Below are 56020 nucleotides of genomic sequence, written 5' to 3'. Positions count from 1 at the left end.
CGCTGCTCAATCACATCCTCGCCAACCGCGACGGCCGCCGGGTCGCGGTCATCGTCAACGACATGAGCGAGGTCAATATCGACGCGGCGCTGGTCGCGGGCCAGGGGCACCTCGACCGCACCGAGGAGAAGCTGGTCGAGCTCACCAACGGCTGCATCTGCTGCACCCTGCGCGAGGACCTGATCGAGGCCGTCGCCGGCCTGGCGCGCGCGGGCCGGTTCGACCAACTGGTGATCGAGTCGACCGGTATCTCCGAGCCCATGCCGGTGGCGGCCACCTTCGACTGGGAGTTCGACGACGGGTTCCGCCTCGGTGACATAGCCCGCCTCGACACCATGGTCACCGTCGTCGACGCCTCCACTTTCCTGGCCGAACTGGTTCGCGGCCAGGCGCTGGCCGACCGCGATCTCGCGGCGGGTGAGGGCGACGGGCGCTCGATCGCGGATCTGCTGGTCGACCAGGTGGAGTTCGCCGATCTGCTGCTGATCAACAAAACCGACCTGGTCAGCGCGAACGCGGCGGCCACCGTCGAGGCGACCGTGCGCAAGCTCAACCCTCGCGCCCACGTGCTGCGCACCGAGAAGAGCGTCGTCGATCTGTCCGAGGTGCTCGCCACCGGCCGCTACAACCCGGAGGTCGCCGCCGAATCGGACGGCTGGGCAGCGGAACTGGCGGGCGGACATACCCCCGAGACCGAGGAATACGGGATCAGCGGCATCACCTTCGTCGCCGATCGTCCCTTTCATCCGCAGCGCCTCGCCGACGTCTTGGCGCAGCTGCGGGGGATGTTGCGCAGTAAGGGATTCTGCTGGATCGCGAGCCGTCCGGAGCTGGCGGCGATCTGGTCGCAGGCCGGACCGAATATCACCTTCGAGCCCGGCGCGTGGTGGTCGGAGCTGGAAGTGCCCGCGGGACAGGAACTCGTCTTCATCGGGGTGCGTCTCGACGCGCCCGACGTGCGGCGCCGACTCGACGCCGCGCTGCTCACCGATGTGGAGTTCGCGGCGGGCGCGAGCGCGTGGGCCGGCTATGCGGATCCGTTCCCCGCCTGGGCTGACTTGCACGTGCATCACTGATTGGCATCTTTGGTGCGCGTATCACACTGCGCTGGTGCATGATTCGAATGGGCCGCGACCCACGCACCGATGAGGGGAGCGTGGGCCGCGGCACCTGATCGAATCAGGCGAGCCCGTTGAAGAACTCGCGGATGTCGTTGACCAGCACCTCGGGCGCCTCGTGCGCGGCGTAGTGCCCGGCCGCGTCGTTGGCGCCGCCCTTGCCCGCGCTGGTGTCGTAGGAGTTCCAGCTGACGATCTTGCTGTGGTCACGCTCGGCGAACCGGCGGATCGACTGGAAATCGCCGGCGAACATCGCGAGCCCGGTCGGGACCGTGGTCGGTTCGGTCGGCTGCTCGGCGGCGTGCGCGTCCTCGTAGTAGAAGCGCAGCGACGAACCGGCCGTCCCGGTGAGCCAGTACAGCGCCACGTTCGCGATCACGAACCGCGCGTCGAGCGTTTCGCCGAACAGCTGCGCGTTCCAGCCGAGCAGGCCCACCGGGGAATCGGCCAGCGCGTAGGCCAGGGTCTGCGGCTGCTGGCTGTGCAGGGTGTTGAACGCCATCTTGTTCTCGTGGAACCACTGAAGATGTTGCAGCGCGGCCATATCCGCCTCGGAGAGACCCTCGAACTCGGCCGGGTCGCCGGACGGGAACGAGAACAGCTGGGTGACGTGCACGCCGATCACGTCGTCGGGCGCGACCCGGCCGATTTCGGGGGAGACCATCGAGCCGCCGTCGTTGCCGATGGCGCCGAAGCGCTCGTAACCGAGGCGCGCCATCAGCTCCACCCAGGCGCGAGCGGTGCGGTAGCGGTTCCAGCCGGTGCTACGGGTGGGGCCGGAGAAGCCGAAACCGGGCAGCGAGGGAATGACCAGGTGGAAGGCGGGCTGATCGGCCGATTCCGGCTCGGTGAGCGGCGCGATCACGTCGAGGTATTCGAGGATCGAACCGGGCCAGCCGTGGGTGAGGACCACCGGCGTCGCATCAGGGCGCGAGGAGCGGATGTGCAGGAAGTGGATGTCCTCCCCGTCGATCTCGGTGGTGAACTGCGGGTAGGCATTGAGCTCGGATTCCAGCGCGCGCCAATCGAACTCCTCGAGCCAGTACTCGGCGAGGCTGCGGACGCGACCGGCCGGGACCCCGTAGGCATCGCCGACGCCGGGCAGCTCGTCCGGGAACAGCGCGCCGCGCAGGCGGCCGGCGAGATCGTCGAGCTGGGCCTGCGGAACTGCGATCCGGAACGGGGTGATGGTGGCCATGTCGACTCCTCTTATTGAAACGGAATGTTTCGTTCTGTTCCAAATATAGCAGAACGGATCGTTCCGTTTCAAGTGGTAGCCTGATATTCATGGCGAAGCAGAACGAAACCGCAGATCAGCCACGCTTGCCCGGCCGCAAGGCGCAGGCCGCGCGCAACGACGGACTGATCCTCGACGCCGCCCGCGCGGTGTTCCTCGACGATCCGAACGCGCCGATCGCCGCCGTCGCCGAACGAGCGGGGGTCGGGATCAGCGCGCTCTACCGGCGGTATCCGAGCAAGGAGGTGCTGCTGCGCACGCTCTGTCACGAAGGGTTGCGCCGTTTCAACGCCGAAGCCGATGCGGCACTGGCGGATTCGGACGGTTGGCGCGGATTCGTCGGATTCCTGGAACGGGTCGTCGAGGCCGACGTGCACTCGCTCACCGCGCGCCTCGCGGGCACCTTCACCCCCGACGAATCGATGCTTCCCGACGTCATGCACTCGGGCGAGGTCGGCGAGGAGCTGGTTCGCCGCGCCCACGCGAGCGGACGTCTGCGCCCCGACATCGACGCACTCGACCTCGGCCTGATCCTCGAGGCCTGCGCCGCGATCACGATGCCCGACCCGGTGCGCACCGCCGAACTGCGTCAACGGGTACTGGCGGTGATAGTGGACGGGCTCACCGCCGAGGGTGATCTGCCCGGGCCGCCCCCCGCCCCCGGAGAATTCGCGTGGCGATGGGAACGCAAGTCCTGATCGGCTCGGAGCTGGCAGACTTGGCGCATCACCCCGGACTACAACGCGGAGGCGCGTAGTGAACTGGACTCTGGAAGTTGTGATCGTCCCGGTCTCCGATATCGACCGGGCCAAGGATTTCTACGCCAACCGACTCGGCTTCACCGTCGACCACGACTCGGTGATCTCCGACGACGCGCGCATCGTGCAACTCACCCCACCCGGCTCCGGCTGCTCGATCGTGATCGGCAAGGGCGCGGTGCCGGAGATGCCGCCCGGCTCGCTGAAGGGCCTGCAACTCGTGGTCCCCGATATCGAGCAGGCGCACGCGGAGCTGGTGGCGCGCGGGGTCGAGGTTAGCGAGGTGCAGGAGCTCGGCAAGAATCCGCGGCCGGTCCCGCACCCGCTCGACAATGTCGGCTTCGTCTTCTTCAGCGACCCCGACGGCAATGGCTGGGCAGTGCAGCAGATCTCCAGCAGAGCCGACAAATCCTCGAGCTGATTCGAACCCTGTCGGTATACCGCTTCCGGCGGGCACCATGCTCGCATGCTGTTGGAGAGGCCCACCGAAACCGACGAGCGACGGATCCCGCTGTACCGCCGCCCGGGGTTCCTGCGCGCGCTCTCGCCGATCGCGCTGTTGATCGTCTGGCAGCTCGCCAGTACCAGCGGCGCGATCCCCGCCAAGAAGCTGCCCGCGCCGTCCGCGGTGCTCGACGCGGGTCTGGAAACCTACCGCTCCGGCCAGCTCACCGAGGCCCTGCTGGTCTCCGGCCAGCGCGCGCTGTACGGCTTCGCGCTCGGCGCGGTGCTCGCGCTGGTGCTCGGCGTGCTCGCGGGCCTGAGCAAGATCGGTGAGTACGCGGTCGACCCGCCGTTGCAGATGATCCGCACCATCCCGCTGTTCGGTCTGATCCCGCTGTTCATCATCTGGTTCGGTATCGGCGAGGAACCCAAGGTCTACCTGATCGCGCTCGGCGTGTTCTTCCCGCTGTACCTCAATACCTTCTCGGGCATCCGCCAACTGGACCCGAAACTGCTCGAACTCGGCAGTGCCCTGCACCTCGGGCTCGCCGAACGCCTGCGGCTGCTGGTCCTGCCCGGTGCCCTGCCGCAGATCCTGGTCGGCGCGCGCCAGAGTCTCGGCATCGCCTGGCTCTCGCTGATCGTGGCCGAACAGATCAATGCCAGTGCGGGACTCGGCTTCGTCGTCAACAACGCTCGCGAATTCCTGCGCACCGACATCGTCGTGTTCGGCCTGGTGGTCTACAGCCTGCTCGGCCTGCTCACCGACTCGATCGTGCGACTGCTCGAACGCCGCGCCCTGCGCTGGCGCCCGGCGGTGCACCGCTGATGTCCGCCGTCACCCGCCGCCGTTCGATCACGAGGTTCCCATCATGACCGCTGCCGCCGCCGCGACTGTCACCCCTATCTCCGCTCGGTCGGCCCGGGTGCCCGCCGCCCGAATCAGCGCTCTGAGCAAGCGATTCGGTGAACGAAGCGTGCTCGACGGGATCGATCTCGAGATCGGCGCGGGCGAGATCGTCGCGCTGGTCGGACGCAGCGGATCGGGCAAGTCCACGCTGTTGCGCATCCTCGGCGCGCTCGATACCGCCACTCGCGGTGAGGTTTCCGTCGAGGGCAGGCCGACGATCGTCTTCCAGGAAGCACGGTTGATCCCGTGGCAGCCGGTGGTGCGCAATGTCGCCCTCGGCAGGCCGAAGCCACGCAATCGACGTGCCGACGAGAAAGCCGCCCGCGACCTGCTCGCCGAGGTCGGCCTCGCGGGCCGCGCCGACGCGTGGCCCCTCACCCTGTCCGGCGGTGAGGCCCAACGTGCCGCGCTGGCACGGGCATTGGTGGCCGAGCCGACGCTGCTACTGCTCGACGAGCCCTTCGGCGCCCTCGACGCGCTGACTCGGTTGACGATGCACGACCTGCTCCTGCGCCTGCACGCCCAGCGCGAATTCGGCGTCCTGCTGGTGACCCACGACGTGCTCGAGGCGATCACCCTGGCCGACCGCGTCCTGGTCCTCGACGACGGCCACATCGCCGCCGACGTCCCCATCGAGCTGCCACGCCCACGCACCGCCGCCGCGCCGGAAGTCGCCGAATACGCGACGCGACTGCTCGCGCTGCTCGGCGTCACACACTGAACCCCTCCGCACCGACGCACGAAAGTTGTTCCAGTGAAACGCAATCCGATGTCCCGTCTGGCAGGCCTCGCGCTCGCCGTTGCCGCAACGCTCACACTGAGCGCCTGCGGTGACGACGCGGCCACTGAGAGCGCACCCTCGGGTCCGGTCGACCTCAGCACCGTCACGCTGAAAGTCGGTGATCAGAAGGCGATTTCGATCGAGGTGCTGCTGAAGGCATCGGGACAGCTGGAGAATCTGCCCTACAAGATCGAATTCTCCACCTTCACAGCCGGTCTGCCGCTGGTCGAGGCGGCGAGCGCGGGTGGCATCGACATCGCCCAGACCGGCAACACCCCGGTGATCTTCGGCGCGGCCGCCGACGCCGACATCAAGATCGTCGGCGCGCTCTCGGCGACCGGCAAGGGCGACGCGATCCTGGTCGGCAAGGACTCGACGATCGCCTCCGTCGCGGCGCTGAAGGGCAAGAAGGTCGCCGTCTACAAGGGCAGCTCGGCCAACGCGAACCTGCTGCTGCAACTGCAGAAGGCGGGCTTGTCGCTGAGCGATGTCGAGCCGGTCTACCTCGCCCCCGGCGACGGCTACACCGCGCTCACCCGCGGTGACGTCGACGCCTGGGCCACCTGGGACCCCTACACCGCCATCGCGGAAAAGGAGATCGGCGCCAAGTCGATCGCCACCGCCGACCAGGCCGCCAACGGCTACAACTTCTGGGTAGCGGGCAACAAGACCGTCGCCGACGCGGGCAAGTCCGCCGCCCTCGCCGACTTCTTCCAGCGCTACGCCGCCGCCACCAAGTGGTCCTCGGACAACCTCGACGTCTGGTCGACCAAATACGCAGAGCTGACCCAGATCAGCGTGGACGCCTCCCGCACCACCTGGACCCGCTCGATCAAGGAGCCGATCAAACTGACCGACCAGGTCATCGCCTCCGAACAGGAGATCGCCGACGCCTTCACCAAGGCCAAGGCCATTCCCGGCAAGGTCGACTTCGAGTCCTTCGTCGACACCCGCTTCGACAAGGCGTAACCCTCACCGAAATACCGCCGCTACGCTTTTCCGAACGCGAGCGCGACGTTGTGGCCGCCGAATCCGAACGAGTTGTTGAGCGCGTAGTCGATCCGCTGCGGTCGCGGCGTGCCCGCGACGATGTCGAGGTCTATCGCCGGGTCGGCGTTGTCGAAATTCAGAGTGGGCGGGACTATCTGCTCGCGCAGGCTCAGGATCGTGAGTACCGATTCCAGCGCGCCCACCGCCCCGATCGAATGACCGAGCGCTGATTTCGGCGCGTATACCGAGGCGTCGGGAGTGACCGCGGTGATGGCCGCGGCCTCGGAGGCATCGCCTACCGAGGTCGACGTCGCGTGCGCGTTCACGTGGTCGATATCGGAAATCCGCAGCCCCGCTGTGTGGATCGCCTTGCGCATCGCGCGCGCCGCGCCGGCGCCCGCCGGGTCGGAGGCCACGATGTGGAAGGCATCGGAGGTGATGCCCGCGCCGAGCACTCTGGCGTGGATCCGCGCACCACGCGCTGTCGCATGCCGCTCGGATTCGAGCACGAGCAGCGCGCCCGCTTCACCGAAGACGAAACCGTCGCGGTCGCGGTCGAACGGCCGGGAGGCGCGCTCGGGCTCGTCGTTGCGGGTGCTCATCGCCCGCATCATCGCGAAGCCCGCGATGGGAACGGGGTCGATGTGACCCTCGACCCCGCCGGTGACCACCACATCGGCCTCGCCGGTGCTGATCAGCCGCCACGCGTGCGCGATCGCCTCCGACCCCGACGAGCAGGCCGAAACCGGCGCGAAAACCCCACCCTGCGCGCCGATTTCGAGTCCGACCGTAGCGGCGGGTCCATTGGGCATCACCATCGGCACGGCCAGTGGAGAGACCTTGCGGTAGCCGCCCGCCCGCATCGCGTCGACGGCATCGATCAGCGCGTCCCCGCCGCCGAGGCCGGTACCGATGGCCACGGCCAGCCGCTCACGGTCGACTTCCGGCGTGCCCGCCGCCTGCCAGACCTGTCTGCCGAGAGTGAGGGCCATCCGTTCGACATAGGAGTGCCTGCGCTGCTCGATCCGCGTGAGCTCGGCATCGGGCGAGGTGACCAGTGGCCCGCCGATGCGCACCGGCAGCTCGTGTTCGGCGAGGAATTCCGTGGGTAGCGCACGGATTCCGCTCTCGCCACGCAGCAGCCGCGACCAGGTCTCGTCCATGGTGTCGGCCAGTGCTGTGGTCGCCGCGTACGCGGTCACCACGACGCCGTCCCGAGTTTCTGAAGCGATCGGTACAGTCATGATGTCATGAATACCTGTAGCACTCGCTACAGTCAACCCATGGCCCGTCCTCTCGACCACCGCAAGCGCGCCGAGATGCTGGCCGGCGTCGTCGCCTATATCGCGTCGCACGGCTTGGCCGAGCTCTCGCTGCGACCGCTGGCCGCGGCGCTCGGGACCAGCTCGCGCATGCTGATCTACTACTTCGGAACCAAGGAAGAACTGCTGGTCCAGGCTTTGGCGACACAGCGACCCGACCTTGCCGCGCTGTTCGCCGACATCGTGGAGCCCGCGCAGCTACTCGAGCGGCTGATCGGCTTCTTCGACTTGAATTCCGATGGTGCCGAAGCCGACAGCGTGCGGGTGCTGCTGCAGGTGCTCGGTGCCGCGTGTGCCCCCGGCTCGCCGTACCAGGACTACGCCAACACCGCGATCGCCACCTTTGTCACCGAACTCGCCGCCGCGCTCCGCCGGACCGGGCTGGCCGAGGATCCCGAGGTGGTGTCCACGCTGCTGGTCTCGGGATTACGCGGCATCATCCAGGACCGTGTGATCACGGGCGACCGGGAACGCACGGGCCGCGCCGCGCGCACCCTCATCGAGGCGGTCCTGCCCGGCTGAGCACCCGTCGGTGATCGGCCCGAGTCGGCCTTCGCGTGCTCGGATCGCGGCCGGACCTGCCGCGAGCGTTGCGAGGCGGGCACCACTGTTGTGGGTAGCTTGTCGTCAACGGAGTCGAGGGCCGAGCGGTCGGTGAGGTGGCCAGGGTGAGCGAAGCGCGGGACGAGTCCTACGGGTCGGTGCGCTGGGTGATGCTCGGGGTGTTGTGCGCCAGTCTGTTGCTGGTGGCGATGGATGCCACGATTCTCAATGTCGCGTTGCCGTCGCTGATCGAGGATTTGCAGGTCGGGCCGCTGGAACAGCTGTGGATCATCGATATCTACGGGCTCGTGCTCGGCGGACTGCTCATCACCACCGGTGCGCTCGGTGACCGGGTGGGGCGAAAGCTGTTGTTCATCAGCGGGTTCGTGCTGTTCGGCATCGCTTCTGTGGTCGCGGCCACCGCCGGGAGCGCGGCCCAGTTGATCGGCGGGCGGGTATTGCTCGGGATCGGCGGTGCGATGGTGATGCCGTCGACGCTGTCGCTGATCCGCAACATCTTCACCGACGTGCGCGAACGCACCATGGCCATCGGGATCTGGGCGGCGGTCGCCGGTGTCGGCGCCACGGTCGGGCCCATCGTCGGTGGGTTCCTCGTCGAGCACTTCGGGTGGGCGTCGGCGTTCTGGCTCAACGTGCCGGTGGTGGTCGTGACGGTGGTGGTGGGGCTGTGGGTGTTGCCGGAATACCGTGCGCCGCAGGCGGGCAGCCTGGACTGGTTCGCCGCGGCGCTGTCGGTGGCGGGCATCGTCTGTCTGGCGTGGGGCATCAAGCACCTCGCGAAAGGTGGAGCGAGCGAGGTGGACTGGGCGATCCTGCTGATCGGCATCGCCGCGCTGGCCTGGTTCACCCGTCGTCAGCTCACCGCCACCGACCCGCTCCTCGACGTGCGGCTGTTCCGCAACGGCGCGTTCACCGCGGCGGCCGCCGCGACGCTGGTGGCCATGATGGCGATCGGCGCGGCCATGTTCCTGATCTCGCTGTGGCTGCAATACGTCCACGGCTACAGCCCGTCGCAGGCGGGCATCCGGATGTTGCCCGCCGCGCTCACGCTGCTCACCGCGTCCCTGCTCACGCCGTTTCTGATGGAGAAATTCGGTGTCCGCGCGGTGCTCGGTTTCGGTCTCGGCGCTGTTGCGCTGGGCTTCCTGCTGTTGGCGGTGAGTCCGGAACCCACCACCTATCCGGTGGTGGCGCTGGTGCTGGTGTCGTTCGGTCTCGGCGACGGCATGGCCGTGACGGCGGCGGCCGCCGTCCTGGTCGGCGCCGTGCCCGCGGACCGGGCGGGCCAGGCGGGTGCGGTGGAGGAGACCAACTACGAGGTCGGCGTCGGTTTCGGCGTCGCCCTGCTCGGCAGCCTGCACGCCAGGATCTTCAGTCAGCACATGACGGGCCTTTCCGTCCCCGCCGACAAGCTGGACCAGGCGAGCGGTTCGATCGGCGGGGCGGCCGAGGTAGCCACCGACCTGCCCGAACCCGCCCGCGACGAACTCGCCCACGCCGCCGGCCATGCCTTCGACGTCGCCCTCACCACCACGTCCTACATCTCGGCCGCCGTCGTCGCGGTGGTGGCTGTCGGCACGGTCTGGCTGGTTCCGAAAGGCTTCCGTGTCACCGGCGACCACGGGTGACGCACTCTTGACGCAACCGATTGGTTGCAATACCCTGAGTTGCAACCAATCGGTTGCAATATATGAGGAGGCATCATGGGATTCCCTGATCAGATCGTCCGGACCGTCGAGCTCGCGCATCCGCCCGCCAAGGTATGGGCGGCCATCACCACCGCGGAAGGGCTGGGGAGCTGGTTCGGCAATACCGCCGAGATCGACCTGCGGCCGGGTGGCGACATGCGAATGACCTGGAAGGAAGGGTTCGCCGCCGACATACGGGTGGAGCGGGTCGAGGAGCCCTCGGTGTTCGGCTACACCTGGCCGATCAACGGACTGCCCGACGACGACCCGCGACGCACCTATGTCGAATTCAGCCTCGAGCCGGTCGGCGACGGCACCCGGCTGACCGTCACCGAGACCGGCTTCGCCCAGCTGCCCGACGAGGCGCACAAGGAGGCCTTCGAGGGCAATGTCGGGGGCTGGAAGAGCGAGCTGGGCGAGCTCGTCGAGTACCTCGATGCGGCCTGAGCTGGAGGCCACCGCCGAACGGGTCTTCGTCGCGCTGGCCGATCCGAGCAGGCGATCGGTACTCGCCGCACTCGCCGCACTCGGTCCGGCCACCGCGACCGACCTCGCCGATCGGCTGCCCATCACCCGGCAGGCGATCGCGAAACACCTTGCCCTGCTTGCGGACGCGGGCCTGGTGATCGCGGAACCGGGGGAGCGGCGGCGCGTGCGCTACCGCCTCGATTCCGCCCCGATGCACGTGGCACAACAATTTCTGGCCGCCCTGTCCCGTGACTGGGACGGTCCACTCGACGCGCTCCGCCGGCATCTCGACGGCTGAGCCGGAAGGAAACGCAATGAGCGACAACGACTTCACCGCCACCATCACCGTCGACAAGACTCCCGACGAGGCCTTCGCGGCCATCAACAACGTGTGGGCCTGGTGGTCGGAGACCATCGAGGGCAGCACCGGCACGGTCGGTGACAGCTACCTCTTCGAGGTCCCCGGCCTGCACCGCTGCACCATGACGACCACCACGTCGATTCCGGGCAAGCGCCTGGTCTGGCACGTCACCGACTCGCACCTGTCCTTCATCGCCGACACCGCCGAATGGGAGGACACCGACGTCGTCTTCGACATCACCGAGAACGCCGACGGCACCGAAATCCGTTTCACCCATGTGGGTTTGGTGCCGGCCGGGGAATGCTACGAGGTGTGCTCCAACGCCTGGGGCGCCTACATCACCAGCAGCCTGCGCGGTCTGCTCACCACCGGTGAAGGCGACCCGTTCCGGCGCACGAGCACCGGCGAGTCGGAACTGCTCAAGCACGGCAACGCCGACTTGGTGAAGCCGCGCCCCTGATCAGCCCCGCGGCGCGATGAGCAGCGTCTGGGTGCTGCGCCCGATCGGCCCGGTCTCGTCGAACAGCGCGGATTCGGCGAGGCCGATGCCGTGCGGCTGAGGATGGGTGACCGCGTCCAGACACACCCACTCGCCGACCGGCTGACGATGCAGGGTCACGGTGAGGTCGGTGTTGATGAACAGGTACTTCGACCAGTCGAGGACCGCGCTGACCCCGTTGCCCGAATCGGCGGCGGCCAGCGTGCGCTCCAGCGGACTCGGGGTGGTCCCCGCGACAATCGGGTACTTCAACCGGATCCAGCAGACAGCGGGCCCTGACACGGCGAAAGAGCCCGCGATGAAACGGTATTCGATGCCGGTGTGGAAGCCGATCTCCTGATCGGAGGGAAACTGCTCCGGCTCCGTCGCCGTGGGCAGCGGCCTGCTGCCGGTCGGCAGGAACTCGGTGGGCAGCTCGAGGGCGGGCTCGGCGAGCTTGAGCCGCCACGCGTTGGCCTGCATCACCGGTCCGCGCTCCGACGACAAGGTCGCCTCGATCAGTTCGACACTGCGCCCCGAGCGCACCACCTTCGCCTGCGCGGTGAGCGGCGCCAGCGGCACCGGTCCGAGAATCTCGACGGCGACTCGTCCGACCTGGAATCCCGGCCGGGGCTCGCAACGCTCGATCACATGCCCGAGCAGAGCCGACGGCGGTCCGGCGTGCTGGGCGTCCGGCGACCACGGGCCCCGCGTCAGCTCGGTCGAGAGGTACCGGTTCGGGTCGGCGGGGTCTTGGCGGTAGAAGGAATCGGCCACCCGGCCGACGTTACCCCGCGCGACGATCCGGGCGCAGCCGCGGTGCTCGTAGGCCGTGGCTGCGCGCCGGGCGAATCCGCCGATCGGCGCGCGACCCACCGCGACGGTCGGTCGCGCGCGGCGGTCGGACCTAGGCGCTGCCCGTGTAGAGCGCTGTGAACAGGTCGAACAGCGGACGCAGGGCGCACGGGCTGGTGTCGGAGGTGCAGCCGATGGACGACGAACCGGAGTCGGCGACCGGGAGGGACGCGGCCTGGGCGGTGCCGAGCGGGGCGGCGACGGACAGGGCGGCGGCCGCGAGGGCCCCGGCGACGATGCGCTTCATTGATTCACTCCAGTACTCGGCGTGCCGGAAGGTCGACACGATCGCCAACGTTACCGATCGCCTGGGCGAGCGAAAGCCCCGAAATCCAGGGTGCACGCGCGTGCGACGCCCGCCCGATCGCGGAGATCGGACGGGCGTCGACGAGGGTGGTGCGGGGAGTCAGGAGACGACCGGCAGGTACACCTTGCTGCCCTGGTCGGCGAACTCGGCGGACTTCTCGGCCATGCCCGCCTCGATCGCGGCCACATCGGTGAGCCCCTGCTTCTCCGCGTATTCGCGCACGTCGGCGGAAATGCGCATCGAGCAGAACTTCGGACCGCACATCGAGCAGAAGTGGGCGGTCTTGGCGGGCTCGGCGGGCATCGTCTCGTCGTGGTACTCGCGGGCGGTGTCGGGATCGAGCGAGAGCGCGAACTGGTCGTGCCAGCGGAATTCGAAACGGGCCTTGGACAATTCGTTGTCGCGGTCCTGGGCGTGCGGGTGTCCCTTGGCGAGGTCGGCGGCATGGGCGGCGATCTTGTAGGTGATCACGCCGACCTTGACGTCGTCGCGGTTGGGCAGACCGAGGTGCTCTTTGGGCGTGACGTAGCAGAGCATCGCGGTGCCCGCCTGGGCGATGATCGCGGCGCCGATGGCCGAGGTGATGTGGTCGTAGGCGGGCGCGATATCGGTGGCCAGCGGGCCGAGGGTGTAGAACGGCGCCTCTTCGCAGAGCTCTTCCTCGAGCTTCACGTTCTCGACGATCTTGTGCATCGGCACGTGGCCGGGGCCTTCGATCATCACCTGCACGCCATAGGATTTCGCGATCTTGGTGAGCTCGCCGAGGGTCCGGAGTTCGGCGAACTGGGCCTCGTCGTTGGCGTCGGCGATGGAGCCAGGGCGCAGGCCGTCTCCGAGGGAGAAGGTCACGTCGTACTTCGCCAGGATCTCGCACAGTTCACGGAAGTGCGTGTACAGGAACGATTCCTGGTGATGGGCCAGACACCACGCGGCCATGATGGATCCACCGCGCGAGACGATGCCGGTGACGCGCTTGGCGGTGAGCGGGATGTAGCGCAGCAGCACGCCCGCGTGCACGGTCATGTAGTCGACGCCCTGCTCGCACTGCTCGATCACGGTGTCGCGGTACATCTCCCAGGTGAGCTTGGTGGGATCGCCGTTCACCTTCTCCAGCGCCTGATAGATCGGAACGGTGCCGATCGGGACCGGGGAGTTGCGCAGGATCCACTCGCGGGTCTCGTGGATGTTCTTGCCGGTGGACAGGTCCATGATGGTGTCGGCGCCCCAGCGCGCGGCCCACACCATCTTCTCGACCTCCTCGGCGATCGACGACGACACCGCCGAGTTGCCGATATTGGCATTGATCTTGACCAGGAACTTCTTGCCGATGATGGTCGGCTCGAGCTCAGGGTGGTTGTGGTTGGCCGGGATCACCGCGCGACCGAGGGCGACCTCGTCACGCACCAGCTCGGGCGAGACACCCTCGCGGGCGGCGATGAACCGCATCTCGGGGGTGATGATGCCCTGGCGAGCCCAGGCGAGCTGGGTCGGCGGGCCGTCGACGGAGGGGGTGTCCCATTCGTCGCGCAGTTTCGGCAGGCCGGCATCGAGGTCGATCACCGCGTTGTCGTCGGTGTACGGGCCGGAGGTATCGAACACGTCGAAGTGTTCGCCGTTCGTGAGGTTGATCCGGCGGACCGGAATCCGCAGGCCGTCGACCTCTTGGTAGTGCTTGACGCTGCCCTGGATCGGCCCCGTGGTGACGGTGTCGACGGGGGTGCCCCCGGTGGAAGACGTGGCTGTGCCCATGACTGTTCCTCCCTACGCCGGCATTACCCGGTCAGGTTCATACGGTCGACGGCCCTGAACGCCCGATGGGGCTAGCCGTCCTCTCAGCCCGCTGGTGCGAGCCCCCGTTGGTGTGAATTGCCCCGCCGACGTTACCCGCCGGGGATCGCGACCCGCCCGGGGACAGCCGGACGGGTCGCGCGCGAGCGCTCGCTACACCGACGCCGAGTCGAGCTGCTTCGGCGCGTCGTGCGTGCTGTCCTCGGCCTCATGGAGCCCGAACTTGTTGTGCAGCACCACGAGCGGCTTCGGCGACCACCAGTTCCAGGTGCCCATCATCCGCATGAGCGCGGGGGCGAGCAGGCCGCGGATCACCGTCGCGTCGCTGATCACCGCGAGCGCGCAGCCGAGGCCGAACAGTTTCATCATCGACACACCCGAGCTGGCGACGCCGAGGAACACGATGCTCATCAGTACCGCGGCGGCGGTGAAGATCCGCCCGGTGCGGGCCACGCCCATCGCGACGGCCTCGGTATTGCCCTCGGTGGTCTTCGGCCCGGCCAGCCATTCCTCGCGAATCCGCGACAGCAGGAAGACCTCGTAGTCCATGGACGCGCCGAAGGCCAGGCTGAACATGAGGATGGGCATGGCCAGGTTGAGGGTGCCGGTGGCGGTGAAGCCGAGCAGCCCCGACAGGTGGCCTTCCTGGAAGATCCACACCATCGCACCGAAGGTCGCCGCCAGCGACAGGATGTTGAGGATCAGCGCCTTCACCGGCAGCACCACGCTGCCGGTGAACAGGAACAGCAGCACCAGCGTGGTGAGCGCGATCAGCGCGCCTGCCAGCGGCAGTTTGCCGGTGATCGCGTTGACCGAGTCCTGGTTCAGCGCGGCCGGGCCGGTGATCAGGGCTTTCGACGGGGCGGGCACGGTGCGCAGGGTGTCGAGCTGGGCGCCGCCCGCGTCGGAGTAGGGGTCGAGCGTGGTGGCCACCGACAGGTAGGCGCCGTGCTGGGGGTCGGTCATCTCCGGCACGCCCGCCGCCACCCGCAGGCCGTTGCGATACACCGCCGCGCTGCTGAGGACGGCCGGTACGTCGGGCACCTTGGACAGGTCGCGGGCGTAGGTCTCGAGTTCGGCTGTGCTGCCACGGAATTCGGGCAGCACGATGGTCGCGCTCGACGCGAGATCGGCATCGAATTCGGTGCGAAGGATGTCGCCCACCTCACGACTGGCGACCTCGGTGGGCAGCGACCGGTCGTCGGGATAGCCGAACTGGACGCCCAGGAACGGCGAGCCGAGCAGCAGCAGGAACGCGGTGGTGGCCAGCGCGATCGACATCGGCCGCTTCATCACGCCGACGACCAGGCCATACCAAAACGTCTGACGCGGCGCCTTCTCCGTGCCCGGAGCCAGCCGGAACAGTCGGCGCATCGGTGCGCGCAGGTCGCCCGCGTCGATGCGATCGCCGACCAGGATGAGCAGGGCGGGCAGCACGATCACCGCGGCGGCCGCCGCGGCGGCGACCACGGCGATGCCCGCGTAGGCGAAGGACTTGAAGAAGTACTGCGGGAACACCAGCAGTGCCGACAGCGACAGCGCGACGACCAGCGCCGAGTACACGACCGTGCGACCGGCGGTCTGGATCGCGCGGGTCACCGCCGCGATCGGGGTCGCGCCCCCGGTCAATTCCTCGCGATACCGGCTGACGATGAACAGGCTGTAGTCGATCGCCAACGCCAGTCCGAGCGCGGTGGTCATGTTCAGCGCGAAGATCGACACGTCGGTGAGGGCGGTCAGCACGCGCAGAATGCCCAGCGACGCCGCGATGGCGAACAGCCCGATCGCCACCGGCAGTGCGGCGGCCATGAGGCTGCCGAACACCAGTGCCAGCAGCAGACCGGTGATCGGGATCGCGATCGCCTCGGCGATGATCAGATCCTTGCTGATCTGGGTGTTGATATCGGCGAAGGAGGCGGCGAGCCCACCGGCCTTGATCGTGACCGGACCGCTGTCGACCTGGAGTTCTTCGGTCAGCTTCGCGGCCCGAATGGGCAGTTCGGCGTCGTCGCCCTCGATGCTCGCCAGGATCAGCGCGTGGTTGTGATCTTTGCTGAGCATGGCCTGTTTGAGATCGGGGCGCGCGGTCCAATACGACTGCACCCCGCTCACCTCGGGGTGGCTGCGCAGTACCGCGATTACACGGTCGGCGGCCTCGCGAGCGGCGGCGGAGTTCGCGACGTCCTCGGTGGAGATGTCGAGGACGTAGTTGGGCTCGCTACCGGGGAAGTGCTCGCTCAGGTATTGGCTGGCCTGCACGGAATCGAGATCAGCGGTGACGAACCCGCCCGATTTCATGTGCGAGTGCACCGTGGCGCCGATCGCGCCACACAACACCATCAGTAGCACTGCGACCGCGACCACCAACCGTGGTCGGGCAACGGCGGTGCGGGCGATTCTCGTCAACATCGTCGGGTGCCCTCTGTTCGGAAACGTTCGAACCGTCACCGTATCCCCGATCGATTCCGCCCGATACCGCCTCGGGGTGGAGGTGTGTCAAGTATCATCTCCGCCCCAGGGTGGACGCGCGACAGATCCGCTGGGGCTAGCCGGAGGAGGGCAGGATTCGGCCGGCGACTTCGCCGAGGCCGATTCGCCGCCCCTCGGTGCCCGGCGCGGTGGCGGTGATCGTCACCTGGTCACCGTTGGCCAGGAACGTACGCGCTTGATCGTTCACGGTAATGGATTGGGTTCCACCCCAGGACAATTCGATGAAGGACCCGCGTTGCGACGGCTCCGGTCCGGAAATCGTGCCGGAGGCGTAGAGGTCACCGGGGCGGATCGAGGCGCCGTTGGCGGAGAGGTGGGCCAGCATCTGAGCGGGGGACCAGTACATGCGCGAATAGGGCGGGCGCGCTACGACTTCGCCGTTCCAGGCGACCGTGAGATCGATATCGAGGCCGTGGTCGTCGGTGCCGCGCAGGTACGGCAGCGGCTCGGGATCCTGTGCGGGGAGCGGCACCCGTGCCCGCGCCAGCGCGGAAAGGGGCGTGATCCAGGCCGACATCGACGTGCTGAACGACTTGCCGAGGAACGGGCCGAGCGGCTGGTACTCCCAGGCCTGGATATCGCGGGCCGACCAGTCGTTGACCAGGGCGACGCCGAAGACGTGCTCGGTGAACTCGTCGACGGTGACCGGTGTGCCGAGCGTGGAGCCGGTACCGACGACGAAGCCCAATTCGGCCTCGATATCCAGGCGCTCGGACGGTCCGAAATCAGGTGTGCCGGAGGCTGTACGGCGCTGGCCGCGCGGCCTGATGACGGGTGTATCCGAGACGACGACGGTGCCCGCCCTGCCGTGGTAGCCCACCGGTAGGTGTCGCCAATTCGGTAGCAGCGGTTCACTGTCCGGGCGGAAGAGCCTGCCGAGGTTGGTGGCGTGGTCGATGCTGGCGTAGAAGTCGACGTAATCGCCGATCCGCACCGGCAACGCCATCCGTACCGAGGACACGGGGTGGACCGCATCGACCGGCAGCGCGGTGCCGGCGAGTTCGCGCAGCCTGTCGCGGACTTCGCGCCACCGGTGATGACCCTGTGCGAGAAAGGCATTCATGTTCGGACGCGCGAACACCGAATCGTCCAGCAGCGCGGCCAGATCGAGCACAGCATCGCCCAATCGGGCCCCGACCCGGAATTCGCCGCCAGGCGGTGCGAAAACGCCGTAGGGCATGTTCTCCGCCCCGAACAGGGAATCGTCGGCGACCTCCACGCGCAGCACCCTCATCCGAGCCCCGGCCCACGACCTGACCAGGTCCACGCGTACGCCGGATCTTCGCAGGCCAGTGCGCCCTCGCCGAGTTGCAGCGGCCGGAACGTATCCACCATCACCGCCAGTTCGTCGAAGAACTCCGCCCCGATGCTGCGTTCATAGGCGCCCGGTTGTGGGCCGTGCGCATAGCCGCCCGGATGTACCGACACCGAACCCTGGGTGATCCCGGAACCCTTGCGCGCCCCGTAGTTTCCGCCGCAATAGAACATGATCTCGTCGGAATCCACATTCGAGTGGTAGTACGGCACCGGAATCGACAGTGGGTGATAGTCGACTTTGCGCGGTACGAAATTGCAGATGACGAAATTGGTGGCTTCGAAGGCCTGATGCACCGGCGGCGGCTGATGTACGCGGCCGGTCAACGGTTCGAAATCGGCGATATTGAAGGTGTACGGATACAGGCAGCCATCCCAGCCCACGACATCGAACGGATGCCTCGCGTAGGTCATCCTGGTGCCGATCACCTCGTTGCCCGCACGATGTTTGACCAGCACCTCCACGTCGGTGTCGCCGACGAGCAGCAATTCGAGTGGTCCGTGCAGGTCCCGCTCGCAGTACGGCGCATTCTCCAGCAGCTGACCGAATTTCGAGAGATAGCGTTTGGGCGGGGTGATGTGGCTCGACGCCTCGATCACATACGCGCGCAACGGTTCCTCGCCCATCGGCAGCCAGCGATGGGTGGTCGATCGCGGCATGAGTACCTGATCGCCCTGGTGTACCGGCAGGATTCCGAACACGCTCTCCACCACGGCCGCACCGGATTCCACGTACACCAGCTCGTCGCCGATGGCATTGCGGTACAGCGGTGACGCGCCCTTGGCGACCACGTACGAGATCCGCACATCGGCGTTGGCCAGCAGCAACCTGCGTCCGGTCACCGGGTCGACCGTCGTGGCCGTATCGCCGGGGAACAGCAGCGGTAGTCGCAGATGTCGGTGGTGCAGTGGATGATTCGGCGTCAATGTCTGGTCGGGCAGTTCCCAGACGGTCGCGTCGACGATGGCGGGCGGTAGACCACGGTGATACAGCAGCGAGGAGTCCCCGGAGAACCCCTCCTCGCCCATCAGCTCTTCGTAGTAGAGGTTGCCGCGCTCATCCCGATGCTGCGTATGCCGCTTCGGCGGCACCGTTCCGACCCGACGATAAAACGACATGAGGCGCACCTCCCGCTACGTTGCAGGCTGAAACTTCCACCTCCAACGTAACCGAGAACGCGCGGCAGTTCCGTCAGAATTCGGCGATCACCGGCGCGTGGTCGCTGGCGCCCTTTCCCTTACGTTCCTCGCGGTCCACCGAGGCGTCCTTGATCCGGTCGGCGAGGGCGGGGGAGGCGAGGATGAAATCGATGCGCATGCCCTCCTTGCGGGGGAAACGCAGCTGGGTGTAGTCCCAATAGGTGTAGACGCCGGGGCCGGGGGCGAACGGGCGCATCACATCGCGGAACCCGAGATCGAGCATGGACTGGAACGCCTCGCGCTCGGGGGCGGAGGTATGGGTCTTGCCCACGAACAGCTCCGGCGCCCAGACATCGTCGTCGGTGGGGGCGATATTCCAGTCGCCGACCAGCGCGATCTCGGCCTGTGGGTTCTCGGCCAGCCAACCCGCCGCCTTGGCGTGCAGGGTCGAGAGCCAGTTCAGCTTGTAGGTGTAGTGCGGGTCGGCGAGCGTGCGGCCGTTGGGGACGTAGAGACTCCACACCCGCACCCCGCCGCAGGTCGCGCCGAGCGCGCGCGCCTCGACCACCGGCGATTCGATCAGCGAATCGCTGGCGTCCTTGTCGAAGCCGGGCTGATCGGGGAAGGCGAGCTCGACATCGGTGAGCCCGACCCGCGACACGATCGCGACCCCGTTCCACTGATTGAGGCCCACGTGCGCCACTTCGTACCCCGCGGCCTCGAACTGCTCGAAGGGGAACTGATCGTCACGGCACTTGGTCTCCTGCAACGCCAGCACGTCGATGTCGTGGCGGTCCAGGAAGGCGATCGCCCGATCGACGCGGGAGCGGATCGAGTTGACGTTCCAAGTGGCGAGACGCACGGAAGTGACGGTCCTTTCGAGACTAATGACTCTGGGGGGCGGCGTAGCGATAGGCGTGGTGTTCGATGAAGCCGAGTTCGCGGTAGAGGGCGAGCGCGCCGGAGTTTCCCACCTCTACCTGGACGTAGGCGTGGCTCGCGCCCTGCTCGGCGCCCCACCGGATCAGTTCGGCGCACAGCAGCGCGCCGAGTCCGTTGCGGCGGTGCGCGGTCGCAACGGCCACACAGGTGAGGCCAACCCAGCGTCGGCCGTCGGGGGCGGTGGTCACCGCGCCGCGGCCGATGGCCAGGGGCTCGGGCAGGCCGAGTGAGGCGAAGCCGAGGGTGCCGTCCAGGACCGAGGTGAGCACGGCCCGGTCCGGTTCGCGCACGGCGGGGTCGAGGGGGATCTCGCCGCGGTAGCGGTGTGTCCGCAGCCAACCGTCCTCGGGCTCGTCGGTGATCCGGACCATCGACGGGCCTTGCGGCAGGACGAAATTCGCGATGTCGAGACCGAGTACCACGGTCTCGCTCCAGGTGTTCCAGGTCGGCGGGACAGGGGCGAGCCGGTCGGGCAGTTGCAGCAGCAGCGGCAATCCCTGACTCGTGTACCAGTCCGCGATCTTGTGCATGGTGTCGATCGACAACACCGCGGGCACACCCGACTCGCCCAGCGGGACAGCCGAATTCGCCCGTCCGGTGTAGCCGTTACCCGCCCGCACCAGCCAACCGTCGATCCACAGGTGAGCGCTGCCCGGCCAGGCCATGGCCGCCGCGGTCTCCAGCGACCGGATCTCCTTGGTGCGAATAGGCCGGGGCCCCAGTGCCTTCAACGCGACTACGCGATCGGCGGACACCGACACCAGCTCACCGTCGGCGGTGCGCACCGCCGGCGGCTCCAGCGACACCAGTTCGCCGATCACATCTGTGAGCGGTTGGGGATAACCCGCGGGCAGCTGGTACCGCATCACCACCCGCCGCCCGAGCGGAATGTCAGTCGTCATGACCGAACGGATCAGGAACGGTTCCCGGGATCCAGCTCAGACCCGGTGTGCCCCAGCCGTTTCGCTTGATCGCTTTCTTGGCGGCGCGGGCATTGCGGCCGATCAGCACATCGACGTAGAGGAAACCGTCGAGGTGACCCACCTCGTGCTGCAGCATGCGCGCGAAGAAGCCGGTGCCCTCGAGTTCGACGGGCTCGCCGTTCTCGTCGGTTCCGGTGACCTTCGCCCAGTCCGCGCGACCGGTCGGGAACTGCTCGCCGGGTACCGACAGGCAGCCTTCCTCGTCGTCATCGGGGTCGGGCATGGTCTCGGGGATCGCCGAGGTCTCCAGCACCGGGTTCACCACCGTGCCCTTGCGGCGAACGGGGTTGCCGGTGGCGTCGAAGTCGGGGCAGTCGTAGACGAACAGGCGCTTGCCGACGCCGACCTGATTGGCCGCGAGGCCGACACCCTTGGACTCTTCGAGAGTGTCGTACATATCCGCGATGAGCTCGGCCAGCTCCGCGGGGGTCTCCGTCACCTTCGCGGTGGGGTTGTGGAGAACGGGGTCACCGACGATCACGATCGGGAGAATTGCCATGCTCGCCATTATCGCCGCTCGGGTGGGCCGATGATCCGCGGACCCCTGTGGGCCGCGCCACCCCTACTGGCCTTCAGTCAACACGCCGTGACATGGGTCGAAGGATCGGGGGAACCCATGGTTGAATGACGACGGTATTCACCCATCTCGTGATACTCGGCGAGGGAGCACGATGGACGGCGCAGCAGCTCGGGATGTCTCCGGGATCTCCGACGGCCCCACTGCGGGCGAACAGGATTCGGCGGCCGAGGAGAGCACCGGTCTGAGCCGCCGCGAACTCGACATCCTGGACTTCGAGCGCAAATGGTGGAAATACGCGGGCGCCAAGGAAGACGCGATCCGCGAACTGTTCGCCATGTCGGCCACCCGGTACTACCAGGTGCTCAATGCGATCGTCGACTCCGAGGCAGCGCTGGCGGCCGATCCGATGCTGGTCAAGCGGCTGCGCAGGCTGCGGGCGAGCAGGCAGAAGTCGCGTGCCGCTCGCAAACTCGGTTTCCAGGTCTGACATGAGGGCCACACACCCGCCGTTGCGGCTAGGGTTGGGCGGGTGAGCAACCCGAACCCCACTCCCGGCGGCCCGCCGTTGCGCGCGCTGGCGATGGTGTTGATCGCGCTGGCCATCGTCTTCGCCGGTCTGGGTGCGATGTCGCTGTCGAACTCCGATGCCCAGGCCTCGGATACGGAGACCGAGACCACCACCTCCAGCGCGGTCGCGCAGGCACCGGCCACCACCAAGTCCGCGCCGACCACCACCAGCGCGGCCGCCTCGACCACGACGACCACCGTCGCGCCGACGACCACGACCGCGAGCACGACTCCCGCGGCGGGTACGGCGGATCAGGCTGTGCCGGTGCGGGTGCTGAACAACAGCCTCGTCGCGGGCCTGGCGGCGCGCACCGCGAGCGAGCTGACCACCGCGGGCTGGACCAACGTGAGCACCGGCAACTACAGCGGCGCGAACCTCACCACCACCACGGTGTACTACGGCGGCGGCACGGGCGACAAGGCCGCGGCCACCGCGATCGCCGAGCAGGTCGGCGGGACGGTCGCGCCCAAAACGGGGGACACCTCACCGGGTGTCGTCGTCGTGCTGACCGGTCGCTGAACAAGGCGCGGCACGCGGTGCCGTAGGCCGTGTCGCCGCTGTGGCATCATCTTGAGCGGTATAGCCCCAGTCCGATAAGGAGTCTCCTGATGGCCACGTCGACAACTCGTCGCCCGTCCTGGCGCATTGTGACCCCGGTGCTCGCGGTCGCCGCGCTCGGGCTCGCAGCCTGCACCAACAGCCAGGAGTCGAGTGACGTCAAGGGCACCACGCCGCCGGTGTGGACCAGCTCGTCGGCGCCCGCGGGTGAAAGCGAAGGCCACGGTGGCGGTCACGCCGCATCGTCGGCGACCGCGGCCCCCGGCCACAGCGACGATCACGGTAGCGCGCCAGGCGGCCTGAAGGCCCCGCTCAAGAACGGTGCGGGCGCCGAGGTCGGCACCGCGACCATCGTGCAGGAGGGTGGCCACCTGGTCGTCACCGTCGAGGCGCGCGGCCTGACGCCGGGCTTCCACGGTCTGCACTTCCACCAGAACGGCACCTGCGAGGGCGACTTCGCCTCGGCAGGCGGGCATCTGCAGGTCGGCGGCGCCACCGCGCACCCGGCCAGCGGTGACCTCACCTCGCTGCAGGTCGGCGCCGACGGCTCCGCGAAGCTGGTCACCCGGACCGACACGGTCACCCTCGACAACGTCAAGGGCAAGGCGCTGATCATCCACGGCGGCGCCGACAACTTCGGCAACATCCCCCCGCGCTACACGCGCGAGGGTGGCACCGGCCCGGACGAGACCACCCTGAACACCGGTGATGCGGGCGCCCGGGTGGCGTGCGGCGTCGTCGGTTAGCGAGGCGCACCCATGGCCGGGGCATTCGAGTCGGTTTCGTTTCGCGGTTCGCCCCGGCCGACCATCGGCATCGAGTGGGAGATCGCGCTCGTCGACAAGGTGACGCGTGATCTGTCCAACACCGCCTCGACGGTGTTCGACGCGGTCGGTGACCTGCGTGCGCACGACGGCACGCAGCAGGTCACCAAGGAATTGCTCCGCAACACAGTCGAATTGGTGACCGGGGTGCACGACACGGTCGGCGGCGCGGTAGAAGACCTGCACGGCACCATGAACGCGGTGCGGCGCGCGGCCGATCCGCTCGGTGTCGACCTGTTCTGCGCGGGCACCCACCCCTTCGCTCAGTGGTCGACCCAACAGCTCACGCGCTCACCGCATTACGACGAGCTGATCGAACGTACCCAGTGGTGGGGCCGCCAGATGCTCATCTGGGGCGTGCACGTGCATGTGGGAGTTTCGCACCGGGACAAGGTTTTTCCGATCCTGAACTCGCTGCTGCTGTCGTATCCGCATCTGCTGGCGCTGTCGGCGTCCTCGCCCATGTGGTCCGGGGACGACACCGGGTACGCGAGCAACCGGGCGCTGATGTTCCAGCAGTTGCCGACCGCCGGACTGCCGTTCCAGTTCGAGAACTGGCGTCAGTTCGAAGGTTTCGTCCACGACCAGATGAAAACCGGCGTGTTCGAACAACTCGGCGGCATGCACTGGGATATCCGGCCCGCGCCCAAGTGGGGCACCATCGAGGTGCGGGTGTGCGACGGACTGTCCAGCCGGGCAGAACTGGCTTCGGTGGCCGCGCTGATCCACTGCCTGATCGTCGACCTGGACCAGCGCCTCGAAAACGGTGAGGACCTGCCGACGCTGCCGCCATGGCATGTGCAGGAGAACAAATGGCGGGCCGCGCGCTACGGACTCGACGCGATCGTGATCGTCGACGACGCCAGCAATGAGCGTTTGGTCACCGACGATCTGATGGACCTGCTCACCCGGCTCGCGCCGACCGCGAAGCGTCTGGGCTGTGCCGACGAACTGGCCGCCGTAGCCGACATTCTCCGCCATGGCGCCTCCTACCAGCGCCAACGCCGGGTCGCCGCGCATACACAGGGCGATATGGTCGCGGTCGTCGACGCGCTGGTGCGCGAGCTGGATCAGTAGCGTTCAGCTGCGCGGGGAGTCGGCGTTAACCCGCCGTTTACGATGTCTGGATGCTTGTCGAACATCCGCGCGCCGTTTCGGGGGGTGCCACCCTCGGTTCTCGTCTGCGTGAACCACGCACACTCGCCGTTGTCGCCGTCGTCGCGGTGCTCGCGCTGCTGGTCGGACTGCAGATCGTCGCCTCGGTCAACGGGTTCGACGGTCCGCTGGCCAGCCTGGCCCGTGACTTCGTCGGGACGCCCAAGTCGATGTCGGTGCCGTGGGCCGGGCTCGTGCTCGCACTTGTCGGGATCTCCACGCGCCGCCGGGTGATGGCGCTGGCCGCCGCGATCGGGATCGATGCGGTGTGGGTCGCGCTGCGACTCATCGACGGCAAGCCGTTCACCGTCGGCAACGGGCCGACGATCGTGCTGGCCGCGCTGGCGGTCGTCGCGGCGGTGCGCTGGCGGGGTCGTGAGCGCGGTGACGCGTTGAAGGCCGTGGCGCTCGGTGCGCTGCTGGTGCTGGCCACCAAGGTCGGCGATGTGTGGTTGCACCTGACTTCGGCGTTGCGGCCGACCGTGCTCGACGAGTACGCGCTGCTCGCCGATCACGCGCTCGGTGATCCGTCGTGGGTTGTCGGGCGGGTGCTGGATGTGCTCGGGCCCGAGGTGTACGCGGTGCTGCACTGGGTCTACATCGAACTGCCGGTGGCCGCGATCGCGGTGGCGGTGTGGCAGCTACGCAAGGTGGTCACGACCGGACAGTGGCCGAGTCACTATCTGGTGCGTACCTTCCTGGTGCTCGGTCTGGTCGGACCGCTGTTCTATGTGCTGTTCCCGATAGTCGGGCCGATGTTCGCGTTCGGGGCCGACGGGCACGGTTTCCAGGTGGGTAACTTCTGGCCCACCGCGCTGCCCCCGCTCGACTCGAATCCGGCCGCGCTGCCGTTCGACGAATTCACCCCGCGCAACTGCATGCCCTCGATGCACACCGCGTGGGCACTGTCGCTGTTCATCCATACCCGCCGCGATGTCGACGGATCGCGCGCGCCGATCTGGATGCGCTGGGGCGGGGCGTTCTGGCTGGCCGCCACGGTGACCGCGACGCTGGGGTTCGGCTATCACTACGGCGTCGACCTGGTGGCGGGCGCGGTGCTGTGCCTGACCGTCGAATCGGCGTTGCGCGCGCCCGAGCGGGGCTGGGGCGCGTTCCGTGTCCGGCTGGTCGGCTTCGGCACGGCGGTGTTCGCGGCGCTGCTGCTGTCCTACCGCTATCTGGCGGTGCCGATGGCGGAGTATCCGGTGGCCGCGGGCGCGATCGTCATCGGGCTGTTGGCCGCGGTGGCCATCGCCTTCCACAACACCTGGTTCGCCACCGCCCCCGAACCTGCCATCGAACGCATCGCCACGCCCGCCGTTTAGAACAACCCGTCGCGGTGACGCTGTTCTCGGTAGGCGGTGCGGCCGATGAGATGGGCGACGACCGGGGCCGTGATGATCGTGAACAAGCCCGTGAGGACGAGCATCCAGACATTGATGTCGTCGCGGATGTCGATGCCTGTGCCGACGAGCACCAGTAGGAGGCCGACCACCTGTGGTTTGGTGGCCGCGTGCATGCGGGTGAGGGTGTCGGGGAAGCGGACGATGCCGATCGACGCCGTGAACGCGAGTGCGCAGCCGGTCAGGATCAGGACCGCCGATACCCACTCCCAGCCGCTCATCGATCGTCCCTGACCCGGAATCGGGTGACCGCGGCCGAGCCGAGGAAACCGACGAGCGCGAGCGCCACGATCGCCGGGATCACCGTGGTGTCGTCGCTGTAGGCGGCCCAGACCGCGAGCCCGGAGGCGGCGATGGCCATCAGCGAATCGATGCCGACCACCCGGTCGAGGGTGCTCGGGCCCGCGAGTACGCGGTAGCTGGTGATCACCGCGGCGGCGGTGAGCAGGATGGCGGCGACAATCGCGACGACGGTCATGGTTACACCTCCGGTGGGGGGTCGACGCGGCGGCGTTCGCTCGGTCGTTCGAAGGCCTTGATCATCAGATGTTCCAGACGTCGGGTGGTGCGGTAGAACTTCGCGACCGCTTCGTCGCTGCCCACATCGAGCACATGGACGTAGACCACGCAGCGGTGACGATCGAGTTCGAGGACCATGGTGCCGGGGATCAGGTTGAGCAGGTCGGTGCACATCACCAGCACCAGATCGGACTGGATGCCCAGATGCACGCGCAGCACGCCCGAAACCGGCGGCCCGCTGGGCCGCAGCGCGAACCAGGCCACCTGCAGGCTCGATTCGAGCGAGTAATAGACGCTGACAGCGATCAATTCGAGGAACGAGAGCGGATGGAAGCGCCCGGCGACCGGGACCGACGGCAGTGGCAGCGCGACGACCACGACCAGCGCGACCACGACACCAGCGAGCGCGTTGGCGAGACTCCAATCCCCCCAGAGCGCGACCCAGACGGCGGTGAGCCAGAGCAGTACGCCGAGGCGAAGGGCATTGTCGCGGTGGATGAATCGGCTCATCGTTGCTCCGGTCCGAGCACCGAGTCGATGTAGACCGACGGGTTGTCCAGGTCGACGGCCGCACGTTCGGCGATGCCGAGGATCGGCCCGGCGAACACGGTGAGCGCGAGCCCGGCGCTGACGAGCCCCACGGTGGCCAGCACCATCAGTACCGGCATCCGGCCGGGATCGGTGCGGTCCTCGTAGTGCACATCGGTCGAATCCTCCACCAGGGTAGGCAGATTCGCCGCGGTGAGATGGCCTTCCGGCGCCTCTTCGCGTGGTCGCCAGAACGCTTTGCTCCAAACCCGCGCCACCGCGTAGAGCGTGAGCAGGCTGGTGACCACCGAACCCCCGACCAGCACCCAGGCCAGGACGCTGCCGTCGGCGGCGCCGGCTTCCAGGAGCGCGACCTTGCCGATGAATCCCGAGAACGGCGGGATACCACCCAGATTCAGGGCGGGGAGCAGGAACAGCACGCCGAGGAGCGGACTCGCTGCCGCCAGGCCGCCGATCCGTCGCAGCGACACCGACCCGGCTTGGCGTTCGATCAGTCCGACCGCGAGGAACAGCGCGGTCTGCACCAGAATGTGGTGGGCCACGTAGAACACCGCGCCGGTGAGCCCGGCGGTGGTGGCGAGGCCGATGCCGAAAACCATGTAGCCGATGTGGCTGATCAGCGTGAACGAGAGCAGTCGCCGGATATCGGTCTGCGCGATGGCGCCCAGGACGCCGATGAGCATCGTCGCCAGCCCGCACACCAGCAGGATGTCGTCGAACGCGCCGTCGGGGAACCAGAGGGTGTGGGTGCGGATGATCGCGTATACACCGACTTTGGTGAGCAGACCCGCGAACACCGCGGTGACCGGCGCCGGCGCGGTGGGATAGGAGTCGGGCAGCCAGCTCGACAGCGGGAACACCGCCGCCTTGATCCCGAACGCGACCAGCAGCACCGCGTAGCAGGCGGTGCGCACGCCACTGGGTGTCGCTTCCAGGCGCAGGGCCAGTTGCGCGAGATTCAGGGTGCCCGTCGCCGCGTAGGTGAGGCCGATGCCGATCAGGAAGATCAGCGACGACACCATCGACACCATCACATAGGCGATGCCGGTGCGGATCCGTTCCTCGGTGGCGCCGACGGTGAGCAGCACGAACGAGGCGACGAGCAGGATCTCGAAGCCGACGAACAGGTTGAACAGGTCACCGGCCAGGAACGCGGTCGACACGCCCGCGGTCAGAATCAGATAGGTGGGACGGTAGATCGAGGTCGGCTGGTGTTGGTCACCGTCGGAGATATTCTGTCCCGCACCGTAAATGGACACCACGAGGAGCACGAAGGCCGAGACCAGCAGCATGGCGGCGCTGAGCCGGTCGACGACGAGGGTGATGCCGATCGGGGTCGGCCAGCCGCCCACCTGCACGGCGGTGGTGCCGTCGCGGTCGGCGAGGTACAGCAGCAGCCCGCTGATCACCAGCACCACCGACAGCGCCGTCAGCGTGATCATCGCCTGCAGGCGCGGGCGTCGGCCGAACACCAGGGTGGCCGCGGCGGCGAGCAGCGGAACCAGCACGGGCAGTGCGGCGATGGAGGGCAGCAGATCCGGGGACAGGGTCACTGTTCGGGATCCTCCCGTTCGCGCCGGGCGGCGACCTGGGCGTCCTCGGGGTCGTTGGTCACGTCTTCGGTGGTGGTCAGCATGTAGGCGCGATAGGCCAGCGCGAGCACGAAAGCCGCCAGGCCCATGGTGATCACGATCGCGGTGAGCACCATCGCCTGTGCGAGCGGATCGGCCATGCCGTCGGGGGAGGTGTCGGGGCTGCCGAGGATCGGTGGTTCCCCGTCCGGGCCGCCCATCGTGAGGATCAGCAGGTTCACCGCGTTGCCGAGCAGGATCATCCCGAGCAGCATCTTCGACACCACCCGCTCGAGCAGCAGGTAGACGCCGCACGCGGTGAGCACGCCGATCGTGATGAGAAGAACGAGGTTCGCGGTCATCCGAGCTCCTTGTCCAGGCGGGCGCCGAGGCTGCGCAGCACGTCCAGCACCAGCCCGACGACCACCAGGTAGACGCCGAGGTCGAAGAACAGGGCGGTGACCAGTTTGATGTGGCCGAGCAGCGGCAGCGTCACCTCGATGATCGCCGAGGACAGTGGGGGTGCGCCGAGCAGCAGCGATGCGGTGGCGGTGCCCGCGGCGAGGGCGAGGCCCGTGCCGAGCAGGTGTCCGGCGTCGACCGGAAGCGCTTCGCCCAGTTCGTATCGGCCGCCCGCGAGGTAGCGCAGGGTCAGGGCCAACCCGGCGACCAGGCCACCGGCGAAGCCGCCGCCGGGCGCGTTGTGGCCGGAGAAGAAGAAGTACACCGACAGCACCATGATGGTGGGGAAGACCAGACGAGTGGTGATCTGCAGGACCATCGAACGGTCGCGCCGGTCGAGCAGGCGCGCCGCGGGCAACCAGCTCACCGCGTCGGGGTCGTAGTTCGGTGAGTCGACGGCGCGCGGCGCGCTGCCGAATCGGCGGCTACGGAAGACCAGCGACGCCACGCCGGTCGCGGCGACGACGAGCACCGAGATCTCGCCGAGGGTGTCCCAGGCCCGGATGTCGACCAGCAGGACGTTGACCGCGTTCTTGCCGCCGCCCATCCGGTAGGCCGCGTCGGGGATGGCTTGCCAGATCGGGTTACCGTGCCTGGCGGCGATGGCGAACGCGGCGAGCACGGGGACGGTGATGCCGACGCCGATGGCCAGCAGCGCCCGGCGGAATTTGAACGCCGTGCCCTGGCTTTCGGCGATCTCCGCGGGGAACGCCCGCAGCACGAGCACGAAGACGACCAAAGTCAGTGTCTCGACCAGGAATTGGGTCAACGCGAGATCAGGGGCACCATGTAGCGCGAAGATCACGCCGCAGCCGTATCCGGTCACTCCGACCACGAGCACGCTGGCCAACCTGTTGCGCAAAACGGTGGCGGCCAACGCCATCGCGATCATGATCGCGCCGATCGCCGCCTGCAGCGGTGAATCCCACAGTCGCAGTTGCACTCCCGTGCGCGTACCGACGGCGAGCATGACCGTCGGCAGCACGATGAGCGTGCCGAGGATGGTGGCCTGACTGGCAGGCAGCGAACCGGATTGCACAGTTCCGGTGATGCGCAACGAAAGCCGGTCCATCGCGCGCAGGGCCGCGTCGTAGTTGCGATCGGCATTGCCGAGGCGCGGGTGTGCCGGTTCACCGATCCGGCCGCGGATCAGGAACAGGGCGACGCCGGCCGCGACGATGACCACCGTCAGCGCGAGCGGTCCGGTGAAGCTGTGCCAGAGGGCGAGATGGGTGTCGAGGACGCCGGGCAGCGACGCGGCGTAGGGGCTCAGCCATCGATCGACGGCCTGGGTATCGAGGCCGCCCGCCAGCCCGGCCACCGCGAGCACCGCGGGCGGACCGAGCAGCAGCGGTCCGGGCGCGTGCCAGGTGACCTCGCGCTCGGGATTGGCAGTGATTCCGAAGGCGCCCCAGACGAATCGGATGCTGTACGCCACGGTGAACGCCGAACCGACCGTGACCCCCGCCAGCAGGGCGAATCGCACCGATGGGCTCAGCACATCGGCCGACCACAGCGCGCCGAGCGCCGATTCCTTGCCGACGAATCCGAGCAGCGGTGGCAGTCCGGCCATGCTGAGTGCGGCGAGCACCGCGATCGCGCACAGCACCGGCGCACGCTGCCCCAGCCCGGAGAGTCGGCGCAGATCTCTGGTGCCCGCGCCGTGGTCGATGATGCCGACCACCATGAACAGGCACGCCTTGAACAGCGCGTGCGCCACCAGCAGCGTGAGCCCCGCCAGCGCCGCGTCGGGGGTGCCGATACCGACCATCGTGATCATCAGACCCAGCTGGCTGACGGTGCCGAACGCGAGCACCAGCTTCAGATCGTGCACCTGGATCGCCCGCCACCCGGCGAGCAGCATCGTGATGACGCCGAGCGGCAGGAGCATCAGATGCCACGGCGGTGTCTGCGCGAGCGCGGGCGCCAGCCGGGCCACCAGGTAGATACCGGCTTTCACCATCGCGGCGGCGTGCAGGTACGCGCTCACCGGCGTCGGGGCCGCCATCGCACCGGGCAACCAGAAGTGCAGCGGCACGATCGCCGATTTGCTGATCGCCCCGAGCAGTACCAGGCCGATCGCCACCGACACCGCGCTCCCCGACGGAACAGCGCCGGCCGCGAGCACATCCGAGAGCAGGAAACTGTCGTAGCGGAGCCCGAGAATCACGATCCCGACCAGCATCGCCAGCCCGCCCGCACCCGTCACCAGCAGCGCCTGGATCGCGGCCCTTCGGCTGACCGAACGCTCGGCGTAGTGGCCGACGAGCAGGAACGACAGCACCGTCGTGATTTCCCAGAACACGTACAGCAGCAACATGTTGTCGCTGGTGACCAGCCCGAACATGGCGCCCGCGAATCCGGTCAGCTCGGCCGCGAACACCCCGAGCCGGGCTTCGTCACGCTCGAAGTAGCGACCGCAGTAGGCCAGGATCAACGCGCCGATGCCGAGCACCAGCGTGCACATCACCGCGGCGAGGGAATCGAAACGCAGATCGATGTTCATCGAGATCTGCGGCGCCCACTGCACCTGCGTGCGCACGGTGTCTCCCCAGTGCGCGATCACCCAGCCGAGGCTGCCCAGCGGGACCAGCGCCAGCAGATAGAAAGCGTTGCGGCCCAGCACTCGTACACACAGCGGTGCCAGCAGGGCGGCCAGTGCGTGAACGAGCAGAACGGCTAGCAACTCCCCCTCCGTCGGGTAGGTAGCGGTCGAGTAGCGCGCCCCGATCCTACGGGCGTCGACGGTGGGTACGGCGGCACCGAGGATGTCGCGTCGGCCATGTCGCGGCGGGCACTGCTATGGCTTGACCGTCGGCGCCGGTGTGCCGGACCGGATCCGGTACAGCAGCGCCAAGGCGGCCGCGGCGCCGATCGTGATGGCCAGCGCGGTGCGGCCCGCCGCGGCTTCCGCCATCGGGTCCGGGCCGCTCTGCCAATTCCGGAGGCGGGTGGGAATCGACCACAGGATCGACGGCAGGTACAGCGCCCCGAGTCCGAGGACGGCGCTCGGCCCGTAGCTGATCCGGATCGAGCCGAAGGCGTATCCGACGACACCGGCCAGTGCCACCGCGCCGACCGTCCAGGCGAACGACCACGGCAGGCGTTCGGCGAACGTGGTGAACGCGGCGAGCGCGGCGGCGCCGAGCAGGACGGCCCACGGCGTCGCCCAGCGCCTGCCCGTCAGGATGCCCGCCGTCCCCGCGACGAGGATGAGCGCGAGGGTCCAGCCGATCCGCTCGGCGTCGAAGAGCGAGTCGCCGGCGGCGGCAAGACTGACCGAGAGCAGCACAGCCGTACCGTCGCGGCCGGGCAGCAGCAGGGCCGCGACGAACGCGGCGCCGATCGTGATCGCGACCGCCAGTGCGATGTACCAGGCGGTTGCACGCTGCCCGTCGAACGCGTGCTGGAGCCGTTCGGTGGCGAGCAGCACCGACAGCGCCAGAACCGTCACGGACACGATCGGACCGATCGGCACATCGGCGGTGAGTGGCGGCACTATGGGCGACCTGATGCTGCGCCGGTGCCGGAGGGTGTTCACCGCGAGCAAGACGACGGCGACGATGATCAGTCCTGACGGACTGTGTACACCCCGGTCCGTCGTCGACAACATGTTCGAGGTGACCAGCGCGATCACCTCGCCGTACACGAATACCGTCACCGAGCCGAGCGCGAAACCGAGCGCGGCCCAGCGCAGCTGTAGCGAACACAGGCACAGGGCGCCGAAGATCACGCCGCCGACGAGCGCGTTCACATAGTTCTGGGTGGTGAGTATCTCGGCCGAGGTCATGGTATGGCCGACGAAGTAATTGATCCCCAACGCCGCGGCGCAGCAGGTGGCGATGAGCCAGACGAGCCCCGGCCGGTTGGCCGGGCGGATCAGCACGGCCACGACGACGGCGACGATCAGCCCGAGCGCCGCCGCCCTCGGCACGCTGTTGGCCATGCTGGCGACCTGATACGGCGTGTCGATCGCAGTGCTGGTGCGGGAGGTGAACGGCACGAACAGCGCCATGCCCGCGACCGCGGCGCCCGCGAACGCCGTGACCGCATCTACACCATCCCCGACTTTGGGCACAGCTTGACGATACCCGCCGAAAACCCCATCTAGCTGGGACGTCGCCGTCGGCGCGGTGTGGGCTCGGTCAGGTCCTGCTCTCGGCATAGCGGCGCAGCGACTCGACCTGAGCGGGATCGAGCGAGGGCCGCACGGTGCTGCGGGCGCGGGCGACATCCTCGGCGGTGACGTCGGCCGCGGCCATATCGCGGCGAAGGGCCGACAGCGCCGCTTCGCGCAGCAGCGCGGCGCAGTCGGCAGCGGAGTAGCCGTCGAGGTCTTCCGCCAGACCGGCCAGGTCGACATTCTCGGCGAGCGGAACCGAGCGGCCCGCCGTGCGCAGGATCTCGAGTCGGGCCGGGCCGTCCGGCGGTGGGACGAAGACGAGGCGGTCTAGTCGGCCCGGCCGCAGCAGTGCGGGGTCGATCAACTCGGGGCGGTTGGTCGCGCCGACCACCACCACATCGCGCAGGGGTTCGACGCCGTCGAGTTCGGTGAGCAGGGCGGCGACCACCCGATCCGACACCCCGGAGTCGCTGCTCTGGCCGCGGCGCGGCGCGAGTGCGTCGACCTCGTCGAGAAAGATCAGCGACGGCGCCGAGTCGCGGGCCCGTTGGAACAGTTCGCGCACCGCCCGTTCCGAGGAGCCCACCCACTTGTCCATCAGCTCAGCGCCTTTCACCGAGTGCACGCTGAGCTGACCGGTACCTGCCAGTGCCCGCACGAGAAAGGTCTTGCCGCAGCCGGGTGGCCCGTAGAGCAGGACGCCGCGCGGCGGTTCGACGCCGAGGCGGGCGAACGAGTCGGGGTGGCGCAGTGGCCACAGCACCGTTTCGGTGAGTGCCTGCTTGGTTTCGACCATGTCGCCGACGTCGTCGAGGTCGAGCGATCCGATCGCCAATTCCTCTGTCCCCGAACGAGACAGCGGGCGGATCACCTCGAGCGCGCCGATCAGGTCGTCCTGGATCAGTGCTGGTTCGGTGTGTTCGCGGCTGGCCCGGCCCGCCGCGCGGACCGCCGCTTCCCGGCACAGGGCGGTCAGATCGGCCACCACGAAACCCGGTGTGCGCGCGGAGATCGCCTCGAGATCGAGTTCTCCCGCGGGTACCTTGCGTAGCAGCTGTTCGAGCAGTGCCCGCCGAATCGCCGCGGTCGGCAGCGGAAGTGCCAGTTCGCGGTCACACAGGTCCGGTGCCCGTAGCCGCGAATCCACCTGTGTCGGATGGGCGGTGGTGGCCAGCAGAGCGACACACGGTGCGCGCACCGCGGCCCGCAGCTGGTCGAGAATGAGAGTGGCGACGGGGTCGGCCTCGGCGGGCAGCAGTGCGTCGATATCGGTGATCAGCAGCACGCCGCCCTGTCCGGTGGCGACATCGGCCACCGCCTCGGCGACCTCACGCAGCCGGGTGCCGCTCTCGGTCGCGCCGACGCTCGGGCCGTCGAGTTCGACGATGCGACGCGGTGCGGCAACAGCTTTGGCGAAGGTGGCCTTGCCGCCGCCGGCCGGACCGGTGATGAGCACGCCGAGGTGCGCCGGTGCGCCGAGGGTCTTGAGCAACTCGGGCTCGTCGAGCGCCAAGCTCAGCCATTCGGCCAGCTTGGCCGCCTGGCTCTGCACCCCTGCGAGGTCCTCGATCTGGACCGGCGTGCTCCCCGAACTCACCTTCGCGGCGGCAGGCTCTCGCTGATCCGACTCCGGAACCCATTGCTGCCCAAGCGCGCCGGATGTGTTTCCCGAACCCTGCCGAGGGTCGCCGTCGCGTTCCAGGGTGTGCTGGATCGCGGCCGCGCCCGCACCCCAGCCGACGGCCGAATTCGTTTGCACGCTCACCGGTCCCGGCATCGGCTCGATCGCGGTGACGGTGAGCAGTTCGGTGGTCCAGGCGATGCCGAAGGCACGCGAGAGCGCCTGCGTGGCCGCCGAGGAACTGATGTCGGGTCCGAGATCGCGCGGCAGCAGCGACACCGTGTCACCCACGGTCACCACCTTGCCGAGCAGTGCCTGGCGCAGCGTGGCCGCCGCGATGCTGGCCATCGCGTGCGCCGAGCCGCTCAACGAGATCTGTCTGGCGCCGAAGACCGTCACCGGGGCCACCGTCACCGCCGCGTTCTCCCGCAACCCCACGTTCGACAGCGTCACGTCATCGAGCAGGGCCACTCCCGGCGGACTGTCCGCGGGCGCCTTCGCCACCACCGCGGCGGTCCTGCGCGCACCGATCAGGGCGATGCCGTCCCATTCGCGCAGACCGAGCGCGGTGAGCGTCTCGGGGTGCAAGCGCACCACCCCGCGGCGGGCATCGGCTGCGGAGGGGTTGAGCCGGGCGGTGAGCGAAAGTTCAGCCACCGCCCCATTCTGCCGCGTTGCGGCGCGATCAGGAATCGATAGGCCGACCGCAAGGTCAGACGGCCATTCTGGCTGGCATGACGAACTATCGCCGCAAGTCGGTACGCTGCACCGGACGCGCCGGAGGTGCCGGCGCCGCGATCTACCGGGGAAAGCAGCAGATGAACCGAATCTCCCTCGCCGTTCTGGCCGCCGGGGCACTGACCCTGACACTGGTCGGGTGTGGTTCCGGCGACGACTCCGCCGACGCGAGCGGGCTGCGCAAGGGCACGCCGAGCTCCAGCGCGCCCGCCACCACCACAGCGCCCTCCTCGAGCGCGGCGCCGACCTCGGCCGCCGCGAGCGCCGACATCACCTGCACGCAGTTCAAGTCGCTCGACGCGGACGGCGAGAAGAAGGCGATCGACAAGCTCCTCGCGGAGAATCCCGGTGGGCCGTTCGAGGGCAGCCCCAACGTGGCCCTCAGCACCGTGAAGCTGGTCTGCCTCGTTCCGTCCAATGCCGACAAGCCGGTCGCCGACGCCGCCGGGATGAAGCCTTAGACGCTCGGTTCTCGGCTCAGCTCATGAGTGATTGCCAGTTCGCGGGTACCCGCGAGGCGGGGCCGGGCACGGACTGATCAGTCGGATGGCTGGTCGGCGAGGCGAGTTCGGGACCGTCGCTGTACATCTCTCCGCTGGAGAAGTTGTAGAACCAGTCCTCGCCCGGTTCGTAGCTCTGCATGAACGGGTGCGCGGTGGCCTCGAAATGCTTCGTCGCGTGCTTACTGGGGGAGCTGTCGCAACAGCCGACGTGCCCGCATTCGGCGCAGCGACGCAGGTGCACCCACCAGCCGCCGCTCTCGTCGCACTCGACGCAACCGGCGCCGCTGGGCGGCACGCTCGGGTTGATCCCCGCTTCAGACATCCTGACCTCCTGTAATAGGTGTGCTGACATCCTCCGCTGCCGGTCGCAACGGCAGGCGGACGATGAACCGCGTGTTGCCGGGTTCCGACTCGACCCGGATGTCGCCGTTGTGCTTGTTGGCCACGATCCGGAACGAGATGTCGAGGCCGAGGCCGGTGCCGTCGCCGACCGGTTTGGTGGTGAAGAACGGCTCGAAGATTCGACCACGCGCCTCGGGGGGAATGCCCGGTCCGGTGTCGCCGATCTCGACGGCGGCGCAGTCGTTCTCCTTGAAGGTGCGGATCGTCAGGGTGCCCTCGCCGCCCATCGCGTAGACCGCGTTGTCGATCAGGTTGGTCCACACCTGATTGAGTTCGGCGGCGAAGCAGGGGATCGGCGGCAGGCTACGGTCGTAGTCCTTCACCACACGGACGCCGTCACCGAGTTTGCGGTTGAGCATCACCAGGGTGGAATCGAGCAGTTCGTGCAGGTCGACGACCTGATACGGCGCGCGATCCATCTGCGAATACTGTTTGGCCGCACCGACGAGGGTGGAGATGCGGGTGGTCGAGTCGAAGATCTCGTTCATCAGCAACTCGGTCTCGATGGTGTAGTTCAGCCAGCGCACGGCGCCCTCGAACACCGGCGCCTGGCAGGCTTCCAGCGTCGCGTGCACACCCTCCAGCCAGTCGGTGTCCAGGCCCGCCTGCACGAAGGTCGGTGCCAGATTCCAGCCGTCGGCGATGCCGCGCTCCTCGAACCAGTCCGCCAGCGCGTCCTCGCGATCGGCGGCTTCCAACGGGCTGAGGTCTGGGGCCTTGGCGACCTGGTCGGCGGCCTGCTCCTGCATCTCGACGAGCTTGACCAGCGCGTCGGCCGGGAACTTGCCCTCGGCCATCATCTTGAGCTTGTGCCGCATCCCGGCCACGCGTTCGCGCAGGCCGGAGGTGGCGCGCACCGCGGCGGCGGCGGGATTGTTGAGCTCGTGGGTGAGCCCGGCCGACAGCGAACCGAGGGCGAGCAGCCGTTCCCGCTCGGCGATCCGCTGGCTCGACTTCTGTCCGCCGAAGAACGCGCCCTCGAGCAGGTGCACGGCCATCGGGAACCACTCGTGCATGATCCTGGCGAAATCGGCCGCGTCGATGACCAGGAACCGGGAGCGGCGCAGCACGTACATCGAGCCGTTGTAATCCTGGTTCGCCCGATCGCCCAGATAAGCCATCCAGGCGCCCGCGTACACCCCGCGATGGTCGGTGCGGTTGATCTCGATCTCCACGCCACCGGACAGCTTGGTCAGCCGCACCTCGCCGTCGATCAGTACGTAGAAGCAGGTGGCCGGTTCACCCTCGCGGAACACCGGGCCCGGGTCGACGTACTCGATGCGCCCGATGTCGCACAGCTCGGCGAGCTGGGTCTCGTCGAGTTTCTCGAACAGGAACAGTGTGCGCAGTTCTTCCGGATCGCAGATCATCGAGTCCTCACTCACGCCAGATACCGGTGGACGAGCATGACCGCCATCGCGCCCTCACCGACCGCCGAGGCGACCCGCTTGGCGGATTCGGCGTGCACATCGCCCGCGACGAACACGCCGGGGACGCTGGTCTCGAGGTGCTGCGGCGGGCGTGGCAGTTCCCAGCCGGGTGGTCGCGCGCCGTCGACCATCAGGTCGGGTCCGGCCAGCACATATCCGGCCGCGTCCCGGGTGACGACGCCGTCGAGCCAGGCGGTCTGCGGAGCGGCGCCGATGAACAGGAACAGGCGTTGCGCGTCGACCTTGTCTTCGGTGCCGGTGCTGTTGTCGCGCAAAATGATCCGTTCCAGATGCGTGTCGCCGTCGGCGCCGACCACCTCGGTCTCGGTGTGCACCACGATGTTCTCGATGTGTTCGATCTGCTGGACGAGATAGTGCGACATCGACCGCTCCAGCGAGTCGCCCCGAACAACCAGGTGCACGCGACGGGCATTGCGGGACAGGAACACCGCGGCCTGCCCGGCCGAATTGGCACCGCCGACGATGTAGACCTCCTGCTCGGCGCACTCGGCCGCCTCGGTCATCGCCGATCCGTAATACACACCGCGCCCGGTGAATTCGTCTACGCCCGCCGCCGGATGACGTCGATAGTCCACGCCCGTCGCGATCAGAACCGTGTGCGCGCACAGCTTTCCGCCATCGGCGAACCGCACCGTGCGCGCCGAACCGTTGACCTCGAGCGCGACCACGTCGCGCGTGGTGATGATCTCCGCGCCGAACTTCGCCGCCTGCCGCCGGGCCCGATCCGCCAGCTGCGACCCCGACACCCCGTCGGGAAATCCGAGGTAGTTCTCGATCCGCGAGCTCTGCCCCGCCTGTCCGCCGGTGGCCGTGCGCTCCACCAGTACGGTGCGCAACCCCTCCGAGGCGCCGTACACCGCCGCGCCCAGCCCGGCCGGCCCGCCGCCCACCACGATCAGATCGTAGAAATCCCCACTGGGTTCGACGGTGAGCCCGACGTTTTCGGCGAGCTCGCTGTCGGTCGGCTGGATCAGCGCGATGCCCGCGGCGGTGATCACCACCGGACAGGTCAGCGGATCGGCGCCCGCGGCCTCCAGCAGCCGGGTGCCCTCCGGTTCGTCGACCGGGTACCACCGATACGGCAACTGATTGCGCGCCAAGAACTCTCGCACCTGCGAGGACCGCGGCGACCATCGATCGCCGACGACCTTGGTCTCGTACACGGGCCGTTGCTCGGCACTGCGCCAGACATCGAGCAAGCCGTCGATCACCGGGTACAGCTTCTCCTCCGGCGGATCCCACGGCTTGAGCAGATAGTGGTCGAGATCGATGACATTGATCGCGTCGATCGCGGCATCGGTGTCGGCGTAGGCGGTGAGGAGCACCCGGCGCGCGTACGGGTGCAGGTCCATCGCCTGCTCGAGGAATTCGATCCCGTCCATGCCGGGCATCCGGTAGTCGGCGATCAACACCGCAACGGGCTGCCCGCGCAGTTTCATCTCCCGCAGCGCCTCCAGCGCCTGCTGCCCTGATTCGGCCCGCAGAATCCGGTAGTCGGCGCCGTAGCGGCGGCGCAGATCGCGCACGACCGCCCGGGAAACGCCGGGGTCGTCGTCAACGCTCAGAATGGCCGGTTTGGTTACCGAGGGAGTGCTCACGTTTCGAGTATCCCCCTGTCTCGGACCGGGCATCCGACGTGTGTCTTTCCGAGGGGCCCGCCCTGATCTGGACTGAGTGGAGGGTGCGACGAAGGAGTGCCCGGAGGGAGGGAAGATCAGGGGCCCGAAGGGCCCCGCTCGAGCGCGCCAGCGCTCCAAAATTACAGCTGGTGGTGCAGGACCAGGTCGAGTTCGCTCGGGGTGAGCAGACGTTCGAGGCGTTCCTCGCGTTTGAGACGGGTGCCCCGCGGCACGAGCGCGCTGGGGAGCGCGAAAGCGTCGTCCGGTCCGATGCTCGGCAGGAGCGGGACCTCGTTGATGTGCCTGCGTGGCAGGAATGAGCGCAGTTTCACGGCCGATCACCTCGGGTTGACGACGGGAACGCTGGAGGCTGAGCTTCGTCGATCAGCAAACGTCGGTAGCGAAAAGTTTGCCAGCATGTCCGAGGTGGTGCAAGTGGGACAAGGTGGACACGGCGAGCCAACCGGTAGGTGGCCTGCGTCGCCGCAGGCCACCCGGTTGTGTGAGATTTGCTGATCAGCTATTTCCAGGCGGGCAGCGTGACAACCTGTGCCGCATAGGACAGCCCGGCGCCGAAGGCGATCAGCAGCGCGGTGTCGCCCGGCTTCGATTCGCCCTTGCGCAGCAGCGCCTCCATCGCGAGGGGGACCGATGCCGCCGAGGTGTTGCCGGCGTCCTCGATGTCGTTGGCGAGCGCGCAGTGCTCCGGGAGCTCGAGCACCCTGGCCATGATCTCGATGATCCGGCCGTTGGCCTGGTGCGGGATCATCGCGTCGAGATCGCCGGCGGTCAGACCCGCACGGTCGATCGCGTCGCGGCAGACCTTCTCCAGCGAATGCGCGGCCCAGCGGAACACCGCGGTGCCCTCCATCGTGAGGTAGGGGCGCACCGCGTCGGTGCCCTTCTCCTCGATCTCGTCGAAGAACTCCACCCAGTCCTTGGTCTGGCGGATGGCGTGGTGCTGGGTGCCGTCCGAACCCCACACGGTCGGGCCGATGCCCGGTTCTGCGGACGGGCCGACGACGACCGCGCCCGCGCCGTCGGCGAACAGGAAGGCCGTCGCGCGGTCGGTGAAGTCGATGGTGACGCTGAGTTTCTCGACGCCGATCACCAGTACGTGATTCGAGGTGCCCGCCCGGACCAGGTCCGATGCCATGCCCAGCGCGTGACAGAACCCGGCGCAGCCCGCCGAGATGTCGAAGGCGGCCGAGCCGGTCATGCCCAGCTCGGTGGCGATGCGTGGGCCGATTGCCGGGGTGAGCACCAGATGGGTCGACGTCGCCACGATGACGCAGTCGATCTGGTCGGCCTGCACCCCGGCGGCGGCGATCGCGTCGCGCGCGGCGGCGACGCTCATGGATTGGATGGTTTCCTCGTCGGAGGCGAAGCGCCTGGTGTTGATGCCGGACCGGGTGCGGATCCACTCGTCGCTCGAGTCGATCGGCCCCGCTAGCTCGTCGTTGGTGACCACTCGAGCCGGGCGGTAGACGCCCAATCCGAGGATCGCGGTGTGCTCTGCACCCGTCGTCTGGGCGATTCGAGCCATTGTGAGTCTCCTATGTACCTGTCAACCTGCGGCAGCACCGCTGGGTGTACCCGAAGCATCGAAATCTGTCCCTCATCGCCCGTGGCCCGTGCGTGGACGCCATGTGAACGCTCAGACATGAGGCATCCTCATATTACGCCTCGGATCGTAATCTGAGTGTCGATTGTCACAAGGGAGGCGGGGGTATCTTGGTGACAAGGCGTTTGCTCGCCGGCCCATCGAGGGATCGAGGACATCATGCTCGGACTCGGCATCATCAGTTGGATCATCATCGGCGGTCTGGCCGGTTGGATCGCGAGCAAGTTCATGAAGACCGACGCACAGCAGGGCATCCTGCTCAACATCGTCGTCGGGGTCATCGGCGGTCTGCTCGGCGGGTTCGTACTGAGCCTGTTCGGCGTCGATGTAGAAGGCGCGGGCTGGATTTTCAGCTTCATCACCTGTCTGGCGGGCGCCTGCGTGCTGTTGTACCTGGTGAAGCTGTTCACCGGGCGTAAATCGGTCCACTGACCACAGGTGCTTGCCCCGGGCTTCCCGTAAGGTGTGATCGCTTGTAGTCATCACACGAAAGAGGGAGCCCGTGGCACGCCGCCCCACCCCGCCCGGCACGCCCGATACCACCGGAGTCGGACATGTCGTCGACCTGGTGCGGGCCGCTGTACCCCCGCTTCACCCCGCCGGATTGCCGTTCGTCGCGGTGCCGTTGGCGGTGGCGGTCGTCGGCGGACGTAATAAATGGGTGCGTCGGGCCGGTGTGACCGCTGCCGCCGCCTGCGCCGCCTTCTTCCGGCATCCCCATCGCGTGCCGCCGAACCGGCCGGGCATCGTGGTCGCGCCCGCCGACGGTGAAGTGGCCCTGGTCGACACCGCGGTGCCGCCCGTCGAGCTCGGACTCGGCGACAAGCCGTTGCCGCGCGTGAGCATCTTCCTGTCGGTGCTCGATGTGCACGTGCAGCGTGTTCCGGTGTCCGGAACCGTGCGCGAGGTGCTGCATCAGCCGGGCAAATTCCTCTCGGCCGATCTGCCGGAGGCCTCCGACGCCAACGAACGCAACAGCATGGTCATCGATACCGCCGACGGCAAGCAGGTCGTCGTGGTGCAGATCGCCGGTCTGCTGGCTCGTCGCATCGTCTGCGATGCCCGCGTCGGCGACCTGCTCACCATCGGTGACACCTACGGCCTGATCCGGTTCGGGTCCCGCGTCGACACGTACTTCCCGGTCGGCACCGAACTGCTCGTTGCCCCCGGGCAGCGCACGATCGGGGCCGAAACCGTCCTGGCTGTCCTGGGATGATCGAACAGGCCCGTAAGCGTCCCCGCTCAGTGCGGCTGCTCCCGAGCGTCGTCACCATCCTCGCCCTGTGTGCGGGCCTGTCGGCAGTGAAGTTCGGCCTCGACGGTGAGCTCGGTATCTCGTTGGCGATGGTCGGTGCGGCCGCCGTGCTGGATACCCTCGACGGCCGCCTCGCGCGCATGCTCGACGCCACCTCCAAGATGGGCGCCGAACTCGATTCGCTGTCGGACGCCATCTCCTTCGGCGTCGCGCCCGCACTGGTCATCTACGTGACCCTGCTCGACAGCTACAGCGCGGGCTGGATCGTCGCGCTGTTGTTCGCGGTGAGCCTGGTTCTGCGTCTGGCGCGCTTCAACACGCTGCTCGACGACGATTCCCGCCCGACGTGGGCGCGTGAGTACTTCGTCGGCGTGCCCGCGCCGGCCGGTGCGTTGATCGCGCTGGTGCCGATCGCGTTGAAGGTGCAGTTCGGCGACGGCTGGTGGGACAGTTTCGCCTTCGTCGCCGCGTGGACGGTCTTCGCCGCCCTGCTGTGCGTGAGCACCATCCCGACCCTGGCGATGAAGTCGGTGTCGGTGGCCCCGCAGGCGGCAGCGGGCCTGCTCGTGCTGACCGCTCTGGCCGCAGCGCTGCTTGTCACCTTCCCGATCGTGCTGCTGCTGATCTTGGTGGCGCTGTACCTGGCGCACATCCCGTTCGCCTGGCGGTCGGCCCGCTGGGTGGCCGCACGGCCGGAGACCTGGCAGCACAAGCCGGCTGAGCGGCGGGCGCAACGGCGTGCGCAGCGCCGGATGCCCGCGATCCGCCGTCCGGCGATCCGTGGATCCGCGCGCCTGCGGCTGCGTCGGCCGCGCAACGACGACTAGAACGCAGTCCGGCAAAGGGGCACAGGTGGAATCCGACGGCGTCGCCGAGTTCATGGAGCATCGGCAGCGGTTGTTCTCGCTGGCATATCGGATGTTCGGCGCGGCGACCGAAGCCGAGGACGTGGTGCAGGAGGTCTACCTGCGGTGGGCGCTGGCCGACCGGGGCGAGATCGCCAATGCTGAAGCATGGTTGACCACCGTCACCGTGAATCTGTGTCGCACCCAGCTCGTTTCGGCCCGTGCCCGCCGCGAGACCTATGTCGGTCAGTGGCTGCCGGAGCCGGTGCCGACCGGCGCCGGCGCGCTCGGTCCGTTGGGGACCGTCGAGGAACGCGAGTCGGTCTCGCTGGCCGTGCTCACCGCGATGGAACGGCTCAGCCCGATCGAGCGCGCCGTGTTCGTGCTGCGCGAGGCGTTCGGTTATCCGCATGCCGAGATCGCGCAGATGCTCGATCTCACCGAGGCCAATACCCAGCAGATATTCCATCGAGCCGGTCAGCGCGTGCGCACCGGCAAACAGCGCTACGTGGTGTCGGCCGAGCACGCCCGCACGATGATCGAGAAGTTCCTGCAGGCGGCGACGACCGGCGATGTGGGCGGTCTGCGCGCGCTGCTCGCCGACGATGTGGTGTCGGTCGCCGATGGTGGCGGCCGGGTGGTCGCGGCCAAGATCCCGGTGGTCGGCGGGGATGTGGTCGCGCGCTACCTGTCCAACCTGCGGCGCTTCCTCGGTCCCACGGCACGGTTCGAATTCACCGAGATCAACGGCGACGTGGGTCTGATCCTGTTCCAGGACGAGGTCCCGGCGGGTGTGCTGGTCTTCGACTTCGACGAAGCGGGTTCGATCGCGGCCGTTCGCACGGTCGTGAACCCGATCAAATTGACCGCCGTAACCGTGTGATGCAGGTCACTTCGAGAACCTGTCAGGAACTCGGCGGCTGATCAGTCTGGTGTGTGTAGGCATTTCGAGAGAAGGAGCCACACCATGACCGGTCAGCATCGGATCGTCGTCCTCGGCGCCGGGTACGCGGGACTCACCGCGGCCCGCGCCCTCGCGAAGAAGACTCGCGACACCCAGATCACCGTCGTGGACGCCCGCGCCGAATTCGTGCAGCGGGTGCGTCTGCACCAGGCCGCCGCGGGCCAACCGGTGAAGCGCCTCGACCTGCGGAAGTCGCTGGGACGCAAGGGCATCGAGTTCCTTCAGGCACGGGTCACCGACCTGGACCCGGAGCGCAAGATCGTCGCCGTCGACGGTGAGTGGACGCTGCACTACGACACCCTCGTCTACGCGCTCGGCAGCCAGGCCGACCGCAACGCCGTGCCCGGCGCCGCCGAGCACGCGAAGTTCGTCGCCACCGCCGAAGACGTGACGGAGCTGTCGGGTCAGATCGTCATCGTCGGATCGGGCCCGACCGGCATCGAACTGGCCACCGAACTCGCTGAATCGCACCCGGATTCGCGGATCAGCCTGCTCGGTTCCGAAGACCCCGGCGCCTGGCTCTCGCCGCGCGCACACCAGGCGATCCGTGCCGCGCTCACCCGTCTCGGCGTCGAAATCCGTTCCGGCGTCAAGGTTGTCGAGGTGCTGCCCGATGCTGTTCGGCTCGCCGACGACACCCTGGTGTCCGCCGCCACCACCGTCTGGACCACCGGTTTCACCGTCCCCGACCTGGCTCGTCGCGCGGGGTTGGAGGTCGCCGCCGACGGTCGTATCCGCACCGACGACACGTTGCGCTCGGTGTCGCACCCCGACATCTACGCCGTCGGCGATTCCGCGCTGATGGCCGGGGTGGACGGTCGTCCGCTGCGGATGGCTTGTGCGACAGCGATTCCCGCCGGGCAGTACGTGGTCGGGGCGATCACGGCGCGGGCGCGCGGTCGCGAACCGCAGCCGATGGAGGGGCGCTACGTCGCGCAGTGCATCAGCCTCGGCCGTCACGACGCGGTGCTGCAGCTCGTGAAGGCCGATGACACCCCGACGGACAGGGTGTTCACCGGTCGGATCGGTGTGGTGATGAAGGAGCTGATCGTGCGGGGGACCGCTTTCACCGTGGGGTTGCGGTAAGTCCGGTCGCGTGGCGCTCGGCCCGACCTCTGACGAGGCGGGCCGAGGTCCATGCCCAGGGCGCGATGGCGATCAGGCCGAGCACGCCCAGCCACGGCAGCCGCCACCACCAGCGCACACCGTGCTCGACCGTTATCGGGGCCGCCGTCAGTAGCCGTGCTGTGGAGGACCACACCACGAAGGCGTCGCCGATCGGCAACAGCCCGAACGCATAGCGCTTGGACCACGGCAGATCGATCGGCAACCCGATCAGCTCGCCCTCTGATCCGATCGCGGCAGCCAACGCCCGGTCACCGTTCACCCTGGCCGCTCCGACGGCGACGACGGTGGCGGACAGGCTGATCCCGGCGACCAGCGGGCCGGAGTCGACATCGCCGCTCCCGTCGACCCCCTTCGGGTACTCGCGAACGGCGGGACCGAAACCTCCTGGGTGAGCGAGGAACTGGTTGCGATACCGCGTGTACTGGTTCCTCGCGAACGCTGGATCGATCTCGGGCAGGAACCGGAGGATCACTGTCTGCGAGGTCGCCCGCGCACCGGTCGTCATCGATCCGTCGGTCGGTGAAACCTGATGCGGTAGGAGGCCGGTCGCGGGGTCGAGTCGAGTCTTCGCCTGCTCGAGCCAGCGGTCGATCACCGGGGTGTATTGCGCGCCGAACAGTGTGTCGTGCAGGCGAAGTGACGCCATCGCGACTGTCGAGTCGACGGGCCATGCCTGGCCCTGATAGGCCTGGAGGAACGGCGTGTCGGCCGCCGAGAACGCCTGTGCGATCTCGGCGCTTCGGGTGGAAAACTGCTGAACCGCAGCGGTATCGGAGCTATCCAGCGACAAGATCGCCCCGCGCAACCAGTTGGTCCAGCCCGCCCAGAACACCCCGTACGTGGGCTGCAACCGAGGGTTGAAGACCGCTCGACCCTCGTCGGACTCCAATCGTGCCAGTGCCCACCGCGATTCACGCAGCGCGTCATCGCGCAGCCCTGAATCGGCGTGCGCGGCCTGCACCCAGGCCAGACCGTAGAGCACGTTCGAAAAGACGTACCCCTCCGGAAACAGTTCTTGCGCAGCCGTATCCGATCCTTCGTCGAGCGCGCCACGCACGAAGGCCAACTGCCGCGCCGTCGACCCCGGCTGTTCGTCCAAACCCGGCTGTGGCCACAGCAGCTGTCCAGCGCCGACCAGGCACGCCACCGTCACGACTATCCCCGCCATACGCGGCGCCCAGCGCCGGATTCTCCCCATGACGCCACTTTGCCAGGAATTGACCGTCAACCAACCGTTGACGCCCACGAATCGTCAACCTACAGTTGACGCATGAGCACTCCGAACTTTCGCCTCGACGACCTCATCGACGGCATCAAAAAGGCCCGCCCCGACAACGTCCTCGACCAACTCTCCGACGCCGTGGTCGCCGCCAATCACCTCGGCGAAACCGCTGATCACCTGATCGGCCACTTCGTCGACCAGGCGCGCCGCTCCGGCGCCTCCTGGACCGATATCGGCGCCAGCATGGGCGTCAGTAAGCAGGCCGTCCAGAAACGGTTCGTGCCCAAGGGGCCGAGCGACACGGCCGCGATGGATCCGCAGGCCGGTTTCGCCAAGTTCACCGACCGGGCCCGGCAGGTGGTCGTCGGCTCCCAGGAGGCGGCCCGCGCCTCGGGGAGTAGTCAGATCGCCCTCGGGCACCTGATTCTCGGACTGATCGGTCAGTCGGAAGGTCTGGCCGCCAAGGAGATCGTCGCCAGGGGCGTCACGCTGGACGCGGTGCGCGATGCCGCGACCGCCTCGTTGCCCGCCGCCGACGGTGACGTGCCCGCTCTCATCCCGTTCGACGGCGACACGAAGAAGGTACTCGAGCTCACCTTTCGCGAGGCGCTGCGCCTCGGCCACAACTACATCGGCACCGAGCACATCCTGTTGGCTCTGCTGGAACAGGAGAACGGCGCGGGCGTACTCAGCGGTCTGGGCCTTGACAAGGCCGTCGTCGAGGCCGAACTCGTCGAGTTGCTGAATCAGTTCCTGGCTTCGGTGCAGGACGAGGCATGAGAGGCGGTCGCGCCCGGTATGTCCCGCGCGTCGGGCGCGACCTTGCACTCTCACCACCTGAGTGCTAAAAATGGCTTGGCACTCGTCACTGTTGAGTGCCAGGTCGGGACGGTGAGATCGGGTTCCATCGACACCCTCGGTCGTCCGTCGCGGGCACCTCCTGGCCAGCGTACTTTGGGGCGATCCAACCTGTGGTCGTCTCGTGTGTCAGCCATAGACATGTGGAGGATCTCAACGCAATGGCCAAGACAATTGCGTACGACGAAGAGGCCCGTCGCGGTCTCGAGCGGGGTCTGAACGCCCTCGCCGACGCTGTCAAGGTGACGCTGGGCCCGAAGGGTCGCAACGTCGTGCTCGAGAAGAAGTGGGGCGCCCCCACGATCACCAACGATGGTGTTTCCATCGCCAAGGAGATCGACCTCGAGGACCCGTACGAGAAGATCGGCGCCGAGCTGGTCAAGGAAGTCGCCAAGAAGACGGACGACGTCGCCGGCGACGGTACGACCACCGCTACCGTGCTCGCCCAGGCGCTCGTGCGTGAAGGTCTGCGCAACGTCGCGGCCGGCGCGAACCCGCTCGGCCTGAAGCGTGGCATCGAGAAGGCCGTCGAGGCCGTCACCGCCAAGCTGCTCGACACCGCCAAGGAGATCGACACCAAGGAGCAGATCGCTGCTACCGCTGGTATCTCCGCGGGCGACCCGGCCATCGGCCAGCTCATCGCCGAGGCGATGGACAAGGTCGGCAAGGAAGGTGTCATCACCGTCGAGGAGAGCAACACCTTCGGGCTCCAGCTGGAGCTCACCGAGGGCATGCGCTTCGACAAGGGCTACATCTCCGGTTACTTCGTGACCGACCCCGAGCGTCAGGAAGCGGTCCTCGAGGATCCGTACATCCTGCTCGTGTCGTCGAAGATCTCGACCGTGAAGGACCTGCTGCCGCTGCTGGAGAAGGTCATCCAGGCCGGCAAGCCGCTGCTGATCATCGCCGAGGACGTCGAGGGTGAAGCCCTGTCGACCCTGGTCGTGAACAAGATCCGTGGCACCTTCAAGTCCGTCGCCGTCAAGGCGCCCGGCTTCGGTGACCGTCGCAAGGCCCAGCTGGCCGATATCGCCATCCTCACCGGTGGCGAGGTCATCAGCGAAGAGGTCGGCCTCTCCCTGGAGACCGCAGGCATCGAGCTGCTCGGCACCGCGCGCAAGGTCGTCATCACCAAGGACGAGACCACCATCGTCGAGGGTGCGGGCGACGCGGAGGCCATCAAGGGCCGCGTGGCGCAGATCCGCGCCGAGATCGAGTCCTCGGATTCGGACTACGACCGTGAGAAGCTGCAGGAACGTCTGGCCAAGCTGGCCGGCGGCGTTGCGGTGATCAAGGCCGGTGCCGCTACCGAGGTCGAGCTCAAGGAGCGCAAGCACCGCATCGAAGATGCCGTGCGCAACGCCAAGGCCGCCGTCGAAGAGGGCATCGTTGCCGGTGGTGGCGTCGCGCTGCTGCAGGCCGCCCCCGCGCTCGACGGCTTCAGCGGTCTGACCGCTGACGAGGCGACCGGTGTCAACATCGTGCGCGTCGCGCTGTCGGCTCCGCTCAAGCAGATCGCCTTCAACGCGGGCCTCGAGCCCGGCGTCGTGGCCGAGAAGGTCTCCAACCTCCCCGAGGGCGAAGGCCTGAACGCCGACACCGGTGTCTACGAGAACCTGCTGGCCGCCGGCGTTGCCGACCCGGTCAAGGTCACCCGCTCGGCCCTGCAGAACGCGGCCTCCATCGCCGCGCTCTTCCTCACCACCGAGGCAGTAGTCGCCGACAAGCCGGAGAAGTCCGCCCCCGCAGGCGGCGACCCCACCGGCGGCATGGGCGGCATGGACTTCTGATCTCCTGATCAGTAAGTTCCACGCAAGCCACGAAGGCCGGTCCACCATTCGGTGGACCGGCCTTCGTCATGAAATGGGGCTGATCAGTTGAGCGGGTATTCACTGAACTACTTTCGAACTACGCGTACGCTGGTGGCATGGCTACTCGCACCTTCCCGTTCTCGACGCTGATCAACAAGCAGACCAGTGTTTTCCCCGCGCTCGCCGACGCTGATGTCATCCTCGAGCGCCGTGATGCCGAGAATCTGGTGCTGATGCGGTCGGAGCGGTTCGAGGCAATGGTGAAGGGCCTCGGGCTTGCTGCCCGCTCGCTCGCGATCATCGCGAAGGCGAACCGGCCGCTGGCGGAAGAAGTCTTTGCCGAGGAGCTCCCGTGGTTGACGTGGCTGCCGGCCGAAGCCCGGCCCGAATGCATCAGCGAGCTCCTCGATCACCTCTTGGCAGGTGCGGAAACCGGCCTGCTCCTACCGTTTTCGCGGGCGCTACGAGAGTGGCAGTCGACCGCCGAGATCTACTCCGATCCGGAACTGGCACGTCGACTGCGCGGCCCGTTCGACACGGAGGATTCGATCGCCGTGCCACGTCCCGGCGGTGGGGATGCCTGAGCTCCGGCGAGGCGACGAGATCCGCCGCCCTACGCCGTCGATGACGAGACCCGAACGCTGTGGATCACTCACGCAGGTACTGGTCATCCGAAGCAGACCGACCGACGCAAATAGGGCGACAAACGGGTTCATATCGAGCGGGTCGGACCGCCGCCGACAGATCATTCGATTGCTGAAACGAGTCTGCGAAACTAGGCCACTGGTGTGAGGCGGAGGCGCTCGGCCAGCTCGTTGAAGATGTAGAAGTTGGGGATGGTGCTGACGGGGGCCAGGGACATCCATATGCCGGAGAGTTTGATGCGGATGTGGCCGCTGCGGGCGTCGATGAGTTGGATGTCTTCCCAGGGCAGGGCTTCTTCGCGGAAGGTGAGGGCGTCCAGGGAGAGGGAGAGTTCGCCGAACGGGACGGTTTCGCCGTTGTCGATGGCGGCTACCGCGGCGGGGAGTTGGGTTGCGGTGACGGCGGATTGGATGGCGCGGGCCCATTCGCGGGCGCGGGCGAAACCCTCTTCGTCGATGGTGGCTTCGACGCCGCCGGGGCCCGACAGTTCCAGCAGGTAGGTGACGGGGGTTGTGTCGTGGAAGGGGATGGCCTGCTGACGCACTTCGGTGCTGTCCCAACGGAATCCGGCCACGCGTTGACCAGAGCGGTAGACGGTGACGCCGTGGTCGAACAGATCGATGCGGGCGGCGCGGTTCTGCCGGTTGATCACGCCGCGGCGCAGCGCGAGCAATACGGGCGCGGCGGCGATCACGAGCAGGGAGACACCACCTTGCCATCCGCCGACGGCCGCGACGATGACGCCGATGGTGGCGATGCAGCCCGCCACGATGCCGCAGCCGCGTACGAAGGTGTCGTCGGCGGGGGTGGCGAGAAAGGTGTCACGGTGCGCGCCCAGGTGCTGATACTCCGCCATCAGGTGTATCAGTTGGGTCAACGGCACCGCATGCCGAGTATCGGCTACGTCCTCCGGCCTGTTCGGAGTGATCACTCGTCCCTCCAAGAGGCGTTTTCATCCGCGGCGAAGCGTATGCGACCGGGCGGAATATTGCCACCGGTATGGATCGGAAATTCTGGCCACGACCGGGCGGAATGGCTCACCCGATGGCGAAAGCGACGAAGAACCCCGCCACAGTTGCCCTCGACACCGAATCCGCGAAACCGTTGCCCGGCAACGTCACCGCGACGCGGCCGAAATGCCGGGAACGCTCCGTGACTGTGCCGGTTAGGGTGGTTGACGTGTTGTTTCTGGACGAGGGTGAACCCACCGCGCCGGCGATCGTGTTCATCCACGGCATCCCGGGCTCGGTCGACTGGTTCGCTGCCGCCGCCGAGCGGATGACCGCTTTTCGGGTGATCCGAGTCGATATGCACGAGCTCGGCGCCGACGGCGACTTCAGCGCCGCGGCCCGCGTGGCCCCGCTCATCACTCTCATGGACGATCTGGACCTCACCGACGTGACAGCGGTCGGCCACTCGTTCGGCGCCGAGATCGCCTTGGAACTCGCCGCCGTCTCCCACCGCGTTGCCCGCGTGGTGGTCGTCGGCCAGGCCCCTGACTACCAGGCCGCCAGGATCCCGACGGCCGCGAAATGGGTTGTCCGCCCGTGGGCTGTGCGCCTGGCGCAGCGGTGGACACCGGGGCCGGTGATCCGCCTGGCGAGCCGGTCGGCCTTCGCTCCCCGCTTCCGCTACGACTCGGCGCCCGGGCTGGCCGAGGCGCTGGTGCGCGACTTCCGCGCCACCCTCCCCACGGGACTCGCCTACGCGGTGGGCGCCCGAGCCGACGACTTCGCCGAGAAACCCCTCGATACCCGCGTGCGGGCGCTCGACCAGCCCGTCCTCGCCATCCACGGCCGCCACGACCACCTCTACGACAGCGCCGAAACCCTCGCCCGCTTCGCCGCCGCGGGCGCCGACACCCACCTCGTCGAACACGCGGGCCACTCCCCGCAAGTCGAGCAACCGGACGAATTCGTCTCCGTCGTGGGCGAATTCATCGCTAGAACCCGGTGACCGCCGAAACCACGAATGTTCCCGGCGTGCCCGTCTGACCCAGCGGCCCGCCCTTGTCGAACTGCGACGACACGATCAGTGCCCGCTCGCCCGAATGCGCCATCGTCGTAGGAACATTCAGCGCGGGATCGTGGAATTCGCCGGTGCGGGTAGCGGTGGCGCCGTTGTCGGTGAGGGCCCAGCGGCTGATGGTGTTGTCGAGGTTGTGGACTATCCACAGCGTGTTGTCGCGCAGGTCCAGCCCGTCGCCGTGGCGTGCGTCGCCACCGGTCAGCACTACCTTCCGGATCGGATCCGCGCCGCCGGTGAGGTCGATGCGGTACAGCTCGGCCGCTGACATGGCGACGACGATCAGAAACTCGCCGGCCGGGTCGGCGACAATGCCGTTGAGCTCGAACGCCTTCGGGTCGCGCGGCCCGAGCGCGGTGGTCAGGTCGTAGGCGACTGTCAGTTCACCCCCGCCGCCGATTACCGCCTTGTAGACCACATTTCGCATGCTGTCGGTCAGATAGGCCGACCCGTCCGCGCCGAAATCCAGGTCGTTGACGAAACGCGGTGCGTCACCGGGCACTGCGAAGCGCGCGAGCAGCGCTCGTGATCCGGTGTCGTAAACACTCACGCCCACACCCGAATCGATCACCCACAGTCGACCGCTTCGATCGACCTTCACGCCGTTCGCCGTCTTCCTGCCGTCGGCGCCCGCGGGCAGGAACACCTCGGCGCGCGCAGCGTCGGCGGCAGCCCGATACACCGCGCCGTCGGCGAACGACCCGACGTAGGTGTCACCGTTGCGCGCGTCCACGCCGATGCCCTCCGGGTACACGGCATTGCCGGGCAGTTCGTACGCGGTGCTCAGCGTGGGTGTGGCGGGCGAGGTCCCGCAGGCGGCCAGAGTCAAGCAAGCGGCGGCAGCGGCAACAGTTCTCAACATGATGAAGCCTCTCAGTGACGTAATGTCAAGTATCAATCGATAGGCAGTAACCTAGATTAGAGTCGTTATGATCGTCAAGAGATTTACGAAGTGATGGGCGGATACCATGCAACGCATGACGTCCATGTCCGCCGCCGAGAGGCTCGGCACGTATATCAAGCGCGCCGAGCAAGCCCTGATCGCGACGAAGACGGCCGCGCTCAAACCCGCCGGGCTGACCGTCGCGCAGTACAGCGCGCTGCTGCACCTCGCGGAGAATCCGGGTATCTCGGCCGCAGCCCTGGCTCGGCTGGCCGGCGTCACCCCGCCGACGATGAACACCGTCCTGACCAACCTCCAGGACCGCGGCCTGGTGGACCGGACCCCGCACGAGTGGCACAAGAACGTGCTGGAAACCCGTCTCACCGAGGCGGGGCGGACGGTGATGAACGATGCCGATGTCCGCGCGATCGCGGTGGAGCGCGCCTTGGCCGAGCGATTCACCGCGACCGAACTGGCGGCGGTGCAGGAGCTGCTCACCCGCAGCACGCAGGCGCTCGACGAGATCCGCGACAACCTGGCATAACGAAAAAGAGCCCGCCGGATGATTCCGACGGGCTCACGCGATATTCGAGGTCAGCGCTCTGCGGCGACCTTCACCTTGCTCAGCGTTTCCTGCATACCCGAGACCAGATCGGCCTCGAACTTCTCCTCGCCGCCCATGGCGACCTTGATCGTTCCCCGCAGCCAGCCGGGCAGGCCCTTGGCGTCGACGGTGCGCGTCTCGACGACGCGGGTGCCGGTGGCGGTCGGCTCGAGCTCGTAGGCCCAGACCGTGCGGTTCTCGTTCATCCGGAACGCCAGCGCCTTGTTGGGCTCGAAGCGCACGATCCGCGAGGTGGTCGGGTAGACCTTCCAGCCGACCTTGTTGATGTTGACGGTGAACGCGCCGTCGCGAACGCCACCGACCGCGACCATCTTCAGCGTCGTGGGGCTGAGCTCAGGCATGCGGCGCAGGTCTGCGAGCACCGACCAGACTTTTTCCGGCGATGCGGCGATGTCGATGCTGGCTTCGAGAGTGTTCGGCAACGGTGCCTCCGGGGTATGCGTGACGGGCTGTCACGCTCAGCATAGGCACCGTGACCTCGGTCTACCTCCGCCCATGGTCGGATTTCTTGCAGGCTGCGCCGAACGTTGGTCAAAATAATTGCGCCCGACTATGTTTCGACAGAAGTCACATGGACCGGCTTACCGGGCGGCAACCCGCCCGTCGACCGCGGGGCGCTCCGGCCGACGTCGCCGTCGGGCGGCGCGAGCAGTACGCCGGTGTAGATCCCGACGATGGACCCGAGCGCGGGAAGGCCGCTGACGTGGAGCGGCGTCAACCGTGGGCCGCGCGGCAGCGCGACGAACGCGGTGAAGGCCGAGCCCGCCGCGCCCACCACGAACACGGCCTGCCGGCCGGAAACGTCGTCGACAAGCTGCGCGATCACCCCCATGCCGAGGAACGTCAGGTCCGATATCGAAGCCGTCAACCGCTAGGTCGCCCGTATGCCGATCCTCGCGCCCGGACTCGGCGCCGAGATCACCACAGGGGCGGACAAGGCCGTCACTGCCAGGCCCACGACGGTCACCGGGCGTCGTCCCCGGCGGTGCGACAGTGGGCCGGTGATCAGAAACCCTGCGCCGTAGGCGAGCTCGAAAGCAGTTGTTGTCCAGATCGCCGCGTCGCGGCAGGTACCCCACGCCGCGGCCGGGTCGCCGAGTATCGGCAGCGTCACCTAGGGCTTCCTGACGACGAGAATCCCTCCGGCACAGATTGTTGCGACTGTTCTTCCCGTCGGCGCCCACCCCCGTTCCCGTCACTTCAGTAGTCGGCGCCGAAGTCGGGCAGGCCCGGCTCGAACAGATCGAACGTGTCGACCCGCGATCCGGTGCCCTTCGCCGTGAGGGATTCGATGAAAGTGTTTGCGGTAGAGCGGGATCGGCTGAGTTCGCCCCGTGAGCAAGCATTGAGGTGTAGCAGAGTCGTCATGGGGACAGGAGTACCGAGCCCAGCGGCTGCCGACAATGATTTGTCGCACCCTGACGGTTACTTCCCGGTTCGACGGATGCGAGAACGGCGCATCGGTACACTCACGTTTCACATCGCGGTTGCCCTGGCGCGTCGACGACGAGCAGCGGCTGCTGGACGAGGGAACGACGGTACGGATCGGCGCACGCGGAACGGGAACGGTTGCGCGCGCTCGGATTCGGCGATGCCGATATTCACGGTCTCGTGCTGTCGACGCCTCGTTCGCGAATCGGCTCGTGCTCGGTCCGGGCGCGCCCTGAGTTCCTTGGTCTTGTGCCCCGTGACAAAAAATTCTAGAAAATTCCTTTAAAACACCCTCGCTTCACATTCTGTCTGGGTATCGTCCGAGATGGCAAATGGCCAGTGACAACGAAGTCACAAAACATCGACTTGGAGTGACACATGCTTTACAACATCACGGATGACAGCAGCGACGGCAACATCCTGACCCTGCTGCTCGGCCTGCTCACCAGCTCGCTGAGCACCGGTTCGGTGCAGGGCTCGGGCAACTGAGCCGTCTGTAGCCAACTTTCGGCTAACGCGCGGTTGGCCGATTGGGCAGCCGAAGGGCCTGATCCATGACGAGGGGATCAGGCCCTTCGGTATTGTCAGCGACAATGTCACAGGATGCGAATACGGGACGAATGTATGCCGGGCAACCCGTAGAGGACCGGCAACGCCAGCGGCGTGCGCGTTTTCTGGAGTCAGGCCTTACGGTCTTCGCGCGCGACGGGTACGCAAACAGTTCGGTCGGCGCCATCTGTAAGGACGCGGGACTATCGTCTCGGCAGTTCTACGAGGAGTTCACCGGCCGCGAATCTCTGCTGCTGGAGCTGTACGAGCAGATCGACCGACATTCGCGCGAGGCGGTGGCTACCGCCCTCGAGGACAAGGCCGAGGCGACCGTGCTCGAGCAGATCGACGCGGCCGTGCGGGCCTACGTCGAGTCGATCGGCACCGATCCCCGCAAGGCGCGGGTGGCGCTGGTCGAAGTGGTCGGAGCAGGCCCCAAGGTCGAGAAGTTCCGTCTCGAACTGCGTCGCGTGTGGGGGTCACTGCTGGCCAGTGCCGCCGAAGACGCGGCCATGCACGGCGAAATCCCGCCCGGCGACTACGAACTGCGGGTACTCGCGGTCATCGGCGCGGTGAACTATGTCGTCGACGGCTGGAGCGGCAGCGACCCGCGGCCTCCGCTCGACGAGGT

General features: G+C 67.7%; 59 protein-coding genes (2 of these 59 only partly in view). 28 read left to right on the top strand and 31 right to left on the bottom strand.

What is annotated here, in order from left to right:
- A protein-coding gene (locus tag ASD42_RS13665; RefSeq protein WP_056814912.1) for a GTP-binding protein crosses the window boundary here: on the top strand, positions 1–1076 show its 3' portion. It extends 67 nt beyond the left edge of the window; the window shows 1076 of its 1143 coding nt (coding positions 68–1143); the start codon falls outside the window, past its left edge; its stop codon occupies positions 1074–1076.
- 103 nt (positions 1077–1179) lie between these two features.
- Here the strand turns inward: ASD42_RS13665 and ASD42_RS13660 are convergent, their stop codons facing one another.
- Positions 1180–2316 carry an epoxide hydrolase family protein gene (locus tag ASD42_RS13660; RefSeq protein WP_056814907.1) on the bottom strand — a complete coding sequence of 379 codons (1137 nt, stop codon included), beginning with the start codon at positions 2314–2316 and terminating at the stop codon, positions 1180–1182.
- An 89-nt stretch (positions 2317–2405) separates the two neighbouring features.
- Here ASD42_RS13660 and ASD42_RS13655 point away from each other — a divergent pair, with 89 nt between their 5' ends.
- From ASD42_RS13655 to ASD42_RS13635, 5 genes are read left to right on the top strand one after another with little or no spacing between them, the layout of a single operon-like run.
- A complete protein-coding gene (locus ASD42_RS13655) occupies positions 2406–3053 on the top strand; it encodes a TetR/AcrR family transcriptional regulator (RefSeq protein ID WP_056814904.1) in 648 nt (215 codons plus the stop codon).
- A 58-nt stretch (positions 3054–3111) separates the two neighbouring features.
- Entirely contained in the window at positions 3112–3534 is a 423-nt protein-coding gene (locus tag ASD42_RS13650; RefSeq protein ID WP_056814902.1) for a VOC family protein, read from the top strand.
- A 45-nt stretch (positions 3535–3579) separates the two neighbouring features.
- On the top strand, positions 3580–4386 hold the full coding sequence (locus tag ASD42_RS13645) for an ABC transporter permease (RefSeq protein ID WP_056814897.1): 807 nt from the start codon (positions 3580–3582) through the stop codon (positions 4384–4386).
- Positions 4387–4429: 43 nt separating this feature from the next.
- A complete protein-coding gene (locus ASD42_RS13640; RefSeq protein WP_084465441.1) occupies positions 4430–5188 on the top strand; it encodes an ABC transporter ATP-binding protein in 759 nt (252 codons plus the stop codon).
- Between the two features lie 48 nt (positions 5189–5236).
- On the top strand, positions 5237–6217 hold the full coding sequence (locus ASD42_RS13635; RefSeq protein ID WP_084465442.1) for an ABC transporter substrate-binding protein: 981 nt from the start codon (positions 5237–5239) through the stop codon (positions 6215–6217).
- Between the two features lie 20 nt (positions 6218–6237).
- Here ASD42_RS13635 and ASD42_RS13630 read toward each other — a convergent pair whose 3' ends face one another.
- Entirely contained in the window at positions 6238–7482 is a 1245-nt protein-coding gene (locus ASD42_RS13630) for a KasA/KasB family beta-ketoacyl-ACP synthase (RefSeq protein ID WP_056814890.1), read from the bottom strand.
- A 39-nt stretch (positions 7483–7521) separates the two neighbouring features.
- On the opposite strand from ASD42_RS13630, the gene ASD42_RS13625 reads away from it, so the two are divergent.
- The 5 genes from ASD42_RS13625 to ASD42_RS13605 all read left to right on the top strand — a co-directional run bounded on the left by ASD42_RS13625 (position 7522) and on the right by ASD42_RS13605 (position 11101).
- Positions 7522–8082: a TetR/AcrR family transcriptional regulator gene (locus tag ASD42_RS13625; protein ID WP_056814885.1), complete on the top strand. Its 561-nt coding sequence runs from the start codon at positions 7522–7524 to the stop codon at positions 8080–8082.
- A gap of 146 nt (positions 8083–8228) precedes the next feature.
- Entirely contained in the window at positions 8229–9752 is a 1524-nt protein-coding gene (locus ASD42_RS13620; protein ID WP_235569402.1) for an MFS transporter, read from the top strand.
- A 75-nt stretch (positions 9753–9827) separates the two neighbouring features.
- Positions 9828–10259: an SRPBCC domain-containing protein gene (locus ASD42_RS13615; RefSeq protein WP_056814881.1), complete on the top strand. Its 432-nt coding sequence runs from the start codon at positions 9828–9830 to the stop codon at positions 10257–10259.
- Entirely contained in the window at positions 10249–10578 is a 330-nt protein-coding gene (locus ASD42_RS13610) for an ArsR/SmtB family transcription factor (RefSeq protein WP_056814878.1), read from the top strand. Before ASD42_RS13615 ends, ASD42_RS13610 begins: the two co-directional genes overlap by 11 nt.
- A 16-nt stretch (positions 10579–10594) precedes the next feature.
- The gene (locus tag ASD42_RS13605; RefSeq protein WP_056814875.1) at positions 10595–11101 is read left to right on the top strand and encodes an SRPBCC family protein; all 507 of its coding nucleotides are present in this window, start codon (positions 10595–10597) and stop codon (positions 11099–11101) included.
- Here the strand turns inward: ASD42_RS13605 and ASD42_RS13600 are convergent, their stop codons facing one another.
- The 9 genes from ASD42_RS13600 to ASD42_RS13560 form a co-directional block, all read right to left on the bottom strand.
- Entirely contained in the window at positions 11102–11896 is a 795-nt protein-coding gene (locus ASD42_RS13600) for a thioesterase family protein (RefSeq protein ID WP_056816278.1), read from the bottom strand.
- A gap of 130 nt (positions 11897–12026) precedes the next feature.
- Positions 12027–12221 (bottom strand): hypothetical protein, encoded by a 195-nt coding sequence (locus ASD42_RS13595; RefSeq protein WP_131816577.1) that lies wholly within the window; start codon positions 12219–12221, stop codon positions 12027–12029.
- A gap of 159 nt (positions 12222–12380) precedes the next feature.
- Positions 12381–14030, bottom strand: coding sequence for a phosphomethylpyrimidine synthase ThiC (gene thiC, locus ASD42_RS13590; RefSeq protein WP_056814870.1), 1650 nt, complete (start codon positions 14028–14030; stop codon positions 12381–12383).
- Between the two features lie 192 nt (positions 14031–14222).
- Positions 14223–16478, bottom strand: a complete 2256-nt coding sequence (locus ASD42_RS13585; protein ID WP_056814866.1) for an MMPL family transporter — start codon at positions 16476–16478, stop codon at positions 14223–14225.
- Between the two features lie 136 nt (positions 16479–16614).
- Positions 16615–17787, bottom strand: a complete 1173-nt coding sequence (gene fahA / locus ASD42_RS13580; protein ID WP_156677466.1) for a fumarylacetoacetase — start codon at positions 17785–17787, stop codon at positions 16615–16617.
- Positions 17788–17789: 2 nt separating this feature from the next.
- Complete coding sequence (locus ASD42_RS13575; protein WP_056814860.1) at positions 17790–18992, bottom strand: homogentisate 1,2-dioxygenase; 1203 nt, start codon at positions 18990–18992, stop codon at positions 17790–17792.
- A gap of 73 nt (positions 18993–19065) precedes the next feature.
- Positions 19066–19875, bottom strand: coding sequence for an exodeoxyribonuclease III (locus ASD42_RS13570; RefSeq protein WP_056814857.1), 810 nt, complete (start codon positions 19873–19875; stop codon positions 19066–19068).
- Positions 19876–19897: 22 nt separating this feature from the next.
- Entirely contained in the window at positions 19898–20857 is a 960-nt protein-coding gene (locus ASD42_RS13565) for an N-acetylglutamate synthase, CG3035 family (RefSeq protein WP_056814854.1), read from the bottom strand.
- Positions 20847–21437: a peptide deformylase gene (locus tag ASD42_RS13560; RefSeq protein ID WP_056816275.1), complete on the bottom strand. Its 591-nt coding sequence runs from the start codon at positions 21435–21437 to the stop codon at positions 20847–20849. The genes ASD42_RS13565 and ASD42_RS13560 overlap by 11 nt, the downstream gene beginning before the upstream one ends.
- Before the next feature lie 172 nt (positions 21438–21609).
- On the opposite strand from ASD42_RS13560, the gene ASD42_RS13555 reads away from it, so the two are divergent.
- The 5 genes from ASD42_RS13555 to ASD42_RS13535 all read left to right on the top strand — a co-directional run bounded on the left by ASD42_RS13555 (position 21610) and on the right by ASD42_RS13535 (position 25888).
- A complete protein-coding gene (locus tag ASD42_RS13555; RefSeq protein ID WP_056814851.1) occupies positions 21610–21945 on the top strand; it encodes a DUF3263 domain-containing protein in 336 nt (111 codons plus the stop codon).
- A 42-nt stretch (positions 21946–21987) separates the two neighbouring features.
- Complete coding sequence (locus tag ASD42_RS13550; RefSeq protein WP_056814849.1) at positions 21988–22545, top strand: LytR C-terminal domain-containing protein; 558 nt, start codon at positions 21988–21990, stop codon at positions 22543–22545.
- Between the two features lie 89 nt (positions 22546–22634).
- Positions 22635–23330, top strand: coding sequence for a superoxide dismutase[Cu-Zn] (sodC, locus tag ASD42_RS13545; protein ID WP_056814846.1), 696 nt, complete (start codon positions 22635–22637; stop codon positions 23328–23330).
- A 12-nt stretch (positions 23331–23342) separates the two neighbouring features.
- A complete protein-coding gene (locus ASD42_RS13540; protein WP_056814844.1) occupies positions 23343–24485 on the top strand; it encodes a glutamate--cysteine ligase in 1143 nt (380 codons plus the stop codon).
- Between the two features lie 50 nt (positions 24486–24535).
- Positions 24536–25888 carry a phosphatase PAP2 family protein gene (locus tag ASD42_RS13535; protein ID WP_082843587.1) on the top strand — a complete coding sequence of 451 codons (1353 nt, stop codon included), beginning with the start codon at positions 24536–24538 and terminating at the stop codon, positions 25886–25888.
- Here ASD42_RS13535 and mnhG read toward each other — a convergent pair.
- From mnhG to ASD42_RS13495, 8 genes are all read right to left on the bottom strand, one after another.
- Positions 25885–26187 (bottom strand): monovalent cation/H(+) antiporter subunit G, encoded by a 303-nt coding sequence (gene mnhG / locus ASD42_RS13530; RefSeq protein ID WP_056814841.1) that lies wholly within the window; start codon positions 26185–26187, stop codon positions 25885–25887. The genes ASD42_RS13535 and mnhG overlap by 4 nt on opposite strands.
- Positions 26184–26444, bottom strand: coding sequence for a monovalent cation/H+ antiporter complex subunit F (locus ASD42_RS13525; RefSeq protein WP_056814838.1), 261 nt, complete (start codon positions 26442–26444; stop codon positions 26184–26186). The genes mnhG and ASD42_RS13525 overlap by 4 nt, the downstream gene beginning before the upstream one ends.
- 2 nt (positions 26445–26446) lie before the next feature.
- Positions 26447–26995, bottom strand: coding sequence for a Na+/H+ antiporter subunit E (locus ASD42_RS13520; RefSeq protein ID WP_439956207.1), 549 nt, complete (start codon positions 26993–26995; stop codon positions 26447–26449).
- Positions 26992–28587 (bottom strand): Na+/H+ antiporter subunit D, encoded by a 1596-nt coding sequence (locus ASD42_RS13515; RefSeq protein ID WP_056814837.1) that lies wholly within the window; start codon positions 28585–28587, stop codon positions 26992–26994. Before ASD42_RS13515 ends, ASD42_RS13520 begins: the two co-directional genes overlap by 4 nt.
- Complete coding sequence (locus tag ASD42_RS13510) at positions 28584–28967, bottom strand: Na(+)/H(+) antiporter subunit C (protein WP_056814834.1); 384 nt, start codon at positions 28965–28967, stop codon at positions 28584–28586. The genes ASD42_RS13515 and ASD42_RS13510 overlap by 4 nt, the downstream gene beginning before the upstream one ends.
- Complete coding sequence (locus tag ASD42_RS13505; protein WP_056814831.1) at positions 28964–31753, bottom strand: Na+/H+ antiporter subunit A; 2790 nt, start codon at positions 31751–31753, stop codon at positions 28964–28966. Before ASD42_RS13505 ends, ASD42_RS13510 begins: the two co-directional genes overlap by 4 nt.
- A 114-nt stretch (positions 31754–31867) precedes the next feature.
- Positions 31868–33145, bottom strand: coding sequence for a hypothetical protein (locus tag ASD42_RS13500; RefSeq protein ID WP_056814827.1), 1278 nt, complete (start codon positions 33143–33145; stop codon positions 31868–31870).
- A gap of 67 nt (positions 33146–33212) precedes the next feature.
- Positions 33213–35468: an AAA family ATPase gene (locus tag ASD42_RS13495; RefSeq protein ID WP_056814824.1), complete on the bottom strand. Its 2256-nt coding sequence runs from the start codon at positions 35466–35468 to the stop codon at positions 33213–33215.
- 77 nt (positions 35469–35545) lie between these two features.
- Here ASD42_RS13495 and ASD42_RS13490 point away from each other — a divergent pair, with 77 nt between their 5' ends.
- Complete coding sequence (locus ASD42_RS13490) at positions 35546–36010, top strand: hypothetical protein (RefSeq protein ID WP_235569401.1); 465 nt, start codon at positions 35546–35548, stop codon at positions 36008–36010.
- 16 nt (positions 36011–36026) lie between these two features.
- Here ASD42_RS13490 and ASD42_RS13485 read toward each other — a convergent pair whose 3' ends face one another.
- The 5 genes from ASD42_RS13485 to ASD42_RS13465 all read right to left on the bottom strand — a co-directional run bounded on the left by ASD42_RS13485 (position 36027) and on the right by ASD42_RS13465 (position 41070).
- Positions 36027–36374 (bottom strand): UBP-type zinc finger domain-containing protein, encoded by a 348-nt coding sequence (locus ASD42_RS13485; protein ID WP_056814821.1) that lies wholly within the window; start codon positions 36372–36374, stop codon positions 36027–36029.
- Positions 36367–37824 carry an ATP-binding protein gene (locus ASD42_RS13480; protein ID WP_056816264.1) on the bottom strand — a complete coding sequence of 486 codons (1458 nt, stop codon included), beginning with the start codon at positions 37822–37824 and terminating at the stop codon, positions 36367–36369. Before ASD42_RS13480 ends, ASD42_RS13485 begins: the two co-directional genes overlap by 8 nt.
- Positions 37825–37835: 11 nt before the next feature.
- Positions 37836–39503 (bottom strand): FAD-dependent oxidoreductase, encoded by a 1668-nt coding sequence (locus ASD42_RS13475; protein WP_056814818.1) that lies wholly within the window; start codon positions 39501–39503, stop codon positions 37836–37838.
- A gap of 161 nt (positions 39504–39664) precedes the next feature.
- On the bottom strand, positions 39665–39856 hold the full coding sequence (locus ASD42_RS13470; RefSeq protein WP_056814814.1) for a hypothetical protein: 192 nt from the start codon (positions 39854–39856) through the stop codon (positions 39665–39667).
- Positions 39857–40044: 188 nt separating this feature from the next.
- On the bottom strand, positions 40045–41070 hold the full coding sequence (locus ASD42_RS13465; RefSeq protein ID WP_056814812.1) for a beta-ketoacyl-ACP synthase III: 1026 nt from the start codon (positions 41068–41070) through the stop codon (positions 40045–40047).
- A gap of 237 nt (positions 41071–41307) precedes the next feature.
- Here ASD42_RS13465 and ASD42_RS13460 point away from each other — a divergent pair, with 237 nt between their 5' ends.
- The 5 genes from ASD42_RS13460 to ASD42_RS13440 all read left to right on the top strand — a co-directional run bounded on the left by ASD42_RS13460 (position 41308) and on the right by ASD42_RS13440 (position 45298).
- Positions 41308–41580, top strand: coding sequence for a GlsB/YeaQ/YmgE family stress response membrane protein (locus ASD42_RS13460; protein ID WP_056814809.1), 273 nt, complete (start codon positions 41308–41310; stop codon positions 41578–41580).
- A gap of 70 nt (positions 41581–41650) precedes the next feature.
- Complete coding sequence (locus ASD42_RS13455; protein WP_056814806.1) at positions 41651–42364, top strand: phosphatidylserine decarboxylase; 714 nt, start codon at positions 41651–41653, stop codon at positions 42362–42364.
- Positions 42361–43230, top strand: a complete 870-nt coding sequence (locus ASD42_RS13450; protein ID WP_056814803.1) for a CDP-alcohol phosphatidyltransferase family protein — start codon at positions 42361–42363, stop codon at positions 43228–43230. Before ASD42_RS13455 ends, ASD42_RS13450 begins: the two co-directional genes overlap by 4 nt.
- A 25-nt stretch (positions 43231–43255) precedes the next feature.
- Positions 43256–44131, top strand: a complete 876-nt coding sequence (locus ASD42_RS13445; RefSeq protein WP_056814789.1) for an RNA polymerase sigma-70 factor — start codon at positions 43256–43258, stop codon at positions 44129–44131.
- Positions 44132–44215: 84 nt separating this feature from the next.
- Entirely contained in the window at positions 44216–45298 is a 1083-nt protein-coding gene (locus ASD42_RS13440; RefSeq protein ID WP_056814787.1) for an NAD(P)/FAD-dependent oxidoreductase, read from the top strand.
- On the opposite strand, the gene ASD42_RS13435 is transcribed toward ASD42_RS13440, so the two are convergent.
- Positions 45279–46538 carry a hypothetical protein gene (locus ASD42_RS13435; RefSeq protein ID WP_063893591.1) on the bottom strand — a complete coding sequence of 420 codons (1260 nt, stop codon included), beginning with the start codon at positions 46536–46538 and terminating at the stop codon, positions 45279–45281. The two genes, ASD42_RS13440 and ASD42_RS13435, sit on opposite strands and share 20 nt — an antisense overlap.
- A gap of 72 nt (positions 46539–46610) precedes the next feature.
- Here ASD42_RS13435 and ASD42_RS13430 point away from each other — a divergent pair, with 72 nt between their 5' ends.
- The 3 genes from ASD42_RS13430 to ASD42_RS13420 all read left to right on the top strand — a co-directional run bounded on the left by ASD42_RS13430 (position 46611) and on the right by ASD42_RS13420 (position 49815).
- Positions 46611–47342, top strand: a complete 732-nt coding sequence (locus tag ASD42_RS13430; protein ID WP_056814780.1) for a Clp protease N-terminal domain-containing protein — start codon at positions 46611–46613, stop codon at positions 47340–47342.
- Positions 47343–47581: 239 nt separating this feature from the next.
- A complete protein-coding gene (groL, locus tag ASD42_RS13425; RefSeq protein WP_056816261.1) occupies positions 47582–49210 on the top strand; it encodes a chaperonin GroEL in 1629 nt (542 codons plus the stop codon).
- Positions 49211–49347: 137 nt separating this feature from the next.
- A complete protein-coding gene (locus tag ASD42_RS13420) occupies positions 49348–49815 on the top strand; it encodes a hypothetical protein (protein WP_056814777.1) in 468 nt (155 codons plus the stop codon).
- Between the two features lie 191 nt (positions 49816–50006).
- Here the strand turns inward: ASD42_RS13420 and ASD42_RS13415 are convergent, their stop codons facing one another.
- A complete protein-coding gene (locus ASD42_RS13415) occupies positions 50007–50807 on the bottom strand; it encodes a DUF6585 family protein (RefSeq protein ID WP_235569400.1) in 801 nt (266 codons plus the stop codon).
- A gap of 248 nt (positions 50808–51055) precedes the next feature.
- On the opposite strand from ASD42_RS13415, the gene ASD42_RS13410 reads away from it, so the two are divergent.
- A complete protein-coding gene (locus ASD42_RS13410) occupies positions 51056–51832 on the top strand; it encodes an alpha/beta fold hydrolase (protein WP_162256202.1) in 777 nt (258 codons plus the stop codon).
- Here ASD42_RS13410 and ASD42_RS13405 read toward each other — a convergent pair.
- On the bottom strand, positions 51819–52763 hold the full coding sequence (locus ASD42_RS13405) for an SMP-30/gluconolactonase/LRE family protein (RefSeq protein ID WP_056814772.1): 945 nt from the start codon (positions 52761–52763) through the stop codon (positions 51819–51821). The genes ASD42_RS13410 and ASD42_RS13405 overlap by 14 nt on opposite strands.
- 115 nt (positions 52764–52878) lie before the next feature.
- Between ASD42_RS13405 and ASD42_RS13400 the strand changes: the two genes are divergently transcribed.
- Positions 52879–53328, top strand: a complete 450-nt coding sequence (locus ASD42_RS13400) for a MarR family winged helix-turn-helix transcriptional regulator (protein ID WP_235569399.1) — start codon at positions 52879–52881, stop codon at positions 53326–53328.
- Between the two features lie 50 nt (positions 53329–53378).
- Here ASD42_RS13400 and ASD42_RS13395 read toward each other — a convergent pair whose 3' ends face one another.
- The 4 genes from ASD42_RS13395 to ASD42_RS34375 all read right to left on the bottom strand — a co-directional run bounded on the left by ASD42_RS13395 (position 53379) and on the right by ASD42_RS34375 (position 54777).
- Positions 53379–53831 carry an SRPBCC family protein gene (locus ASD42_RS13395; RefSeq protein ID WP_056814766.1) on the bottom strand — a complete coding sequence of 151 codons (453 nt, stop codon included), beginning with the start codon at positions 53829–53831 and terminating at the stop codon, positions 53379–53381.
- A 128-nt stretch (positions 53832–53959) separates the two neighbouring features.
- A complete protein-coding gene (locus ASD42_RS13390) occupies positions 53960–54277 on the bottom strand; it encodes a hypothetical protein (protein WP_156677435.1) in 318 nt (105 codons plus the stop codon).
- A gap of 3 nt (positions 54278–54280) precedes the next feature.
- Positions 54281–54523 (bottom strand): hypothetical protein, encoded by a 243-nt coding sequence (locus tag ASD42_RS13385; protein ID WP_056814757.1) that lies wholly within the window; start codon positions 54521–54523, stop codon positions 54281–54283.
- An 86-nt stretch (positions 54524–54609) separates the two neighbouring features.
- Entirely contained in the window at positions 54610–54777 is a 168-nt protein-coding gene (locus ASD42_RS34375; protein ID WP_156677434.1) for an NAD(P)H-dependent oxidoreductase, read from the bottom strand.
- 656 nt (positions 54778–55433) lie between these two features.
- On the opposite strand from ASD42_RS34375, the gene ASD42_RS13380 reads away from it, so the two are divergent.
- A protein-coding gene (locus ASD42_RS13380; protein WP_235569398.1) for a TetR/AcrR family transcriptional regulator crosses the window boundary here: on the top strand, positions 55434–56020 show its 5' portion. The gene runs 46 nt beyond the window's last position; the window shows 587 of its 633 coding nt (coding positions 1–587); its start codon is at positions 55434–55436; its stop codon lies off the right edge, out of view.

It is taken from the genome of Nocardia sp. Root136 (genome assembly GCF_001427185.1).
Taxonomy (GTDB): domain Bacteria; phylum Actinomycetota; class Actinomycetes; order Mycobacteriales; family Mycobacteriaceae; genus Nocardia; species Nocardia salmonicida.
This window is presented reverse-complemented; position numbering and strand designations above follow the sequence as displayed.

Coding starts and splice junctions, on each gene's coding strand:
- ASD42_RS13480 (WP_056816264.1), bottom strand. CDS start 37,824: ATGATCTGCGATCCGGAAGAACTGCGCACACTGTTCCTGTTCGAGAAA.
- ASD42_RS34375 (WP_156677434.1), bottom strand. CDS start 54,777: ATGACGACTCTGCTACACCTCAATGCTTGCTCACGGGGCGAACTCAGC.
- ASD42_RS13400 (WP_235569399.1), top strand. CDS start 52,879: ATGACGTCCATGTCCGCCGCCGAGAGGCTCGGCACGTATATCAAGCGC.
- ASD42_RS13435 (WP_063893591.1), bottom strand. CDS start 46,538: ATGGGGAGAATCCGGCGCTGGGCGCCGCGTATGGCGGGGATAGTCGTG.
- ASD42_RS13420 (WP_056814777.1), top strand. CDS start 49,348: ATGGCTACTCGCACCTTCCCGTTCTCGACGCTGATCAACAAGCAGACC.
- ASD42_RS13485 (WP_056814821.1), bottom strand. CDS start 36,374: ATGTCTGAAGCGGGGATCAACCCGAGCGTGCCGCCCAGCGGCGCCGGT.
- ASD42_RS13430 (WP_056814780.1), top strand. CDS start 46,611: ATGAGCACTCCGAACTTTCGCCTCGACGACCTCATCGACGGCATCAAA.
- ASD42_RS13440 (WP_056814787.1), top strand. CDS start 44,216: ATGACCGGTCAGCATCGGATCGTCGTCCTCGGCGCCGGGTACGCGGGA.
- ASD42_RS13605 (WP_056814875.1), top strand. CDS start 10,595: ATGAGCGACAACGACTTCACCGCCACCATCACCGTCGACAAGACTCCC.
- groL (WP_056816261.1), top strand. CDS start 47,582: ATGGCCAAGACAATTGCGTACGACGAAGAGGCCCGTCGCGGTCTCGAG.
- ASD42_RS13405 (WP_056814772.1), bottom strand. CDS start 52,763: ATGTTGAGAACTGTTGCCGCTGCCGCCGCTTGCTTGACTCTGGCCGCC.
- ASD42_RS13645 (WP_056814897.1), top strand. CDS start 3,580: ATGCTGTTGGAGAGGCCCACCGAAACCGACGAGCGACGGATCCCGCTG.
- ASD42_RS13490 (WP_235569401.1), top strand. CDS start 35,546: ATGACGAACTATCGCCGCAAGTCGGTACGCTGCACCGGACGCGCCGGA.
- ASD42_RS13510 (WP_056814834.1), bottom strand. CDS start 28,967: ATGACCGCGAACCTCGTTCTTCTCATCACGATCGGCGTGCTCACCGCG.
- ASD42_RS13625 (WP_056814885.1), top strand. CDS start 7,522: ATGGCCCGTCCTCTCGACCACCGCAAGCGCGCCGAGATGCTGGCCGGC.
- ASD42_RS13575 (WP_056814860.1), bottom strand. CDS start 18,992: ATGTCGTTTTATCGTCGGGTCGGAACGGTGCCGCCGAAGCGGCATACG.
- ASD42_RS13465 (WP_056814812.1), bottom strand. CDS start 41,070: ATGGCTCGAATCGCCCAGACGACGGGTGCAGAGCACACCGCGATCCTC.
- ASD42_RS13585 (WP_056814866.1), bottom strand. CDS start 16,478: ATGTTGACGAGAATCGCCCGCACCGCCGTTGCCCGACCACGGTTGGTG.
- ASD42_RS13655 (WP_056814904.1), top strand. CDS start 2,406: ATGGCGAAGCAGAACGAAACCGCAGATCAGCCACGCTTGCCCGGCCGC.
- ASD42_RS13565 (WP_056814854.1), bottom strand. CDS start 20,857: ATGACGACTGACATTCCGCTCGGGCGGCGGGTGGTGATGCGGTACCAG.
- ASD42_RS13615 (WP_056814881.1), top strand. CDS start 9,828: ATGGGATTCCCTGATCAGATCGTCCGGACCGTCGAGCTCGCGCATCCG.
- sodC (WP_056814846.1), top strand. CDS start 22,635: ATGGCCACGTCGACAACTCGTCGCCCGTCCTGGCGCATTGTGACCCCG.
- ASD42_RS13525 (WP_056814838.1), bottom strand. CDS start 26,444: ATGACCGTCGTCGCGATTGTCGCCGCCATCCTGCTCACCGCCGCCGCG.
- thiC (WP_056814870.1), bottom strand. CDS start 14,030: ATGGGCACAGCCACGTCTTCCACCGGGGGCACCCCCGTCGACACCGTC.
- ASD42_RS13595 (WP_131816577.1), bottom strand. CDS start 12,221: ATGAAGCGCATCGTCGCCGGGGCCCTCGCGGCCGCCGCCCTGTCCGTC.
- ASD42_RS13610 (WP_056814878.1), top strand. CDS start 10,249: ATGCGGCCTGAGCTGGAGGCCACCGCCGAACGGGTCTTCGTCGCGCTG.
- ASD42_RS13630 (WP_056814890.1), bottom strand. CDS start 7,482: ATGACTGTACCGATCGCTTCAGAAACTCGGGACGGCGTCGTGGTGACC.
- ASD42_RS13660 (WP_056814907.1), bottom strand. CDS start 2,316: ATGGCCACCATCACCCCGTTCCGGATCGCAGTTCCGCAGGCCCAGCTC.
- ASD42_RS13635 (WP_084465442.1), top strand. CDS start 5,237: ATGTCCCGTCTGGCAGGCCTCGCGCTCGCCGTTGCCGCAACGCTCACA.
- ASD42_RS13560 (WP_056816275.1), bottom strand. CDS start 21,437: ATGGCAATTCTCCCGATCGTGATCGTCGGTGACCCCGTTCTCCACAAC.
- ASD42_RS13555 (WP_056814851.1), top strand. CDS start 21,610: ATGGACGGCGCAGCAGCTCGGGATGTCTCCGGGATCTCCGACGGCCCC.
- ASD42_RS13520 (WP_439956207.1), bottom strand. CDS start 26,995: ATGAGCCGATTCATCCACCGCGACAATGCCCTTCGCCTCGGCGTACTG.
- ASD42_RS13460 (WP_056814809.1), top strand. CDS start 41,308: ATGCTCGGACTCGGCATCATCAGTTGGATCATCATCGGCGGTCTGGCC.
- ASD42_RS13540 (WP_056814844.1), top strand. CDS start 23,343: ATGGCCGGGGCATTCGAGTCGGTTTCGTTTCGCGGTTCGCCCCGGCCG.
- ASD42_RS13450 (WP_056814803.1), top strand. CDS start 42,361: ATGATCGAACAGGCCCGTAAGCGTCCCCGCTCAGTGCGGCTGCTCCCG.
- mnhG (WP_056814841.1), bottom strand. CDS start 26,187: ATGAGCGGCTGGGAGTGGGTATCGGCGGTCCTGATCCTGACCGGCTGC.
- ASD42_RS13640 (WP_084465441.1), top strand. CDS start 4,430: ATGACCGCTGCCGCCGCCGCGACTGTCACCCCTATCTCCGCTCGGTCG.
- ASD42_RS13535 (WP_082843587.1), top strand. CDS start 24,536: ATGCTTGTCGAACATCCGCGCGCCGTTTCGGGGGGTGCCACCCTCGGT.